Here is a 54134-nt window from a genome sequence, read left to right as displayed (position 1 = left end):
CTTGATCCGGCCGTGCTGGAACAGCGCCGTCGCCAGGTTGGCGAGCAGCAGCCGCTCGTGCGCCGGAGACCCACCGAGCCGGGGGCCCTTGGTAGGGGTGGGCATCGCTTGCTCCTGTAGTAACTAAAAGAGATCCTCTAGCTCTGAATCAGAGCGTCAGAGCTGCTCGGTCTCCGCGTAGTCCTGACCGTCGTCGTGCGGGTCCAGACCGGCACCGGCACCCCAACCCGTGTCACCGGGGTGGTAGTCGGCAGCAGCCGCGGACGGGTCGAATCCAGGAGGCGAGTCCTTCAGGGCGAGGCCGAGGCCGACGAGCTTCATCTTGACCTCGTCGATCGACTTCGCACCGAAGTTGCGGATGTCCAGCAGGTCCGCCTCGCTGCGCGACACGAGCTCACCGACGGTGTGGATGCCTTCCCGCTTCAAGCAGTTGTAGGAACGGACCGTGAGGTCCAGATCCTCAATAGGCATCGCGAACGCGGCGATGGTGTCGGCCTCGGCCGGCGACGGGCCGATCTCGATGCCCTCGGCGTCGATGTTCAGCTCGCGAGCGAGGCCGAACAGCTCAACCAGGGTCTTACCGGCGGAGGCAACTGCATCCCTCGGGGTGATCGAGGGCTTGCTCTCCACATCGAGAATCAGCTTGTCGAAGTCCGTCCGCTGCTCGACACGAGTCGCCTCGACCTTGTACGTCACCTTGAGAACCGGCGAGTAGATCGAGTCGACGGGGATGCGGCCGATCTCGGCACCCGCCTGCTTGTTCTGGACAGCAGGGACGTAGCCGCGACCGCGCTCGACGACGAGCTCGATCTCCAGCTTCCCCTTGCCGTTCAGGGTCGCGATGTGCAGGTCGGGGTTGTGCACGGTGACACCGGCCGGAGGCACGATGTCGCCCGCGGTCACCACACCGGGGCCCTGCTTGCGCAGGTACATGGTCACCGGCTCGTCCTCTTCGGACGAGACGACGAGCTCCTTGAGGTTCAGGATGACGTCGGTGACGTCCTCCTTCACCCCGGGAACCGTGGTGAACTCGTGCAGCACGCCGTCGATGCGGATGCTCGTGACAGCAGCACCGGGGATCGACGAGAGCAGCGTGCGGCGGATCGAGTTGCCGAGCGTGTAACCGAAGCCCGGCTCCAGCGGTTCGATGACGAACCGGGAACGGGTCTCGGAGACCGCTTCCTCGGCGAGCGAGGGGCGCTGGGAAATCAGCACTGGATTCAACCTTTCGACAACGACGCCCGCTATTTGACGCCGTCAACAACAGCCAGTCGCGGAGACCGGCATACGCACTCGGCACACCCTTCGCGCCGATGCGGGACCCGACCCGAGCCACCGTCCACAAGAGACAGTGGCTCGGAGAGGATCACTTCGAGTAGAGCTCGACGATGAGCTGCTCGGTGACAGGCGTGTCGATCTGCGCGCGCTCGGGCAGCTGGTGCACGAGGATGCGCAGGTTCGAGGCGACGACCTGCAGCCAAGCGGGAATCGGGCGGTCACCGAAGGACGCGCGAGCAGCCTCGAAGGGCAGCGTCGGCATGGACTTCGGCTTCACGTCGATGATGTCGAACTTCGACACCTGGTAGCTCGGGATGTTCACCTTGTGGCCGTTGACCAGAAAGTGCCCGTGGCTGACCAGCTGGCGAGCCTGGCGACGCGTGCGGGCGAGGCCCGCGCGGTACACCACGTTGTCGAGGCGGGCCTCGAGGATCTGGAGCAGGTTCTCACCGGTCTTGCCCGGACGACGAACCGCTTCCTTGTAGTAGCGGACGAACTGCTTCTCGAGAACGCCGTAGGTGTAGCGAGCCTTCTGCTTCTCCTGGAGCTGCAGCAGGTACTCGGACTCCTTGACCCGGCCACGGCCGTGCTGGCCGGGCGGGTACGGACGGCGCTCGAACGCCTGGTCCCCACCAACGAGGTCGACCTTCAGGCGGCGCGAGATACGCGTCGCAGGTCCCGTGTAACGAGCCATTAGTTCTTACTCCTCCCCGTGCCTCAGACCCGGCGCCGCTTGGGCGGGCGGCAGCCGTTGTGGGGCTGCGGGGTCACGTCCTGGATGGTGCCGACCTCGAGACCGGCGGCCTGCAGCGAACGGATCGCGGTCTCACGGCCGGAGCCGGGACCCTTGACGAACACGTCCACCTTGCGCATGCCGTGCTCGGCGGCCTTGCGGGCGGCGTTCTCGGCGGCCATCTGCGCCGCGAACGGCGTGGACTTGCGCGAGCCCTTGAAACCCACGTGGCCGGCGGACGCCCAGCTGATCACGTTGCCCATCGGGTCGGTGATCGACACGATGGTGTTGTTGAACGTGCTCTTGATGTGCGCCTGGCCGTGCGAGACGTTCTTCTTTTCCTTGCGCCGGATCTTCTTGACCCCGGCGCCCGTGCGGGACTTCGGTGGCAAAACGAGCTCCTAAGTTGAGGGCAGTAGACGCGAGGTCTTACTTCTTGCCGGCCTTCTTCTTGCCGGCCACGGTCTTCTTCGGACCCTTGCGGGTACGGGCGTTCGTCTTCGTGCGCTGTCCGCGAACGGGCAGGCCACGACGGTGCCGAAGACCCTCGTAGCAGCCGATCTCCATCTTGCGACGGATGTCGGCCGCGACCTCACGGCGAAGGTCACCCTCGACCTTGTAGTTCGTCTCGATGTGGTCCCGCAGCTTGGCGAGGTCGTCGTCCGTCAGATCCTTCACCCGGAGGTCCGGGGAGATCTCCGTGGCGGCGAGCAGCTCCTTGGAGCGCGTACGACCGATGCCGAAGATGTAGGTGAGCGCGATCTCCATCCGCTTTTCGCGGGGGAGGTCTACGCCAGCGAGTCGTGCCATGTGGCGGTTAACTCCTGTCGATTACTTCCAGGTCTGCTCCTCGCCCATTTCCGGTGACTGACTCGCTATGTCGTTCCGGCTGCTCTCACAGCCGGTGTCCCGGCCCCGGCCTGGAATCCGGGGGTGTCCGCACGCTTGAAGCCCTGCGTGCGGTAGGTGCGAGGAGTGTCTCGTTACTGCGTCATCGAAGATCTCGACGAGCGCGTGGTGGAGCTGCTCAGCCCTGGCGCTGCTTGTGGCGCAGGTTCTCGCAGATCACCATGACCCGGCCGTGACGGCGGATCACCTTGCACTTGTCGCAGATCTTCTTGACGCTCGGCTGAACCTTCACGCCTGAGATCTCCTGCTACTGGAGGTCACTTGTAGCGGTAGACGATGCGCCCGCGGGACAGGTCGTAGGGCGAGAGCTCCACGACAACCCGGTCCTCAGGGAGGATGCGGATGTAGTGCTGTCGCATCTTGCCGCTGATGTGCGCGAGTACCTTGTGACCGTTCTCCAACTCGACCCTGAACATCGCGTTGGGGAGCGGCTCGACTACGCGGCCCTCGACCTCAATGGCCCCGTCCTTCTTGCCCATGTCCTCCGCGTTTCGTGACGGTGATAATAACCTTTGGACGCGCGCCTACCCGGTTCGATCTCACCTGCGAGGGCATGACTGAACCGGCGCGACGGATGCGCCACCTGACAAGTGTACGCAGTTCACTCCGGCAACCCAAATCGGCCCCGTTCGAGCCCGTCACCGGGCCGTGCACAGCTCACCAGCAGGGCGCGCAGCCTGGTGATCTCGTTGATCTGCGACTCGTGCAGCCCGAGCACGGACTTGAGCGTGCGCACCCGCTGAGCCACGACGCCGCTGCCGTAGCCGGTGTCGTCAGAACACCGCTGAGCTGCGTTGTTGAGCGCCAGGTCGCCCGATCCGACGCCGTAGCTCTCGAGACTCGGATCGCCCGGACCGCGCTGGATGAACCCGGCCCGGTCGAGGCAGTGCAGCAACATGGCAGTGAGCGCCCTCGTCTGCGCGTCCTCGGGCCCGGACTTCAACCGCACGTCCCACTCGTGGACCACGGTGTCGTGCAGCGCCGTGATGCGACTCACGGCATCGACGTACTCCTGCCCGGCGGCGATCCGGGCCTGACCCCCGCAGCCGCCGTCGACCGGCCACTGCGGGCTGATGAAGTCCGGCCGCAGGATCCGCACGTCGGCGAACGGCGGCTCGCAGTTCTCGACTTCGGCGATGGTGTCGGCCAGGAAGATCCGGTTGGCGATCTGCCCAGGCGGAACGTCCTGGTAGGTGAGGTCGGTGGCCGGCTTCGAAGCAGCACAGCCCGAAACGGAGATCAACAGCGCGGACAGGACGAAGCGGATTACCCGCACAATGCCCCCAGACATTGGATTCGCTCGTCACCACGACCATATCCGTGTCGACAAACGAAATAACCCCGCTCACCTCACGGCGAACGGGGTCACGTCAGAGCTGGGGTCAGTCCTCCTCGGGTGCGGTGAGCACCCAGGGACCGTCCTCGGTGATCGCGACGCTGTGCTCCCAGTGCGCGGCGCGCGTCCCGTCGAGCGTGATGACGGTCCAGCCGTCCTCCAGCTCCTGGGAGTCGTCCGTCCCGAGCGTCAGCATCGGCTCGATCGCGATGGCCATGCCGACCTTGAGCTTCGGCCCCTTGCCGGGCTTGCCGTAGTTCGGCAGGAACGGGTCCATGTGCATCTTGGTGCCGATGCCGTGGCCGCCGTAGTCCGCGACGATGCCGTACTCGATGCCGTCGGCCTCGCCCGACTCGATCGCCGAGGACTCGATGGCGAACGAGATGTCGGTGAGCCGCCCGCCCGGCACGGCGGCCTCGATGCCCGCGAGCATCGACAGCCTGGTGGCCTCGGACAGCTTGTGGTCGGCCGGCGAGAGCTCACCACAGCCGACGGTCACGGCAGAGTCGCCGTGCCAGCCGTCGAGGATCGCACCGCAGTCGATCGAGATCAGGTCGCCCTCGGCGAGCACCTGCTTCTTGTTCGGGATGCCGTGGACGATCTGCTCGTTCACCGACGCGCAGATGCTCGCCGGGAAACCGTGGTAGCCCTTGAACGACGGGATGGCGCCGGCGTCGCGAATGGTCTGCTCGGCGATCTCGTCGAGCTCCCAGGTGGACACACCGGCCTTGACCGCGTCGACGACGTTGCGCAACGCCCGTGCCACGACCAAGCCGGAGGCACGCATGGCCTCCAGCTCGCCGCGGGTCTTGATCTCGATCTTGCTCATACAGTCACTATCTGCCCGGCTTGGGCGAGTCCACGAAACGTTCGGGTGCGGCAGGAGGCCGACGAGCAGCGAAGCCCGCCTCGGCGCCCGTTACTTCTCGGCGCGCAGCGAGTTCAGCGCTGCGAGAGCCCGCTCGCTGATCTCGTCGATCTCACCGACGGCGTCGATGGAGATGACCTTGTCCGCGTAGTAGTCCAGCAGCGGCGCGGTCTCGTTGCGGTACACCTGCTGGCGGTGCCGGATGACCTCTTCCTTGTCATCCGTGCGCCCGCGCGCGAGCAGCCGCTCGACCACGACGTCCTCGTCGACCCGGAACTCCAGCACCGCGTCGAGCTCGTGCTCGTCGACCGCCAGGAACTCGCCCAGCTTGTCCGCCTGCGCCACGTTGCGCGGGAACCCGTCGAGCAGGAAACCGTCGGTCGCATCCGACTCGGCGAGGCGCTTGCGCACCATCTCGTTCGTGATGGAGTCCGGCACCAGCGCGCCCTCGTCGAGGATGCTCTGCACCTCGAGGCCGAGCTCGGTCTGGTTGGAGATGTGTGACCGGAAGAGGTCGCCCGTCGAGATGTGCGGCACGCCGAGCTTGCGGCTCAGAACCTCAGCCTGGGTGCCCTTGCCCGCACCGGGCGGGCCAACGAGAACGAGTCGCATCTAGCGGAGGAACCCTTCGTAATTGCGCTGCATGAGCTGGCTCTCGATCTGCTTCACGGTGTCGAGACCGACGCCGACCATGATCAGAACCGCGGTGCCGCCGAACGGGAAGTTCTGGTTCTGGTTGTCACCAGTGAGGTCCAGGAACAGGTTCGGCAGGATCGCCACGATGCCGAGGTAGAGCGAACCGGGGAGCGTGATGCGACCCAGCACGAACTTGAGGTACTCGGCGGTGGGGCGACCGGGACGGATGCCGGGGATGAAGCCACCGAACTTCTTCATCTCGTCCGCACGCTCGTCCGGGTTGAACGTGATGCCGACGTAGAAGTACGTGAAGAAGACGATCAGCAGGAAGTAGGCCGCGATGTGCACCCAGCTCGACTGCTTGGTGAGGTAGGTCTGGACGAACGTCGCGAACCAGTTCGGCTGGGATCCAGTGCCCTGGGTCAGACGGACGACCAGGTCCGGCAGGTAGAGCAGCGACGAGGCGAAGATGACCGGGATGACGCCGGCCTGGTTCACCTTCAGAGGAAGGTACGTCGACGTGCCGCCGTACATGCGGCGGCCGATCATGCGCTTGGCGTACTGCACCGGGATGCGGCGCTGGGCCTGCTCGACGTAGATGACGCTCGCGATGATGACGAGAGCGGCCACGATCACCAGGATGAAGGTGATCCGGCTGGCGTCCTTCTCCCAGATGTTCTTGCCCTCGGCCGGGATGCGGGCGGCGATACCGGTGAAGATCAGCAGCGACATGCCGTTGCCGATGCCCTTCTCGGTGATCAGCTCACCCAGCCACATGATGACCGAGGTACCGGCCGTCATCGTCACGACCAGCACGATGAGGGTGAAGATGTTGTCCTTGGCGGGAATGACGTCCTGGTCGCACTCACCGAACAGCTGCCCGCGCACCGCGAGGGCGACAAGTCCGGTCGACTGCAGGATCGCCAGGCCGATGGTCAGGTAACGCGTGTACTGCGTCAGCTTGCCCTGACCGGCCTGCCCCTCCTTCTTCAACTGCTCGAACCGCGGGATGACCACGGTGAGCAGCTGAATGATGATGCTCGCGGTGATGTAGGGCATGATGCCCAGCGCGAAGATCGAGAGGTTGAGCAACGCCCCGCCGCTGAACAGGTTGATCAGCGAGTAGATGTTCTGACCCTCAAGCTGTTCAGCACACGCGCGCACGTTCTTGAAGGACACGCCCGGCGCGGGCATGGTCGCACCAAGCCGGTACACAATGATGATCCCGAGCGTGAACAGGATCTTCTTGCGTAGATCCGGCGTCGCGAGAGCCGAGCGGAATGCGCCGAGCACGCGAACCTCCTGAGCGTTGCCGACCCCCAGGGACCGGCACATGCGGTAGTTGGCAGGCCGCAGCAGGCAGCCACGACCAAGCAACCCGGAGGACATCCGGGTTCAGCCCGCAACACTAACAGCCCCCCGCGACCTGGCCGTACCCAGTGGCCAATCACAGCTTCTAACCGGTTGATCACTGCCCGCGCCACTAGGCCATCCGGGGTACTCGACCCGGCAAATCCGTGCTACGAGCAGCAATTTCGCCGCCCGCGAACGTTTGCACCCACCCAAGTGTTCCCCAGCGCCGGCCACGAAAGTTCTGCTAGCCGCAGAACGCCCGCCCAAAGCAACAGGACTCTGACCACGGGACTGGGGAACGGCACGGACTCCCGGCAGGAACCCGCCAACGAAACAGGGGACGACCCTCACAAGGTACGAGCGCTCCGGTAGGCGCCCCCACCCCAAGAAACGCCAAAAGGCCCCGAGGCAAAGCCTCAGGGCCTTTCAGACGTACTGACTACCTCAGGAAGCAACCGTGGTGGTGCCACCCGCAGCAGCGATCTTCTCCACAGCGGACTTGGAGAACTTGTCAGCGGTGACGTCCAGCTTGACGCTGACGTCGCCGTCGCCCAGCACCTTGACGAGGTGGCCCTTGCGGACCAGCCCGGCCAGCACCAGCGCGGGAACGTCCACCGAGCCACCCTCCGGGAAGGAGGCGGCGATCGAGGAGACGTTCACGACCTGGTACTCGGTGCGGAACGGGTTCTTGAAGCCCTTGAGCTTCGGCAGCCGCATGTGCAGCGGCATCTGGCCACCTTCGAAGCGCGGCGAGACGTTCTTGCGAGCGCCCGTGCCCTTCGTACCGCGGCCGGCGGTCTTGCCCTTGGAGCCTTCACCACGACCAACGCGGGTCTTGGCGGTCTTGGCGCCGGGGGCGGGACGCAGGTCGTGAATCTTGATGGTCACGACTGGACCTCCTCAACACTCACCAGGTGGCGCACGGCGTGGATCAGGCCGAGCACCTGGGGGGTGTCCTCACGCACGACCGACTGACGGATCTTGCGCAGCCCGAGGGTGCGCATCGACTCGCGGTGGTTGTGCTTGGTACCGATGGTGCTGCGGACCTGGGTGATCTTCAGCTGAGCCATGATCAGACCCCCTGGCCCGCGCGAGCGCGGATCATGCCGGCGGGAGCCACGTCCTCGAGGGGCAGGCCACGACGGGCCGCGACCTCTTCGGGACGCTGCAGACCCTTGAGGGCCGCCACGGTCGCGTGCACGATGTTGATCGCGTTGTCGGAGCCCAGGGACTTCGACAGCACGTCGTGCACGCCGGCGCACTCGAGGACGGCGCGAACAGCGCCACCCGCGATGACACCGGTACCGGCCGAGGCCGGACGCAGCAGAACCACACCAGCGGCCTTCTCACCCTGAACCGGGTGGGGGATGGTGCCGGCGATGCGAGGCACGCGGAAGAAGTTCTTCTTCGCTTCCTCGACACCCTTGGCGATGGCCGCGGGAACTTCCTTGGCCTTGCCGTAGCCGACGCCGACCATGCCGTCGCCGTCACCCACCACGACGAGCGCGGTGAAGCTGAACCGACGACCACCCTTGACCACCTTGGAGACGCGGTTGATCGCAACCACGCGCTCGAGGTGGGGGGTCTTCTCCTGGGCCGCGCCGCCGCGGCCGCCGTCACGACGGTCGCGGCGCTCTCCGCGCTCGCCCCCGCCGCCTTCGCGACGCGTACGTCCTGGCATCAGGCGTCCCTCTCAATTCCGGTGATGATCATTGTCAGAACTCCAGCCCCGCCTCGCGAGCGGCATCCGCCAGAGCAGCGATCCGGCCGTGGTACGCGTTGCCACCGCGGTCGAACACGACCGCCGAGACACCGGCGTCCTTGGCGCGGGCCGCGGCCAGCTGGCCGACCTTGGCCGCACGGGCCTTCTTGTCGCCGTCCATGGTGCGGACGTCGGCCTCCATGGAGGACGCGGACGCGACCGTGTGGCCCTTCAGATCGTCGATGATCTGCACGGTGATGTGCTTCGACGACCGGTGCACGACCAGGCGCGGACGCTCGGCGGTGCCGCTGACCTTCTTGCGAAGGCGGAAGTGGCGACGGGCCTTGGCAACACGACGCCTGGTGGAGATGTCCTTGCCCACCGGCTTGCGCTTCGTAACAGTCGACTCGCTCATGTCACTTACCCGTCTTTCCGACCTTGCGACGGATCTTCTCGCCCGAGTAGCGGACGCCCTTGCCCTTGTACGGGTCGGGCTTGCGCAGCTTGCGGATGTTGGCGGCGACCTCACCGACCAGCTGCTTGTCGATACCCGAGACGGAGAACCGGGTCGGGGTCTCGACCGCGAAGGTGATGCCCGCGGGGGCCTCCACCTTGACGGGGTGCGAGTAACCGAGCGCGAACTCGAGCTCAGAGCCCTTGAGCGCGACGCGGTAACCGACGCCGTGGATTTCCATCTTCTTTTCGTAGCCCTGGGTCACCCCGACGACCATGTTGTGCACGAGCGTGCGCGACAGGCCGTGGAGCGCGCGGTTGCGGCGCTCGTCGTTCGGGCGCTTGACCTCGAGAGTGCCGTCTTCGGCCTTCTCGACGATGATCGGCTCAGCGAGCGTGAGCGTCAGCAGGCCCTTGGGGCCCTTGATGCTCACGTCCTGGCCGGCGATGTTCACGTCGACCCCGGAGGGGACAATGATCGGCTGCTTTCCGATGCGCGACATGTCTACTCCCCCTTACCAAACGTAGGCGAGGACTTCTCCGCCCACGCCTGCCTTGTTGGCCTGACGGTCGGTCATGAGACCGCCAGAGGTCGAAATGATCGCCACGCCGAGGCCACCGAGAACTCGGGGCAGGCCGGTGGACTTCGCGTACACGCGCAGACCGGGCTTCGACACGCGGCGGAGGCCGGCGATGCTGCGCTCCCGGTTCGGGCCGTACTTCAGCTCGACGACGAGGTTCTTCGCGACCTCGCCCTCCTCGTCGCGGTACGAGGCGATGTAGCCCTCGCGCTTGAGGATCTCGGCGATGTTGGCCTTCAGCTTCGAGTGCGGCATCACGACCTTGTCGTGGTAAGCCGAGTTCGCGTTGCGCAGACGAGTGAGCATGTCTGCGATCGGGTCGGTCATCGTCATGGTGACCTGGTCAACCTTTCTCGCTGCGGTTCGCCGCTCAGGGTCCAGACCAGCCCTCCCCCGAAGGAGAGGGACTGGACGGTCGTGTGCGGGCCTACAGCGAAGTAATGGAGCTTTGAATTACCAGCTGGACTTGCTCACGCCAGGCAGCTCACCGCGGTGAGCCATCTCGCGCAGGCAGATCCGGCAGAGGCCGAACTTGCGGAACACCGCGTGGGGGCGGCCGCAACGCTGGCACCGGGTGTAACCCCGGACCTTGAACTTCGGCTTCTTCGCGGCCTTGTTGATCAACGCCTTCTTGGCCATCGACTCAGTTCTCCTTGAACGGGAAGCCCAGGTGCTTCAGCAGCGCCCGGCCCTCCTCGTCGTTCGTGGCGGTGGTGACGACGGTGATGTCCATGCCGCGAGGCCGGTCGATTGCGTCCGGGTCGATCTCGTGGAACATCGACTGCTCGTTCAGACCGAACGTGTAGTTGCCGTTGCCGTCGAACTGCTTGCCCGAGAGGCCGCGGAAGTCGCGGATACGGGGCAGCGCGATCGTCAGCAGACGGTCGAGGAACTCCCACATGCGGTCGCCGCGCAGCGTGACGCGCGCACCGATCGGCATGCCCTCGCGCAGCTTGAACTGCGCGATGGACTTGCGGGCCCGGCGAACCTCGGGACGCTGGCCGGTGATGATCGAGAGGTCCCTGACGGCACCCTCGATCAGCTTGCCGTCACGGGCGGCGTCGCCGACACCCATGTTGACGACGACCTTGACGACGCCCGGGATCTGCATGACGTTGGCGAAGGAGAACTGCTTCTGCAGCTCACCCTTGACCTCGTCGCGGTAGCGCGTCTTGAGCCGCGGGATGATCTTCTCTGCGGTGGTCATGATCAGATGTCCTTCCCGTTACGACGGGAAATGCGGACCCGCTTGCCCTCGTCGTTCGTCCGGTAACCAACACGGGTCGGCTTGCCGTCCGAGTCGACCACCATCACGTTGGAGACGTTGATCGGGGCTTCCTGGGTCACGATGCCACCAGACTGCGCGCCCCGCTGGGTCTGCGTGATCTTGGTGTGCTTCTTGATCCGGTTGACGCCCTCGACCAGGACCTTGCCGACCTCAGGGTAGGCCATGATGACCTTGCCCTTGGCGCCCTTGTCCTTGCCGGCGATAACGACGACCGTGTCGCCCTTCTTCACCTTCATGGTCAGAGCACCTCCGGTGCCAGCGAGATGATCTTCATGAACTTCTTGTCGCGCAGCTCGCGCCCGACCGGGCCGAAGATGCGGGTACCGCGGGGCTCGTTGTCGTTCTTGATGAGCACGGCGGCGTTCTCGTCGAAGCGGATGTACGAGCCATCCGGACGACGGCGCTCCTTGACGGTGCGGACGATGACGGCCTTGACGACGTCACCCTTCTTCACGCCGGCACCGGGGATCGCGTCCTTGACGGTCGCGACGATGATGTCGCCGATGCCCGCGTAGCGGCGGCCGGATCCACCGAGAACACGGATGCAAAGGATTTCCTTCGCACCGGTGTTGTCGGCGACACGAAGCCGCGACTCCTGCTGAATCACTTACTTGCTCCTTGACCATTCCTGGCCCGCCGGATTTCCGACCCGACGGGCTCGGTCTGTCTAGAAAGGGCTTACTTGGCCTTTTCGAGGACCTCGACGAGCCGCCAGCGCTTGGTGGCCGACAGCGGTCGGGTCTCCATCAGCAGGACGCGGTCGCCCACGCCCGCCGTGTTCTCCTCGTCGTGCGCCTTCACCTTGGTGGTGGAGCGCATGACCTTGGAGTAACGCGGGTGCTTCTTGCGGTCTTCCAGCGCAACCACGATCGTCTTGTCCATCTTGTCGGACACGACGAGGCCCTCGCGGACCTTGCGGTCGTTGCGCTTCTCGGTCTGGACTTCGTTGCTTTCGGTCATGCCGCACCCTCACCAGTGGATTCCGGCGAAACGGAGAGACCAAGCTCCCGCTCCCGCATCACGGTGTAGATCCGGGCAATCTCGTGCCGGACCGTGCGCAGCCGCCGGTTGTTGTCGAGCTGGCCCGTGGCCATCTGGAAGCGAAGGTTGAAGAGCTCTTCCTTCGATTCCTTCAGACGCAGCACGAGCTCTTCCTCGGTGAGCTCACGCAGCTCGGAAGCGGTGGTACCCGCTGCCATCAGAACTCACCACCCTCACGCGTAACGATGCGGCACTTCATCGGGAGCTTGTGGATCGCGCGGCGGAGCGCCTCGCGAGCGACCTGCTCGTTCGGGAAGGCCATCTCGAAGAGGACGCGACCCGGCTTGACGTTGGCCACCCACCACTCCGGCGAACCCTTACCGGAACCCATGCGGGTCTCGGCCGGCTTCTTCGTGAGCGGACGGTCCGGGAAGATGTTGATCCAGACCTTGCCGCCACGGCGGATGTGGCGCGTGATGGCGATACGAGCGGACTCGATCTGCCTGTTGGTGACGTAGGCGGGCTCGAGAGCCTGGATGCCGTACTCACCGAAGGTGACCTTCGTGCCGCCCTTGGCAGCACCCGACCGCTTCGGGTGGTGCTGCTTGCGGTGCTTGACCCTACGAGGGATGAGCATGGCTCAGCTCTCCGTCTTCTCTGCTGCGGCCGGGGCCTCAGCAGACGCGGCGTTGGCGTCAGCTGCGGCACGACCGGCCTCGGTGCTCGTCGCGGTGGTGCCACTGGCACCGGAACGACGGGCCCGGTTCGGACGCTCGCCACGGTCGCGGCGCGGGGCGCGGTCGGCCTGTGAAGGCGCAGCCGCGTCGAGCGCGCGCTTGGCGGAGATGCCACCGACGATGTCGCCCTTGTAGATCCACACCTTCACGCCGATACGGCCGAACGTGGTGCGGGCCTCGAAGAAGCCGTAGTCGATGTTGGCGCGGAGCGTGTGCAGCGGCACGCGGCCGTCGCGGTAGTGCTCCGAGCGGGACATCTCGGCGCCGCCGAGGCGACCGCCGCACTGCACGCGGATGCCCTTGACCTGCGGCGAACGCATGGCCGACTGAATGGCCTTGCGCATCGCGCGCCGGAAGGCGACGCGGTTGGACAGCTGCTCGGCGACACCCTGTGCCACGAGCTGCGCGTCCGACTCGGGGCTCTTGACCTCGAGGATGTTCAGCTGGACCTGCTTCTTGGTGAGCTTCTCCAGCTCACCGCGGATGCGGTCCGCCTCGGCACCGCGACGGCCGATGACGATGCCCGGCCGGGCGGTGTGGATGTCGACGCGAACCCGGTCACGGGTGCGCTCGATCTCCACCTTGGAGATGCCGGCACGCTCCATGCCACGCGAGAGCAGCCGACGGATCTTGACGTCCTCGGCCACGTACTCGGCGTACTGCTTGTCGGCGTACCAGCGGGACTTCCAGTCGGTGGTGATCCCCAGCCGGAAGCCGTGCGGGTTGATCTTCTGGCCCACTACCGGGTTCCCTTCGCGCTGGTCTTCTTCGGACGAGACTCCACCTCGATGGTGATGTGGCTCGTCCGCTTGCGGATCCGGTACGCGCGGCCCTGGGCACGCGGGCGGAAGCGCTTGAGGGTCGGACCCTCGTCCACGTAGGCCACGGCAACCCAGAGGGTGTCGGGGTCAAGGGACATGTTGTTCTCGGCGTTGGCCATGGCGCTGGCGAGCACCTTCGCGACCGGCTCAGAGGCGGCCTGGGGCGCGAACTGGAGCACGGCCAGGGCCTCGCTGGCGTTACGACCCTTGATGAGCTCGATGACGCGACGCACCTTCATGGGGGTGTCGCGAACGTAACGAGCCCGAGCCACGGCGCGCGGAAACTCCGGCGCCTCAGCGTCCTTACGGGCGTTCATCGCTGCTTTTCCCTTGCTCTTCTCAGTTCGACGCCTAGCGGCGACGAGACTTCCGGTCGTCCTTGATGTGGCCCTTGAAGGTGCGGGTCGGGGCGAACTCGCCCAACTTGTGCCCGACCATGGCCTCGGTCACGAACACCGGGACGTGCTTACGGCCGTCGTGCACCGCGATGGTGTGGCCCAGCATGTCCGGGATGATCGTGGACCGGCGGGACCACGTCTTGATGACGGTCTTCTTGCCCGACTCGTTGAGAACGTCCACCTTCTTGAGCAGGTGGTCGTCCACGAAGGGGCCTTTCTTAAGGCTGCGAGGCATCCTTCACTCCCTCCCTGCTCAGCGCTTCTTACCGGTGCGACGACGCCGGACGATGAGCTTGTCGCTTGGCTTGCGGCGGCGAGTACGACCCTCGGGCTTACCAGCCGGGTTGACCGGGTGGCGACCACCGGAGGTCTTGCCCTCACCACCACCGTGCGGGTGGTCAACCGGGTTCATGGCGACACCGCGGACGGTGGGCTTCTTGCCCTTCCACCGCATGCGGCCGGCCTTGCCCCAGTTGATGTTCTGGTGCTCCTTGTTGCCGACCTCGCCGAGCGTGGCGCGGCAGCGCACGTCCACGTTGCGGATCTCGCCCGAAGGCATCCGCAGCTGGGCGTACGGGCCGTCCTTCGCCACGAGCTGCACCGAGGCGCCCGCAGAGCGAGCGATCTTCGCGCCGCCACCGGGGCGGAGCTCGATCGCGTGAATCACGGAACCGACCGGGATGTTGCGCAGCGGCAGGTTGTTACCCGGCTTGATGTCGGCCTTGGGGCCGTTCTCAACCGTGTCACCCTGCTTGAGCTTCTCCGGGGCGATGATGTAGCGCTTCTCGCCGTCCGCGTAGTGCAGCAGCGCGATGCGCGCGGTGCGGTTCGGGTCGTACTCGATGTGAGCGACCTTGGCCGGCACGCCGTCCTTGTCGTGGCGACGGAAGTCGATCAGGCGGTATGCCCGCTTGTGACCGCCACCCTTGTGCCGCGTGGTGATCTTGCCCGAAGCGTTGCGGCCACCCAGCTTGTGCAGCGGGCGGATCAGCGACTTCTCCGGCGTCGACCGAGTGATCTCGGCGAAGTCGGAGACGCTCGCACCGCGACGACCGGGAGTCGTCGGCTTGTACTTGCGAATGCCCATCTCTACGCAGTCCTCGTCATCAGGCGGCAGGGCCGCCGAAGATCTCGATCGCCTTGCTGTCAGCCGACAACGTGACGATCGCGCGCTTCGTGTCCTTGCGCTTGCCGAAACCGCTCTTGGTCCGCTTGCGCTTGCCCTGGCGGTTGATGGTGTTGACGCTGACGACCTTGACGCCGAAGACCTTCTCCACGGCAATCTTGATCTGGGTCTTGTTCGAACCCGGCGCCACCAAGAAGGTGTACTTGTTCTCCTCGAGAAGCCCGTAGGACTTCTCGGAGATCACCGGCGCGAGCAAGATGTCCCTGTGGTCGGGGATCACTTGGAAGCCTCCTCGTCCACCGCGACCGCCGTGGCCTCAGCCGAGCCGCGACCCTGCTGGGCCTTGCTGGCGAGGAACACGTCGAGCGAGTCCTTGGTGAACACCACGTCGTCGTTGACGAGCACGTCGTAGGTGTTGAGCTGGTCGGGCGCGATCACGTGCACGTGCGGGAGGTTCCGCACGCTGACCCACGCGACCTCGTCGGTGCGGTTGAGCACCACGAGAACGCGACGAGCCTGGGTGACCGACTCCAGGACCTTGCGCGCCGTCTTGGTCGACGGGGTGTCCCCGTCCACCAGGCCGGACACGACGTGCACCTGGTTGGCGCGGGCCCGGTCGGAGAGGGCGCCACGCAGAGCGGCGGCCTTCATCTTCTTGGGCGTCCGCTGGGTGTAGTCACGCGGCTGCGGGCCGTGGACGACGCCACCGCCGGCGAACTGCGGCGCACGCGTCGAACCCTGGCGGGCGCGACCGGTGCCCTTCTGGCGGTACGGCTTCTTGCCACCACCGGACACCTCGCCGCGGGTCTTCGTGGCGTGCGTGCCCTGGCGCGCGGCGGCCTGCTGGCCGACGACGACCTGGTGCAGCAGCGCGACGTTGGCCTGCGCGTCGAAGACAGCCGAGGGGAGCTCGACCGTGCCGGCGGACTTGCCGTCCGGGGTGCGGATCTCAACAGTCGACATCAGGCACCACCCTTCGCGGCAGTCCGGACGAACACCAGACCACCCTTGGGGCCGGGAACAGCGCCCTTGATGAGCAGCAGGCCGTTCTCGGCATCGATCTTGTGCACCTTCAGGTTCTGGGTCGTGACGCGCACGTGGCCCATGCGGCCGGCCATGCGCAGACCCTTGAAGACGCGACCCGGGGTGGCGCAGCCACCGATGGAACCCGGCGAGCGGTGCTTGCGCTGGGTGCCGTGGCTGGAGCCGAGGCCCCGGAAGTTGTGGCGCTTCATGACACCCGCGGTGCCCTTGCCCTTGCTGGTGCCGGTGATGTCGACAACAGCGCCGGCCTCGAACACCTCAGCGGTGATCTCCTGGCCGACCGTGTACTCGCCGGCGTCCGCCGTGCGCAGCTCCACCAGGTGGCGACGGGGCGTGACCCCGGCCTTGGCGAAGTGGCCCGCGACGGGCTTGTTGACCTTGCGCGGGTCAATCGCGCCGGCCGCCAGCTGGACGGCGGTGTAGCCGTCCTTCTCTTCGGTGCGAACCTGGGTCACGACATTGGGCTCAGCCCTGACGACGGTCACCGGGACAACCCGGTTGTTCTCGTCGAAGACCTGAGTCATGCCGAGCTTGGTGCCCAGGATGCCCTTCATCTGCCTGTCAGACATTGGTCCGTTACTCTCCGCGCCCAACGCTTACTGGATGTTGACGTCGACGCTGGCCGGCAGGTCGATGCGCATGAGCGCGTCAACCGTCTTCGGCGTCGGGTCGAGGATGTCGATCAGCCGCTTGTGCGTGCGCATCTCGAAGTGCTCGCGCGAGTCCTTGTACTTGTGCGGCGAGCGGATGACGCAGTACACGTTCTTCTCAGTGGGCAGCGGCACAGGCCCGACGACCCGAGCGCCGGTGCGCGTCACGGTCTCCACGATCTTGCGCGCAGACGCGTCGATCGCTTCGTGGTCGTAGGCCTTGAGCCGGATGCGGATCTTTTGTCCCGCCATGATGGCTTGCCGTTCCTCTGCTTCTCGTAACCGCTGCGGTGCGGTGCCTCGGATGAGGCCTGTTACAGCCTCTTGGCGCGCTCCGCCCCTGTTGAAGTGTCATGGTGCCCGGTCCACGCGGTCGGGCGTGTCGCGCCCGGTGCGCATACCGGTCCCACTCAAGGTCTCCCCGGTGGGATTGGGCCTACCACAGCCCATGCACCCTGATGCCCATCTCCGCAAGGAGGCGTTCACTAACAGGGCGCGGACGCTCGGTCGAAGGGATCGGGCACGCACGGATGCGACCCGGCCTTCGTCGAGCAACCCGTAAAGGATGCCACACGGGCGTGAGGCGATCCAAATCGGGGTGGGTGAGTTGGAGGCAGATCACGTCCGGATCTTGCCGGTGAACCGCCCTGTCCGTCGCGTGTGGAGCGACGGCCGCGACGGTTCCATTGTCCGGCAACGGAATCGGAGCGACGAACCTGCCCGCGCCCACCCGGCGCGGTGGTGACGTGAGCTGACGCACACATCGGGTCCTGCAACGACGAAGGCCGGGCCAACTCCAGGAGTTGGCCCGGCCTTACGACGTACTACTGGCTACAGCTGGGTCACTTGATGATCTTGGTGACCGAGCCGGCGCCGACGGTGCGGCCACCCTCGCGGATCGCGAAGCGCAGGCCCTCGTCCATGGCGATCGGCTGGATCAGCTTGACCGTCATACCGGTGGTGTCACCGGGCATGACCATCTCGGTGCCCTCGGGCAGCGTCACAACGCCGGTCACGTCCGTCGTGCGGAAGTAGAACTGCGGACGGTAGTTGTTGAAGAACGGCGTGTGGCGGCCACCCTCGTCCTTCGACAGGATGTAGACCTGAGCCTCGAACTCGGTGTGCGGGGTCGTGGTGCCCGGCTTCACGATGACCATGCCGCGCTCCACCTCCTCGCGCTTGATGCCGCGGAGCAGCAGAGCGGCGTTGTCACCGGCGCGACCCTCGTCGAGGAACTTCTTGAACATCTCGATCGAGGTGACCGTCGTCTTCTTCGACGTCTCCTTGATTCCGACGATCTCGATCTCGGAGTTCACGTTGATGATGCCGCGCTCGATACGACCGGTCACCACGGTGCCGCGGCCGGTGATCGTGAAGACGTCCTCGACGGGCATGAGGAACGGCTTCTCGGTGTCGCGCTCCGGCTCCGGGATCGCCGAGTCAACGGCGGCCATGAGCTCGAGAACGGACTTGCCCCAGGTCTCGTCGCCCTCCAGCGCCTTCAGCGCCGAAACGCGCACGACCGGCAGGTCGTCGCCCGGGAACTCGTACTCGGAGAGCAGCTCGCGGACCTCGAGCTCGACGAGCTCCAGGATCTCCTCGTCGTCCACCATGTCGGCCTTGTTCAGGGCGACGACGATGTAGGGGACGCCGACCTGGCGGGCCAGGAGGACGTGCTCCTTCGTCTGCGGCATCGGACCGTCGGTCGCCGCGACCACCAGGATGGCGCCGTCCATCTGCGCCGCACCGGTGATCATGTTCTTGATGTAGTCGGCGTGACCGGGGCAGTCAACGTGCGCGTAGTGACGGTTCTCGGTCTGGTACTCGATGTGAGCGATCGAGATCGTGATACCGCGCTGCTTCTCTTCCGGCGCCTTGTCGATCTGGTCGAACGCGAACGAAGCGTTCACATCGGGGTACGCGTCGTGCAGAACCTTGGAGATCGCCGCGGTCAGCGTGGTCTTGCCATGGTCGATGTGACCGATGGTGCCGATGTTGACGTGCGGCTTCGTCCGCTCGAACTTCGCCTTGGCCACTGGATTGTCCTCCTGGACTTCTTTTTTGCTGGTCCGGCGGGCATCTGTGGCCACCCGCCGGACTACACGTCAGGGTCGGAAAATGCGGACCCCAGGGATTCGCCCCCGGAGAGCCCGCGGTGGAACTGCGGTGCTCCGGTGTGGGGTTATTCCCCAGTCGCCTTCGCGATGATCTCCTTCGAGACGTTCGCGGGAACCTCTGCGTAGGAGTCGAACACCATCGAGTAGTTGGCACGACCCTGGGTCTTGGACCGCAGGTCACCCACGTACCCGAACATTTCCGACAGCGGAACCAGTGCCTTGACGACACGGATGCCGCTGCGCTCCTCCATGGCCTGGATCTGGCCACGGCGGGAGTTCAGGTCGCCGATCACGTCGCCCATGTACTCCTCGGGCGTCGTGACCTCGACGGCCATGAGCGGTTCGAGGATCGCGGGAGACGCCTGACGGGCGGCTTCCTTGAGGGCCATCGAACCAGCGATCTTGAACGCCATTTCCGAGGAGTCGACCTCGTGGTAGGCGCCGTCGAGCAGCGTCACCTTCACGCCGACCAGCGGGTAGCCCGCCAGCACGCCGTACTGCAGCGCGTCCTGTGCACCCGCGTCGACCGACGGGATGTACTCACGCGGGATGCGGCCACCGGTGACGGCGTTGACGAACTCGTAGAGCGCGCCGTCTTCCTTCTTCTCCAGCGGCTCGACGGTGACGAGCACCTTCGCGAACTGGCCGGAGCCACCGGTCTGCTTCTTGTGGGTGTAGGAGTACTTCTCCACCGCCTTGCGGATGGTCTCCCGGTACGCCACCTGAGGCTTGCCGATGTTGGCCTCGACCTTGAACTCGCGGCGCATGCGGTCCACCAGGATGTCCAGGTGGAGCTCGCCCATGCCGGCGATGATGGTCTGGCCCGTCTCCTGGTCGAGGTTGACCCGGAACGTCGGGTCCTCCTCGGCCAGCTTCTGGATCGCGGTGCCGAGCTTCTCCTGGTCCGCCTTCGTCTTGGGCTCGATGGCCACCTGGATGACGGGCTCGGGGAAGGTCATCGACTCGAGCACGATGGGGTGCTGCGGGTCGCACAGGGTCTCACCGGTCGTGGTGTCCTTCAGACCGATCACGGCGTAGATGTGACCCGCGATGGCCTCGGTGACCGGGTTCTCCTTGTTGGCGTGCATCTGGAAGATCTTCCCGATGCGCTCCTTGCGGTCCTTGGTCGCGTTGACGACCTGGGTGCCCGCGGCGACCTTGCCCGAGTAGACCCGGATGTAGGTCAGCTTGCCGAAGAACGGGTGCACGGCGATCTTGAACGCCAGCGCCGAGAACGGCTCGTCCGTGGACGGGCTGCGCTTGACGATGGTCTCGCCGTCCTGCAGCGTGCCCTCGACCGGCGGGAGGTCGAGCGGCGACGGCAGGTAGTCGATGACCGCGTCGAGCATGGGCTGGACGCCCTTGTTCTTGAACGCGGAGCCACACAGGATCGGGTACGCGGAACCCGCGGCGACGATCTTGCGGAGGCCGGCCTTGATCTCCTCGACCGACAGGTCGCCCTGCTCGAAGTACTTCTCGGTCAGGTCGTCGTCGGTCTCGGCAACGGCCTCGAGAAGCTGCTCGCGGAACTCCTGCGCGCGCTCGACGAGATCCGCGGGGATCTCCTCGATCGCGTAGTCCTCACCCTTCTGGACCTCGCCGCGCCACGTGAGAGCACGCATCTCGATGAGGTCGACGACGCCGATGAAGTCGCTCTCGGCACCGATCGGGATCTGGAGCGGCAGCGGCTTGGCGCCGAGGCGGTCCTGGATCGTCTTGATGGTGAAGTAGAAGTCCGCGCCGAGCTTGTCCATCTTGTTGACGAAGCAGATGCGCGGGACGTCGTACTTGGTCGCCTGCCGCCAGACCTGCTCGGACTGCGGCTCGACGCCTTCCTTGCCGTCGAAGACGGCAACAGCGCCGTCGAGGACGCGCAGGTTGCGCTCGACCTCGACGGTGAAGTCGACGTGGCCGGGCGTGTCGATCAGGTTGATCTGGTGGTTCTTCCAGTAGCAGGTCGTCGCGGCCGACGTGATCGTGATGCCGCGCTCCTGCTCCTGCTCCATCCAGTCCATCACGGCAGCGCCGTCGTGCACCTCGCCGATCTTGTAGCTGATCCCCGTGTAGAAGAGGATCCGCTCCGTCGTCGTGGTCTTGCCCGCGTCGATGTGCGCCATGATCCCGATGTTGCGGACCATGGAGAGATCAGTGAGCACGTCCTGTGCCACGGGTCTTTCCCCTGTCTTGAGCTTGTGAGCTCACTAGGGCTGGGAGAGCCCGGCTCCTGGTGAAGCCGGGCGTCACATCACCAGCGGTAGTGGGCGAAGGCCTTGTTGGACTCGGCCATCTTGTGCGTGTCCTCACGGCGCTTGACGCTCGCACCGAGACCGTTGCTCGCATCGAGCAGCTCGTTCATCAGACGCTCGACCATGGTCTTCTCACGGCGCTGCCGGGAGAAGGTGATCAGCCAGCGCAGCGCCAGCGTGGTGGAGCGGCCGGGCTTGACCTCGACGGGGACCTGGTAGGTCGCACCACCGACGCGGCGGCTCTTGACCTCGAGAGCCGGCTTCACGTTGTCGAGCGCGCGCTTCAGCGTGACGACCGGGTCGGTACCAGTCTTCTCGCGAGCACCTTCGAGGGCTTCGTAGACGATCTTCTCGGCCACGGAGCGCTTACCGTCGACCAGCACCTTGTTGATGAGCTGGGTCACGAGCGGCGAGCTGTACACCGGGTCAGAGATAAGCGGCCGCTTCGGGGCCGGTCCCTTGCGGGGCATTAGCTCTTCTCCTTCTTCGCGCCGTAGCGGCTACGAGCCTGCTTGCGGTTCTTGACACCCTGCGTGTCGAGAGAGCCACGGATGATCTTGTAACGAACACCCGGCAGGTCCTTCACACGACCGCCACGCACGAGCACCATCGAGTGCTCCTGGAGGTTGTGACCCTCACCGGGGATGTAGGCCGTGACCTCGATACCGCTGGTCAGCTTCACGCGAGCGACCTTGCGCAGTGCGGAGTTCGGCTTCTTCGGGGTGGTGGTGTAAACGCGGGTGCACACACCGCGCCGCTGCGGCGAACCCTTGAGGGCCGCCGTCTTCTGCTTGGCCACCTTGTCCTGGCGGCCCTTGCGGACCAGCTGCTGGATCGTTGGCATTCGCCGGCTGCTTCTTCCGTCTTTTGCGGGATCCCCTCGCGGTTCACCCTCGTGTTTCTTGATCCCTCTCTGCACCCGAGGTCGGGCGTGTCGCCCGCTCCCAAGGTCCGCAAGCAACAGTTCAACTGCCACTGCGAGTGGAGGACACCGCTGCCTCACGGGCACGCGGAGCGGCCCGACATGGGTCGGGCACGAGTAGCAAAGATACCCGCCCACGTCTACCTGGGTCAAAACGGGGGTGCCGTACGCGCACCTGCAGTAGACATGCTCACCACCATGTTCACCCGAGCAGGAGGCACAAGCGTTGTGGCGGCAGTGGATCGCGCCGTGCGTGCTCACGGCGCTGTGCGTGGCGGGACTCACAGCTTTTTCGGTCTGCCGCGGACGGAAGCGCGCTCCCCGGTCGGTGACTGCTACGCGGTGTTCACCTCCAAGAAATCGGTCGGTCTCGCTCGCGCCGACTGCTCGAAGGACGACTCGACCTACAAGGTGGCGCTGACCGTGGACTCGCCCGGCTGGTCGCTGGACCCGGGAACCTGCCAGGAGGGGCGCTACCGCCCACTGCGTGACGGCGTCGGCGACACTCTGTGCCTGATGCTCGACGACCTCGTGAAGAGCAGGTGCGACACCTACTCGGAGTCGAAGGTGACCAAGGTCGTCACCGGGACTCGCACGAGCTGTGCTCCGGGTGAGGTCGCGACCTTCTACGCAGAGCCCGCCACCACTGTCTGCCTGGGGAAACCATGAAGATCACCGTTCTGGTCGCCGCGCTCGCACTGGCGCTGTCCGGGTGCTCCGGGTGGCACGAGCAAGCAGGCGTCGGTGAGTGCGCCCGGCAGATCGACGTCAACGACACGAGCGTCAACATGGAAGAGGTCGACTGCTCGTCTGATCAGGCCGTGTACCGGGTGTCGTCGCGCGAGAAGCGGACGATGTGCCCGACCGGGGACTACCTCGACGAGTCGTCCGGCCGGTCGCGCAAAACCGGCAAGACGCGCTACTGCTACGTGCTGAACGTCCGCGAGGGCGACTGTCTCAAGGCGACGAACCAGTACTTCCAGCGCGTGGCGTGCGGGGCCGGGACGCGCAAGGTCACCAAGGTCGTCGACGGCAAGTCGGACCGCCTTCTGTGCGCCGGCGAGGACTCGAAAACGTACTCGCAGCCCGTGAAGACGATCTGCATCACCAAGTGAGCTGCTTGATCGGCTTCTGCTGCGCCTGCAAGGGATCGTTGCAACGCACCTGATTCACTTGTGCGTGTGGACGATCTGATCGCGGCAATGGCCTCGCTGACCGGCTCTTCCGCCGATCCCGAGGTGCTCGGCGGCGACCGCGGTGACGTCGTGGTGGTGCGTGTCGGCGACGTGGTGGCGAAAGCGCACCCCGCGGACGTCGACGTGGAGGCGTTGCGGCAGCGGGTGGAGATCGCGGCGGCGCATCCCGAGCTGATGCTGCCTCCGTTGAAGCCTCTGCAGTTCGTGGAAGACCGGCCCGTGACGGTGTGGCCGTACGGAACGCCGGTGAGCCAGGCGGACCCCGACGCGGCGCCGTGGGAGGAGAGCGCGGCTCTGCTGGCACGCCTGCACGCGTTGCCCGTGCAGGGTCCGGTGGCCGGTGCCCCGGAACGGATCGTGCGCGCCATCAAGGCCCTGCCGCCCGACCTCCCGCACGCCGACGTCGTCTTGGAGGCCTTCCAGGTCCTGCCTCCGCTGGACCTGCCGGGGCGCGCCCTGATCCACGGCGACTGGCACCTCGGACAGCTCGTGCACCGGGGCGCCTGGCGGCTCATCGACGTGGACGATCTGGGGGTCGGCGATCCGGTCTGGGACCTGGCCCGACCTGCGGCCTTGTTCGCTGCGGGCATCCTCCCAGATGATCTTTGGGCCCGGTTCCTGAACGCCTACCGTGAAACGGGAGGTGTGGCACTGCCGACATCGGAATGGGAAGCGCTCAACATCCCGGCTCAGGCGTACGTTGTGCAAATGGCAGCGCGGGCACTAGTGACCGGTCTGCAAGCAGTGGAACCGCTGGTCGAGGCCTGCCGTCGGATCGTCGCGACGCACGGCAACGGCGACCGCGGCTAATATCGTATTTGTCCGGTCCCACCCAGGAGGCTCACCACGATGCAGTGTCCCAAGTGTCATGCGAACATGCGCACGTTCGACCGCATGGGCGTCCACATCGAGCAGTGCGACGGCTGCCGCGGGGTCTTCCTCGACTACGGCGAGCTCGAGTCCATCACGCGCCTCGAGGCCCAGCTGCACACGCCGCCGCCCGCGGCCCCGGCTCCTCCGCCCGTCGCCTACCCGCAGCCGGTCCAGCCCGCCTGGGGTGCCGCCCCGCAGCAGGTCCACCACCACCACGGCGGCCACCACGGCTACGGCTACGGCCACCGCAAGCACCACGGCCTCTCCGGCCTCTTCTTCTCCTCCTGACCCGCCGACGGCCCCGGATCCCTGCTCCGGGGCCGTTGACGACTACCGAAAAACAGGTGGATAATCGGTAGTCAACGGGAGGAGTAGCCATGTCTGTCGCGACCGAGGCCGCCCACATCCGAGACCTCTTCGCAACGATCGAAGAGCTTGAGTCCGTGGCGTCATCCCTGGCAGAAGACGACGAACGCCGCCACAAGCTGGACGGCGTAGTAGCCAAAACCCTGCGCCAAGCCCCACCCGTCCGCCCGGTGGTGGCCGGCGAACTCCTCGACCTCACCGAGAAGACCGTGAAGGCCTGGGCCCGCGAAGGCGTACTGGCCATCCACAGCCAAGAACCGCGCATGCTCCTCGACACCGTGCGCCTGCACGAGGTCCTCCACCTCGTCTCCGACCTCCGCCGCGCAGGCAAGACCCGCGCCCTCATCGACGAGGTCCACCGCCGCCTGAGCGACCAGTCCCTCCTGGACCGTCCCGACCTCGCCAACTCCCTGGCCGAGATGCGCAGCGGCAAGGGACGCGTGGTCCGCTCAGCTTGATCCAGGTAGTAGAAACCCAAACAGCGAACGCCCAGGCCAACGGCCTGCGCGGCCGAGCCCGCCTGGCCTACGAACGCTTCCTGGACGAACTGGCCCACTCGGGCTGCGCCGCGCTCGGGTACCGCGTGACGGGCCCAGAGCCTCTCCCCCGCCTGTGCGTGAAGCACCTCCGCGGTCCCGACCGAGTAGTGGTCGCCTTCCCGTCCCCGGACGTCGTCTGGGTCCTCCTGGTGGGCCCGCACGACGACGACCCGGGCCTGGACCTCTACGAAGCCCTCTACGAGATGGCCGGAGTCCGCCCCCGCCTGTCCGAGAAGCGCACCAAGCCCCGCTGCTGCACCGACGAGTCCGGCATCCCACCCCTGGTCGACGAGAACCTGGTGGACGACCTGGTCATCCGAGCAAGGGCCCTGGCCCGAGCGCGCCGGCGCTAAGCACTCGCAGCGAACACGAACTCGTCCCCAGCCGGTTCGTAGCGCAGATACGCCCTCTTGAGCGGATCGACCCCTTCAAGCGCCAACGCGACCGGCAACCCGAACGCCCGCCCCAGTTCCCGCAGAAACGCCGCCAGCAGGTCGACCCTCTCCTGCCCCTGCAACTCCCGCGTGTCGACGTCGAAGACAACCTCGTCGCCGGCATCGAAGAAGTTGACCATGAACCCCTCGGCGGGCCAGACGTGGAACGTCCCCCCACCGGCCTCAGGCTCCTGGAACCCCCACCCCTGAGCCCGCACGAGCCCGGCGACGGCCCGCCAAGCTCCAGGCACCACCCCGACAACACACCCGTCGTGCAACGGCGCGTCGTTCCCAAACTCGGGATCCATCCACTCCCGCGCGTCACTCCACCGCAGCTCCCCCATGCCCTTCATGGAAGCAGGCGCCCGCAACCAGATTCCACCGACAATTTTTCTTGTCAGTACAGAGATAGTTGTCTAGGCTTCGTTCAGACACGACGAACGGAGACCACGATGTCCTTCCAGGCCTACCTCGACGGCGCGGAGAAGAAGACCGGCAAGACCCCGGCCGAACTGCTGGCAGCAGCCACCGCACGCGGCTACGACGCCACCACGAAGGCAGGCGTGGTCCTGGACTGGTTGAAGACCGACTACGACCTGGGCCGAGGCCACGGCATGGCGCTCTACCACGTGCTGAAGAACGGCCCGCAGATCAGCGAGAAGCACGTGGGCACCAACGGCAGCCACCGAGACGAGTCGACAACGCTCCGCCTGGACGGCATAGCCAACCGCTGACGCGCGATGCTGCCGGCAGAGCCCCCACGCAGCCGGGGACACGACAAACAGAAACAGCCCCTGGAAGCCAGAAGCTCCCAGGGGCTGCCCTGTGTCAACTAAGCGACCTAGCGGTAGTCCCGCCCGAAGTCGTAGTCGTCCAACGGCACCGCGGCACCAGTTCCAGTCCCGAAGACGTCGGGCGTGTAGTACCCGTCGTCGTAGGAAGGAATCGCGTACGCAGCCGCACGCGCCTCCTCAGTCGGCTGAACCTGGATGTTCCGGTACCTGTTGATACCCGTACCAGCCGGGATCAACTTACCGATGATCACGTTCTCCTTCAGACCGATGAGCTTGTCCGAACGCCCGTTGATGGCGGCGTCGGTCAGCACACGAGTCGTCTCCTGGAACGACGCGGCGGACAGCCACGAGTCGGTCGCGAGCGACGCCTTCGTGATACCCATCAGCACCGGACGACCAGCGGCCGGCTCGCCACCCTCGGCCACGACGGCGCGGTTGCCGGACTCGAAGTCCGCCCGCTCGACCAGCGAGCCGGGCAGGAACTCCGTGGCACCCGAGTCGATGATCGTCACCCGGCGCAGCATCTGCCGGACGATGACCTCGATGTGCTTGTCGTGGATGGCCACACCCTGGGCGCGGTACACCTTCTGCACTTCCTGCACCAGGTGCAGCTGGGCCTCGCGCGGGCCCATGACGCGCAGGACCTCGTGCGGGTCCGGAGTACCTTCCAGCAGCTGCTGACCGACGTGCACGTGGTCGCCGTCCTGCAGCGGGCCGGTGGCCGTGTTGGCGAGACGCTGACGCTTGGACAGCTTCTCGAACACGATCTCCTCGGAGCCGTCGTCCGGGATCAGCGTGATCTTCCAGAAGCGGTCGCCGTCCTCGATGCGGACGCGGCCGTCCACATCGGCGATCGGCGCCTTGCCCTTCGGGACGCGAGCCTCGAAGAGCTCCTGGACACGCGGCAGACCGGTCGTGATGTCGTCACCGGCCACACCACCCTGGTGGAACGTGCGCATCGTCAGCTGCGTGCCGGGCTCACCGATCGACTGGGCGGCGACGATGCCGACGGCCTCGCCGACGTCGACCAGCTGACCGGTCGCCATCGAGCGGCCGTAGCAGGACGCACACACACCGACGGCCGACTCGCAGGTCAGCACCGAACGCACCTTCACGCGGAGAATGCCGGCGTCGACCAGCGACTGCAGTGCCGGGTCGCCGAGGTCGTCACCGCGGTTCAGCACCAGGTTGCCCTGGGCGTCCGTGATGTCGTCCGCGACCGTGCGGGCGTAGACCGACGTCTGCGCGAACTCGTGCAGGCCGACCTTGTCGCCGAGCTGCTCGCCGACGGTCATCTGCACACCACGGGTGGTGCCGCAGTCGACCTCGCGGATGATGACGTCCTGCGAGACGTCCACCAGACGACGGGTCAGGTAACCCGAGTCGGCGGTGCGCAGCGCGGTGTCGGCCAGACCCTTACGGGCACCGTGCGTCGCGATGAAGTACTCCAGCACCGACAAGCCCTCGCGGAACGAGTTCTTGATCGGGCGCGGGATGTACTCACCCTTCGGGTTGGTGACGAGACCACGCATACCCGCGAGCGAACGGACCTGCGTCATGTTGCCGGCCGCACCGGACTGCACGATGACGCGGATCGAGTTGTCCTCGGGGAAGTTGTCTTCCATGATCTCGTGGACCTGCTCGGTGGCCTTGGTCCACACCTTGACCAGCTCGGAGTTGCGCTCCTCGTGGGAGAGCTGACCGCGCTGGTAGCGCTTCTCCACCGCGTCCGCGAGGCGCTCGTGCTCCTCGAGGATGTCCTGCTTCGCGGCGGGGACGAGGACGTCCGAGATCGCGACGGTCACACCGGAACGGGTGGCCCAGTGGAAACCGGCGTCCTTCAGCTTGTCCAGCGTCCGGGCGACGGTGACCATCGGGTACCGCTCGGCGAGGTCGTTGATGATCACGGCCTGCCGCTTCTTGGGCATGACCTCGTTGATGAAGGCGTAGTCCTGCGGCAGGATCTCGTTGAACAGCACGCGACCCAGCGTGGTCTCCGCGAGCCACGGCTGACCGGGCTCCCAGCCCTCCGGCTCCGCACCCTTGGGCGGGTTCTTGTCGGAGACGCGGATCTTCACCATCGCCTGCAGGCCCAGGACCTTGCGGTCGAACGCCATGAGCGCCTCGGCCGGCGACGAGTAGAAGTGGCCCTCGCCGATGTCGCCCTTCTTGTGGCGGGTCAGGTGGTACAGACCCGTCACCATGTCCAGACGCGGCATGGCCAGCGGCTTGCCGGAGGCCGGCGAGAGGATGTTGTTCGACGACAGCATCAGGACGCGGGCCTCGGCCTGCGCCTCGGCGGACAGCGGCAGGTGGACTGCCATCTGGTCACCGTCGAAGTCGGCGTTGAACGCCTCACAGACCAGCGGGTGCAGCTGGATGGCCTTGCCCTCGACCAGCTGGGGCTCGAAGGCCTGGATGCCGAGGCGGTGCAGCGTAGGTGCGCGGTTGAGCAGCACCGGGTGCTCGGTGATGACCTCTTCCAGCACGTCCCACACGGCCGGGCGCGCACGCTCGACCATCCGCTTGGCGGACTTGATGTTCTGCGCGTGGTTGAGGTCCACGAGCCGCTTCATCACGAACGGCTTGAAGAGCTCCAGGGCCATCTGCTTGGGCAGACCGCACTGGTGCAGCTTGAGCTGCGGGCCGACCACGATGACCGAACGGCCGGAGTAGTCGACGCGCTTGCCGAGCAGGTTCTGGCGGAACCGGCCCTGCTTGCCCTTCAGCAGGTCGGACAGCGACTTCAGCGGGCGGTTACCGGGACCGGTGACCGGGCGGCCGCGGCGGCCGTTGTCGAACAGCGCGTCAACGGCCTCCTGCAGCATCCGCTTCTCGTTGTTGACGATGATCTCGGGCGCGCCGAGGTCGATCAGTCGCTTCAACCGGTTGTTGCGGTTGATGACGCGGCGGTACAGGTCGTTCAGGTCGGACGTGGCGAAGCGGCCACCGTCGAGCTGCACCATCGGGCGCAGGTCCGGCGGGATGACCGGGACGCAGTCCAGCACCATGCCCTGCGGGTTGTTGCGGGTCGCCTGGAAGGCGGCAACGACCTTGAGGCGCTTGAGCGCACGCAGCTTCTTCTGGCCCTTACCGCTGCGGATCGTCTCGCGCAGGATGTCGGCCTCGGCGTCGACGTCGTAGTCACCCAGCAGCTTCTGGATGGCCTCCGCGCCCATGGCACCGGTGAAGTAGTCGCCGTAGCGGTCGTACAGCTCGCGGTAGAGCAGCTCGTCCGCGATCAGCTGAGCGCGCTCGAGCTTGGTGAACGTGGACCAGATCTCGTCGAGGCGGTCCAGCTCGCGCTGGGCGCGGTCGCGGAGCTGGCGCATCTCACGTTCGCCACCCTCCTTGACCTTGCGGCGCACGTCGGACTTGGCACCCTCGGCCTCGAGCTCGGCCAGGTCGGCCTCGAGCTTCTGGGCGCGGGCCTCCACGTCGGCGTCGCGGCGGTTCTCGACGCGCTTGCGCTCGACCTGCATCTCGCTCTCGAGCGTCGGCAGGTCGTTGTGGCGCAGCTCGGCGTTCACGCCCACGATGACGTAGGCGGCGAAGTAGATGATCTTCTCGAGGTCCTTGGGGGCCAGGTCGAGCAGGTAGCCCAACCGGCTGGGAACGCCCTTGAAGTACCAGATGTGCGTGACCGGAGCGGCGAGCTCGATGTGGCCCATGCGCTCACGACGCACCTTCGCACGGGTCACCTCGACGCCGCAGCGCTCACAGATGATGCCCTTGAAGCGAACGCGCTTGTACTTGCCGCAGTAGCACTCCCAGTCCCTGGTGGGACCGAAGATCTTCTCGCAGAACAAGCCGTCCTTCTCGGGCTTGAGCGTGCGGTAGTTGATGGTCTCGGGCTTCTTGACCTCGCCAAAAGACCACTGGCGGATGTCGTCCGCGGTCGCGAGACCGATGCGGAGCTCATCGAAGAAGTTGACGTCGAGCACGTCTACTCTCTTCCCCTTTTTAGATCGGTGGCAAAGGAGCTGGTCGGAGGGCCGGAGGAGGGCTACGCGGGAGGCATTGCCCTCCCCCGACCGGCGAGGTGACTAGTTGACGACGTCGTCCACGGAGGGCGACTCGGACCTCGACAGGTTGATGCCGAGGTTCGCGGCCGCGCGCTCCAGGTCCTCGTCGTCGCCGTCGCGCATCTCGATCGCGGCACCGTCCGAAGACAGGACCTCGACGTTGAGGCAGAGCGACTGCAGCTCCTTGAGCAGCACCTTGAAGGACTCCGGGATACCGGGTTCCGGGATGTTCTCGCCCTTGACGATGGCCTCGTAGACCTTCACGCGGCCGAGCACGTCGTCGGACTTGATGGTGAGAAGTTCCTGCAGGGTGTATGCGGCGCCGTACGCCTGCATCGCCCAGCACTCCATCTCACCGAAACGCTGACCACCGAACTGCGCCTTACCACCCAGCGGCTGCTGCGTGATCATCGAGTACGGGCCGGTCGAACGCGCGTGGATCTTGTCGTCGACCAGGTGGAGCAGCTTCAGGATGTACATGTAGCCGACCGACACCGGGAACGGGTACGGCTCACCGGAGCGACCGTCGAAGAGCTGCGCCTTGCCGTTCTCCTTGACCATCCGCTCACCGTCGCGGTTCGGGATGGTGGAGCCCAGCAGGCCCGTGATCTCTTCTTCCTTCGCACCGTCGAACACCGGCGTGGCGGTCTTCGTGCCCGGCTCGACGTCGTACAGCTCCTCGGACAGGTTCTTCGCCCAGTCCGGGTCGCCGTTGATGCTCCAGCCCTGCTTGGCGATCCACCCGAGGTGGGTCTCCAGCACCTGGCCGATGTTCATACGACGCGGCACACCGTGGGTGTTCAGGATGATGTCGACCGGCGTGCCGTCCTCGAGGAACGGCATGTCCTCCGCGGGGAGGATCTTGCCGATGACGCCCTTGTTGCCGTGGCGGCCGGCGAGCTTGTCGCCGTCCTGGATCTTGCGCTTCTGGGCCACGTAGACGCGGACGAGCTCGTTCACGCCCGGAGGCAGCTCGTCGTCGTCCTCACGCGAGAAGACGCGGATGCCGATGACCTTGCCGTACTCACCGTGCGGCACCTTGAGCGACGTGTCGCGCACCTCGCGCGCCTTCTCACCGAAGATCGCGCGGAGCAGGCGCTCCTCGGGCGTCAGCTCGGTCTCGCCCTTGGGCGTGACCTTGCCGACGAGGATGTCGCCGGGCTGGACCTCGGCACCGATGCGGATGATGCCGCGCTCGTCCAGGTCGGCCAGGACCTCTTCGGAGACGTTCGGGATGTCCCGGGTGATCTCCTCGGCGCCGAGCTTCGTGTCGCGGGCGTCGATCTCGTGCTCCTCGATGTGGATCGAGGTGAGAACGTCGTCCTGCACGAGGCGCTGCGACAGGATGATCGCGTCCTCGTAGTTGTGGCCTTCCCACGGCATGATCGCCACGAGCAGGTTCTTGCCGAGCGCCATCTCGGCGTTCTCGGTGCAAGGACCGTCCGCCAGGACCTGACCCGCCTCGATCCGGTCGCCCTCGTTCACGATGGGCTTCTGGTTGATGCAGGTGCCCTGGTTCGAGCGACGGAACTTGTGCAGCGCGTAGGTGTTGCGCGCACCGTCGTCGGCCATGACGGTGATGTAGTCGGCGGAGACCTCCTCGACCACACCCGTCTTCTTCGCGACGACGACGTCACCGGCGTCGACGGCGGCGCGCAGCTCCATGCCGGTGCCGACGAGCGGCGACTCGGAGCGGAGCAGCGGCACGGCCTGACGCTGCATGTTCGCACCCATCAGGGCGCGGTTCGCGTCGTCGTGCTCGAGGAACGGGATCATGGCGGTCGCGGCCGACACCATCTGGCGCGGCGAGACGTCCATGTAGTCGACGTCGGTCGGGTCGATGAACTCGACCTCGCCGCCCTTCTTGCGGACCAGAACGCGGTCGTCGGTGAAGTTGCCCTCGTCGTCGGTCGGCGAGTTCGCCTGCGCCTTGACGTAGCGGTCTTCCTCGTCCGCGGTCAGGTAGTCGATCTGGTCGGTGACCCGGCCGTCGACGACCTTGCGGTACGGCGTCTCGATGAAGCCGAACGGGTTGACCCGCGCGTAGCTCGAGAGCGATCCGATCAGGCCGATGTTCGGGCCTTCCGGCGTCTCGATCGGGCACATGCGGCCGTAGTGCGACGGGTGGACGTCGCGGACCTCCATGCCCGCGCGCTCACGGGACAGACCACCCGGACCCAGCGCCGACAGACGACGCTTGTGGGTCAGGCCCGCGAGGGGGTTGGTCTGGTCCATGAACTGCGACAGCTGCGAGGTGCCGAAGAACTCCTTGATCGCCGCCACGACGGGACGGATGTTGATCAGGGTCTGCGGCGTGATGGCCTCGACGTCCTGCGTGGTCATGCGCTCGCGAACGACGCGCTCCATGCGGGACAGACCGACGCGGATCTGGTTCTGGATCAGCTCACCGACGGTGCGCAGGCGACGGTTGCCGAAGTGGTCGATGTCGTCGACCTCGACGGGAACCTGGGTGCCGTCGGCACCGTCCATCTGCGTCTCACCGGCGTGCAGGCGAACGAGGTACTCGATCGTCGTGACGATGTCGTCCTCGGTCAGCACACCGGTGTTGATGTCACTGGTGACGCCGAGCTTCTTGTTGATCTTGTACCGGCCGACCTTCGCCAGGTCGTAGCGCTTGTCCTTGAAGAACAGGTTCTCCAGCAGGGCCTGCGCCGACTCCTTCGTCGGCGGCTCGCCCGGACGCAGCTTGCGGTAGATGTCGAGCAACGCCTCGTCGGTACCCGCGGTGTGATCCTTCTCGAGCGTGGTCAGCAACGTCTCGCTGAACGCGAACCGCTCGCGGATCTGCTCGGTGCTCCAGCCCAGAGCCTTCAGCAGCACCGTCACCGGCTGGCGACGCTTGCGGTCGATGCGGACACCAACGGTGTCGCGCTTGTCGACGTCGAACTCCAGCCAGGCACCCCGGGACGGGATGATCTTGACGCTGAAGACGTCCTTGTCCGTCGTCTTGTCGACCGCGGTGTCGTAGTAGACACCGGGCGACCGCACGAGCTGAGAGACCACCACGCGCTCGGTGCCGTTGATGATGAACGTGCCCTTGTTCGTCATCATCGGGAAGTCACCCATGAACACCGTCTGGCTCTTGATCTCGCCAGTGGTGTGGTTGGTGAACTCCGCCGTGACGAACAACGGTGCCGCGTACGTCATGTCCTTGTCCTTGCACTCTTCGGTCGAGGCCTTGACCTCGTCGAAGCGCGGGTCGGAGAAGGACAGTGACATGGAGCCGGAGAAGTCCTCGATCGGCGAGATCTCGTTGAGGACCTCTTCGAGGCCACCCGTCGGGGTCTCGTCGCCGGCGTCGACGCGGCGCTGGAACCACGCCTCATCGCCGGTCAACCACTCAAAGGACTGGATCTGCAGGTCAAGCAGGTTGGGCGTCGAAAGGGGCTCGTTAATCTTCGCGAACGAGACCCTCTTCGGCGCTCCAGGGATCCCCGACGTGGAGTTGGTCGCAGCAGTGGCCTTGGTCGCGCGAGAGATCGCCAAGATGCGTCCTTCCAGGGACAAATAGCTGGCTAGAGCGAACTAGCACGGCTGTCAAGGGTGCGGCGCTGCTCGACTAATCCACGCTCTCGGCGAAGGGCAAGCGGAAAATGGGCAGCGCAAAGGGGCAGTCTAGCCACGCGCACGGCGACTGTCGAGAGGCACCTGGAAGGACCCTCCTCTTGCTCACCGACAGAGTGACCCTGCATGAGCGTGCAGTCAAGATGTGGACAGTCGATCCACCCTGTGGATGGAGCGCAGTTCACCGACTGTCACCCATTTGACCTGCACAAACACGCGTGCGGCCGATTTGGTGGGAAGTTGGCGGCTTCAAGCGGACTTACAGAGCGCCACGAGATTTGTGTGACCGAGATCACGCGTGTCGACCCTGGCGAAGGGTGTCTCAGCAGTGCTTCCGGGGCATCCTGCACGGCTTCGCAGCGGAGTTGATCTTAGGGCACGGTGATCAACACCCCGACACCGGCTCGGCCCCAAACGACCGCTGTTTCCCGGGAACGCGGGGGCCCCGCGTTCCCCAGAAGGAAACGCAGGGCCCCCGCGTTCCGTCAGTCAGCAGCCCTGGAGCTGGCGGTTCTGGTCGGCCGTGGCGCCGAACATCTCCATGTTGTCGATCTTCCAGCGGCCGCCGTCGTCGATCGCGCTCACGCGGAGCATGGCGGTGCCGCCGCCCGACTGGTTGTCGGTGGTGCGGGTGGTGACCTGGTCGGCGAAGACCAGGACGGTGGCGCGGCTGTCCTTCAGGGACGAGACGGCGGAGGAGACGACCCGGACGGTCACGACCAGCTTCTGCTGGGGGGCGACTTCCTTCACCGGGCCGAACACGGCGTTGTACTGGCACAGAGCCTTGCCGGTGAGCAGCTCGCGAGCCGCCTTCTCGGTGGACTCGACGTCGGCGAAGTTGTACGAGAAGGACTTCTCGACGGCCTCGCGGATCTGGCCGTTCACCGCCGAGGTGGTGGCGGAGTCGACCAGGGCGGCGTCGTAGGACACCGCGCGCGACTTGTAGAGGAAGAAGCCGCCGAGGCCGCCCAGCAGCACGCCGACCACGACCAGGGCCACCGGCAAGATCCACGACGGCCGGGTGGGCGTCGCCGGCTCGGTGACCGGCTCGGCAGCAGCCTTCTTCGAAGTGCCGGGCTTGGCGGGCTTCTTCGCAGACGCGGAGGCAGGCGGAGGCGTCCACTCGACCGCCTCCGGTGCCTTCAGCTCGTCGGCCTCCTGCTCCTGCGCCAGCTCCTCGATCTCCGGAGCCCCGGCGGCCTCGACGACCTCGGGAGCCGGTGCCTCCTCGGAGGCGCGGCGGTGCAGGCCGGCGACCTTCGGGCGGCCTCCGGCCGGTGGCGTGGGGATGGGGCGGCGGCGGGGTCCAGGCACGTGCGCGTCCAATCAGACGCCCGCCCGCAACGGGCCCAGCTGCGAAAGCTTCCAGCCGTCCTCGGTGCGGGTGAGCTTGGTCAGGTACCGGTTGATCTTGGTGACCTGCTTGCCGTCGGCAGGGGTCACCGTGCTCTCGACCACCGCGATCATGGACGCGGTGCCGGCGCGGTCGTCCAGCTCGGTGATCGCCGAGTCCAGGACCTTCGAGGTGGTCACGGACTTGGCGTCGACCAGCTGCTTCTTGCGGGAGTCCTTGTCCTTGTCGATCTCCGCGCGCAGCTCGCCGGTCGACGAGTTGAGCCAGCGCTGCAGGTCCTCGTCGACCTTCTTGTAGTCCAGCGTCAGGAAGTTCGAGATGCCCACCTGGCCTGAGCGCAGAGCGTCGTCGCGCGTGGCGGCGAACGTGGACTCCGACGAGTGCGCCGAGCTGTACCAGACGAAGCCGCTGAACACGGCGAACACGAGCATCACCACGGCGAAGACCGCGGCGAGCGCTGTGAAGATCCGCACTACTTCTTCTCCTCCGGCAAACCGAGCAGCTGGCCCAGCGACGTCAGCAGCGGCAGCTCGGGAGCCGCCTGCTGCCCGGTCGGCTCCAGGCCGGGCTGCGTGGTCGCGTTGCCGACGGGCGTCGTCGGCGTTCCACCGTACGGCGCATTCTGCGAGCCTCGCACCGACGTCGCCGAACCGCGCGCCAGAGCGCAGTACGCCTGCGTGTTCAACGGCGCGGCGGACGTGTCGTTGCCCTGGCGGATCTTGGTGCCCTCGTAGCCCACGGTGCACGGCATCGGGTCGAACACGTTCAGCGCGAGGCCGAAGTGCGCGGACCCGTCGCCCGGCGCCACGGTGAAGCCGCCACCGACGGCGATCGGGTACGTCACCGCGATCTGCTCCAGACCGTCACGCCTGGTCACGAGGATGTTCGAGGTGGTCAGCAGGTTCGCGAACACCACACCGAGGTTCGGCCCGCTCTCCTTCAGCAGCGCCGACACCTGCTGCGAGGCCGGCGGCACCGCCACGATCAACCGGCGGATGTCGCCGTCGGACGCCTTCAGCTGCTCCGCGATCAACCGCAGGTCACCGCTGAACGACCGGATCGCCCCACCCTGCGCTGCCTGCGTGGACAGCACGATCTTGCCGTCCTTGAGCAGCTGCGTCGTCTGGGGCAGGTGCTCCTTGGCCGCCGCCGTGAACGCCGCGGTGTTGTCGATCAGCACCTGCAGGTCGCCACCGGTGCCGCTGAACGCCGTGTGCAGCTCGTCGACCACGGTCTTCAGCGAGTCCGTGGGCACCGACGACGCGAACGCGTCCAGGTTGGACAGCAGCCCGTCGACCGGAGGCGGGGTCTTGGTGGCCGACCGCGGGATGACCGACCCGGCCTCCAGATAAGGCCCGGAGTCGCTCTTCGGCCGCAGGTCCACGTACTGCTCACCCACGGCCGACCGGTTCGCCACGACGGCCTCGGTCGACGCGGGCACGCGCGGCGCGTCCGAGTCGAGCTCCAGGTCGACCTCGACTCCCTCCGAGGTCAGCCGCAGCTGCCCGACCCGGCCGATCGTGACGCCGCGGTACGTGACCTCGGCGTTGGAGAAGATCCCGCCCGAGTCCGCGAGCTGCATCGTCACGACTGTCGACGAGGACTTGAACAGACCCACGTACGTCGCGCTGACGTAGGAGATGCCCAGCAACGCGACCAGCACGAACGCGCCGATCTTGAGCTTGGTGCCGCGTGTGATCACTTGCGACCTCCCAGCAGCCCACCGAGCAGATCGCCCAGCCCGGACCCGGTCCCGGTGCCGGGGCTGAGACCGGGCAGCGGGATGTTCGGCAACGGCAGCGGCGTGCCCGACGGGATCAGCGAGTCCAGCGGGGACTGCCGCGACCGGCCGAGGTTGTCGAGAACGTTGCCGAGGTTCAGGTCGAGATCGGCGTAGAGGTTCGTGTAGTCGCCCTTGATGCCGTCGACCGCCGCGTCCGGGAACGGGTAGGTCAGCAGCAGCTCGAACGCCTTGGGCAGGTTCTGCCCGGACTCCGCGAGCTTCTGCAACGTCGGCTGCAGTGCCTTCAGGTCCGCCACGATGTCGTCACGGCTCTTGTTCACCGTGTCCACCGCGACGTCCGAGAGCTTGTCCAGCGACTGCAGCAACGTCACGAGCTGGGTGCGCTGTTCGGCGATCACCCGCAGGCCGGGTTCCAGGTCCGTCAGCGCCACCGCGATCTTCTCCCGCTGCTGCGCCAACGTGCCGGCGAGGCGGTTGATCGAGTCGAGCGCGCGGACGATCTCCGCCTTGTGCTTGTCCAGCTCCCCGACGAACGTGTTCAGGTTGCCCAGCAACGAGCGGATCTGCTGCTCGTTGCCCTGCATCGCGTTGTTGAGCTCCTTGGTGATGTTCTGCAGCTGCGCCACACCACCACCGTTGAGCAGCAACGACAACGCGCCGAAGACCTCTTCGACCTCGGGGTTGCGGTTGGTCCGGTCCAGCGGAATCACCGCGTTGTCGGCCAACTTGCCGTTCGCGTCCTTGGGCTTCCCGAGCTCCACGAACTTCTCGCCGAGCAACGCGGACTGCCGCAACTTCGCGAACGCGTTGGCCGGCAGCTGCACGTCGCCGTTGACCAGCAACGTGACCTCGGCGGTCCAGCCATCAGCAGCCAGGTCGATCTGCTCGACCCGCCCGACCGGCACGTCGTTGACCTTCACGCCCGCCTGCGGGACCAGGTCCAGCACGTCCTTGAACTGCGCCTTGACCCGGTACGGGTGGTCACCGACGTCGGCGCCACCGGGCAGAGGCATGTTGTAGACGCCGTCGAACCCGCCCGAACCACAGCCGGAGACCAGCAACAACGCCGCCACCGCAACAACGAGCTTCTTCATCGCGGCGTCCCCCCAACCGGCAGGGGCAGCGGCAGCTTGCCCGCGTTGAGATCGCTGATGATCTGCGCCGGCGACTGCAGCGGCACCGCACCCGACAGGATCGGCTCCAGCTGCTTGCACGTCTGCGCGAGGATCGGCGGCACGTTGTTCGGCGTCGCCTGCTGCACCAGCTTGCAGACCAGCACGATCGGCGGCTGGTTCAGCTCGTTGATGTCCGCGCGGGTGTCGAGCGTGCCGGACGCCGCGTTGTAGGAGTTCTGCAGGTTGCCCAGGGCCAGCGGCGCCACGTCCAGCGTCTCCGCCAGTGCCGCCCGCTGGTTCACCAGCACCTGCGTGATCGAGGCGAGCTTGTCCACATTGGACTTGAGCACCTCGCGGTTGTCCTTGATGAAGCCCTGCACCTGCTGCAGGGCCGTCGCCAGCTCGTTCAACGCGGCACCGAGGTCACCGCGCTCGTCGGCCAGCAGCTTCGTGACGTCGGCGAGCTGCTTGTTGAAGTCCCGCACCTGGCTGTCGTTCGCGGCCAGCATCGCGGTGAACTTCTGCAGGTTGTCGACGGTCGCGAACAAGTCCTCTTTGGACCCCGACAGCGTCCGCGTGGCCTGGCCGAGGTTCTTCAACGTGTCGTTGAGCGCCTGGCCGTTGCCTTCGAGGTTCTTGGCCGCGGAGTTCAGCAGGTCCGCCAACGCGCCGTCGGCGTTCGCACCGTTCGGCCCCAACGCGGTCGTGAGCTTGTCCAGCGACTGGTAGAGCTCGTCCAGCTCGACCGGCGTCGCGGTGCGCTCGCGCGGGATCACGGCGTTGTCGCCCATCGTCGGCCCACCGGTGTAGGCGGGCGCGAGCTGCACGTACCGGTCGCTGACCACACTCGGCGAAACCACGACGGCCTGCGCGTTCTCCGGGATCCGCACGTCACGCGCGACCGTGAAGACGACCTTCACGGTCTTGCCCTCCGGCGTGACCTCGTCGATCGTGCCGACCTTGACGCCGAGCACCCGCACGTCACCACCGGGGTAGACGCCGACCGCGGCCGCGAAGTGCGCGGTCACCTTGCGCTCGTTCATGCCGGAGAAGATCCACCAGAGCGCTGCGGTCGCGACCAGCGCGAGCACGCACGCCATCGCGATTCCGCGTCCCAGCTTGGAGTTCACCGCGGTCGTCATCGCTGCACCCCCGGAGGCAGGCAGCCTTCCTCGTTGAACCCGACGACGCCGAGGTTCACCGAGGGCGGCAGCAGACCGCAGATGTAGGTGTCGAACCAGCGCCCGTTGCCCAGGGTGTTCGCGAACACCCGGTAGAACGGCGCCAGCAACGTGAGGCTGCGGTCGAGGTTGTCCTGGTTGCGCTGCAGGATCGTGGTGACCTTGCCGAGCTGTTCCAGGGCGGGCTTGAGCTGGTTCTGGTTGTCCTGCACCAGTCCGCTGAGCTCACGGGCCAGGTCGCGCGTGCCGGTCAGCAGCGCGCTGATCGCCTCGCGCCGCTTGCGGATCTCGCCGAGCAGCAGGTTGCCGTCGGAGAGGAGCTTCTCGAACTCCTCGTTGCGGTCCGCGAGCGTCTTGGTCAGCTTCCTGGTGTTGTCCAGGAGCTTGGCCAGCTGCTCGTCCCGCGACGAGATCGTCTTCGAGAGCGCGGACAAGCCGTCCAGCGCGCCCCGCACGTGTTCCGGCGAGTTCTTGAAGGTGTCGGACAGGACCGTGAAGCTGTCCGCGAGCTGCTTGGTGTCGATCTGACCGACGGTCGTCGCGAGCCCGTTGAACGCCTCGTTCACGTCGTACGGCGCGAGCGTGCGTTCTTTCGGGATCGGGTCGCCGGGCGAGAGCGGCTGCTGGCCCTGCGGGTCGAGAGCCAGGAACTTCTGGCCCAGCAACGTCTTGATGCGGATCATCGCCGTGGTCCGGTCGCCCACCCAGGCGTCCTTGACCTTGAACGTGACTCGCACGCGGTCGCCGTTGAGCTTGACCTTGGTGACCTTGCCGACCTTCACACCGGCGACGCGGACCTCGTTGCCCGGCACCAGCCCCGCCGCCTCGCTGAAGTCCGCGGCGTAGCTCGTGCCACCGCCGACGATCGGCAGGTCGTCCGAGTAGAACGCGGCCAGCAACAGCAGGACGATCAGCGTCAGGCTGATCGCGCCGGTCCTGATCGGGTTGCTCGTCTTCATCGGCGGCACCTCTGCTGTGTCACCGGCAACGCCGTGATCGGGATCGGGTTCGAGATGACCGGCGGGACGGCGACCTTGCCGCTCGCCTCGCACAGGTAGAAGTTGAACCACGAGCCGTAGGTCGCGGTCCGCGTGATCGTCTCGAGCTTGTTCGGCAGCTTCTGCAGGAAGCCGTCGACGATCTGCTCGTTGTCCGCCAGGTTCTTCGAGACCAGGCCGAGCTGCGCGATGTCGTTCTTCAACGGCTCGCGGCCCTGCTCCAGCAGCCCGGCCGTGGCGTTGGTCAGGTCGCCGAGCGCGGTGATCGCGTCACCGATCGGCTGGCGGTCCTGCGCGAGGCCGGACACCAGCTGCTGCAACGTGATCACGAGGTTGTTGAAGTCCTGGTCGCGCGAGTTCACGGTGTCGAGCGCGGTGTTGAGGTTGTCGACGACCTCGCCGATCACCTTGTCCTTGCTCGCCAGCGTGCTGGTCAGCGACGCCGTGTGCTGCAACAGGCTGTCGATCGTGCCGCCTTCTCCCTGCAGCACCTGGATGATCTCGAACGACAGCTTGTTCACGTCCTCCGGCGACAGCGCCTGGAAGAGCGGCTTGAAGCCGTTGAACAACACCGTCAGGTCGAGCGCGGGCTTGGTGCGGTCCAACGGGATCGTGCCGCCCTCGGGCAGCACAGCCTTGGTGTCACCGGTGCCGGACTCGAGCGCGATGTACCGCTGTCCCACCAGGTTGCGGTACTTGATCGTCGCGGTGACCGATCCCGGCAGCTTGCGGTCGCCGTCGATCGAGAAGTCGACCTCGGCGGTCTTGCGGTCGACGACCTTGATCTCGTCGACCTGCCCGACGCGCACACCGGCGATGCGGATGTCGTCACCCTCGTTCAACGCCGTGACGTCGGTGAACCGCGCCTTGTAGTCCGTGGCGCCGGCCAGGTTCACGTTGGCGATGGTCACCGCGAGCAGCGTCGTGGCGAGGATCGTGACCACCGCGAAGGTGATCAGCTTGAGCAGCGGGGCGAGCACACCCTTCACCTGACCGTCACCTCCGTGCCGCGCACGAGCGGTCCGAGCAGCAGGCTCGACCAGCTGGGCATGTCACGCGGATCCATGCCGAGCTGCGGCCCGTAGAGCGCCGCGATCAACCGGGCTTCCTCCGGGGAGTTGGCGAGCCGCAGCACGTCCTGCGCCGACGACGTCGAGGTCACGTTGCCCGCGTTGGCAGGCGGCAGGATCCCGTCGTTGGCGACGCGGGCAGGCGGCGGCGCGGTCGAACCGTCGTTCACCGGTCCCTCCGGCGGGTACTGCGGGAACGGGTCCGGCCGCGGCACGAGGTCGTAGCAACGGGGCCCGCGCTTGTCCTTGTACTCGGGCTCGTCCAGGTTCGGCTTGTACTTGCCGCGGTTCTGCGTGATCTCCAGCGTGATGTGCAGGCCCGGCTCGTTGGTGCCCTCGCCGAACGCCTTGCTGATGACCGGCTCGAACTCCGCGAGCCCCTTGAGCAGGCACGGGTACTCGGGCGCGTACTTGGCGAGCAGCTCCAGCGTCGGCCGGCTGGTGTCGGCGAGCGCGATGAGGTTGTTCTTGTTGACCGTGACGAAGCTCGTGAGGTCCTGCGACGTCGTCGTGAGCGACCCGTAGAGCGCCAGCAGGTTGTCCCGCTGCTCCACGACCGTCTTGGTCGTCGTCGTCATGTCGTTGAGCGCCTGCAACAGATCCGGCGCGGCGTCCGCGTAGACGCCTGCGACGTCCGCGAGCTTGGAGATGTTCTCCTTCAACGCGGGCAGCTGCGGGTTGAGCTCGCCGAGGTACTGGTCGAGCGACACCAGCGTCTGGCCGAGAGGCTTGCCCCGCCCGTCCAACGCCTGCGACAGCGCGGTCAGCGTGGTGGCGAGCTTCTCCGGCTGAATGGCCTGCAGCACCGGCATCAGGTTGTCCAGCACGCGTTCCAGCTCGATCGCGCTGCTGGTCTTGTCCTGCTCGATGACCGCACCCTGCTTGATGGCCGCGCTCTTCTGCTGCGGCAGCACCAGGTTCACGTACCGCTCACCGAACAACGTCTTGGGCAGCAGGCGCGCGCTGACGTTGCCCGGGATCTCGTTCACCTTGTCCGGCAACAGCGCGAGCTCCAGCTCGGCCCCGTTCCCGCTGCTGCGAATGGCCTTCACCGAGCCCACGATCAGCCCGCGCACCTTGACGTCGCTGGCCGTCTGCAGCTGGTTGCCGATGTGGTCGGTCTTGAGCGTGACCTTGACGTAGTCGCCGAAGGCGTCCTTGTACAGCGCCACGGTGAGCGACAGGAACATGGCGATCGCGAGAAGAAAGGCGATGCCCAGCACGCGTTTCTTCATCCCGCGATCCTCACCGTCGTCGTGGCACCCCAGATCGCGAGGCTCAGGAAGAAGTCGAGCAGCGCCGTCGTCACGATCGCCGTCCGCACCGCCCGGCCCACAGCCACACCCACGCCGGCCGGACCGCCGGACGCGCGGTAGCCGTAGTAGCAGTGCGTCATGATGATCACGACCGCGAAGACCAGCACCTTGCCGAACGACCACAGCACGTCGATCGGCGGTAGGAACAGGTTGAAGTAGTGGTCGTACGTACCGGCGGACTGCCCGTAGAACTCCACCGTGATCGTCCGCGCCGCGAGGTAGCTCGTCAGCAGCCCGATCACGTACAGCGGGATGATCGCCACGAACCCGGCGATGATCCGCGTGGTCACCAGGAACGGCAGGCTGGGGATGCCCATGACCTCGAGGGCGTCGATCTCCTCGGAGATCCGCATGGCACCGAGCTGAGCCGTGAAGCCAGACCCGACGGTTGCTGACAGCGCGAGCCCGGCAACGAGCGGCGCGATCTCACGGGTGTTGAAGTAGGCGGACACGAACCCGGCGAACGCGGACGTGCCGATCTGGTTGAGGGCCGTGAAGCCCTGCAAGCCGACCACCGTGCCGGTGAACACGGACAGCCCGACCATCACACCGATCGTGCCGCCGATGACCGCCAGAGCCCCGGACCCGAAGCTGACCTCGGCCAGCAGCCGCAGAGTCTCCTTCATGTACCGCTTGAGCGCACGAGGCGTCCACGCCAGCGCCTTGAGGTAGAACGCCAGCTGGTCGCCGAATCCGTCCAGAGCGGACAGCGCCTTGTTCGCCATCGTCAGCTCCCCTTCGCGGGCACGACCTGCAGGTAGATCGTGGTGAGGACGAAGTTGACGAAGAACAACAACAGGAACGTGATGACCACGGCCTGGTTCACCGCGTCACCCACGCCCTTGGGACCACCGGCCGGGTTGAGCCCCCGGTACGCGGCCACGATGCCCGCGATGAACCCGAAGATCAGCGCCTTGAGCTCACTGATCCACAGGTCCGGCAGCTGCGCCAGCGCGGAGAAGCTCGCCAGGTAAGCGCCGGGCGTGCCGTCCTGCATGATCACGTTGAAGAAGTAGCCACCGAGCACACCGACGACGCTCACCATGCCGTTGAGCAGCACCGACACCAGCATCGCAGCCAGTACGCGGGGTACGACCAGGCGCTGGATCGGACTCACGCCGAGGACTTCCATGGCGTCGATCTCTTCCCGGATCTTGCGCGAGCCGATGTCCGCACAGATCGCACTACCGCCCGCACCCGCGATCAGCAACGCCGTCACGATCGGGCTGGCCTGCTGAATGATCGCCAGCACGCTGGCCGCACCGGTGAACGACTGCGCACCGATCTGCCGGGTGAGGCTGCCGAGCTGCAACGCGATGACCGCACCGAACGGAATGCTGACCAGCGCCGTCGGCAACACCGTCACGCTGACGATGAACCAGCTCTGCTGAATGAACTCCCGCAACTGGAACGGCCTGCGGAACGACGTCCGCACCACGTCGATGCCGAGCTGACAGAGCTTCCCGGTCTCCCGTAGCGCCCCAGCGCCGGGAAAAGTCGTGGGCGCGGTCACAGCACACCACCCTGACGCGGCCAGGGGCTGGGCGTGGGCGCCTGCGCGCCGGCGTGCACGTTGTACCGAGCCAGGTCATCCGGCGTGAGGCTCGCGATGATCCCCTGCTGCGCCTCGTACGGCAGCTGGTGAATGATCGACATGACGCGGTCTTTCCGCCTGCGCACCGCATCCCGGAACGGCAGCCCTGGCGTCGGCTCCAGTTGCGGCACCACCCCGCGCATGTCCTCGTCCGGCGACCCGTCCGAGTGCCCGGCATCCGCATGAGCCTGCTCGGCAGCCATCGTGGCCTGGTCCTTCTCCTCGGACATGCCGATCGGCCCGAGCCGCCGCCCGTTGAGGAACTGCTCCACAACCGGCTCGTCACTGGTGAGGAGAACTTCCCTCGGCCCGAACATGACGAGCTCGCGGCGGAACAACATGCCGAGGTTGTCCGGCACGGTCCGGGCAATGTTGATGTTGTGCGTGACGATCAGAATCGTCGCGTCGATCTGAGCGTTCAAATCGATGAGGAGCTGGCTCAGATACGCCGTGCGCACCGGGTCCAGCCCGGAGTCGGGTTCGTCGCAAAGGATGATCTCGGGGTCCAGCACCAGCGCCCTGGCGAGCCCGGCCCGCTTGCGCATACCGCCGGAAATCTCACCAGGCAGCTTCTTCTCCGCCCCGACGAGACCGACCATCTCCATCTTCTCAAGGACAATCCTGCGAACCTCGGCCTCCGTCTTGCGAGTGTGCTCCCGCAACGGAAACGCGATGTTGTCGTACAGATTCATCGACCCGAACAGCGCACCGTCCTGAAACAGCACGCCGAACATCTTCCGAATCTCGTACAACCGGTGCTCAGAACACCGGACAAGATCCGTCCCGTTGATGACGATCTTGCCCTGCTCCGGCTTGAGCAGCCCGACCAACGACTTCAGGAACACGCTCTTGCCGGTACCGGACGGCCCGAGCATCACGCTGACCTCACCCGGCGGCAACGTGAGCGAGACGTCCTGCCAGATGGTCTGCTTGCCGAAGGACTTGGTCAGGCCCTCAACGACCACCTCGACGCCCATCCGCACCTCCGCACACGCCCGAAGACGCCGTGGCGATCGGCGTCACACTGGGGCAACGAGTTCGTTCGCGGCAGGTTACTCACCAGTTGGCCTAATGGCGGTTGCGTTCAGATAACACCACACAGCGTGACCTCGCAAAACGGTCACAGCCACCTGGACCACTGCCTGACAACCGGGAAATCCACCGCACATGTGAGCCCAGGCACACCACCGCCGATGCCGCCGGCGAGGCGCCCCGAAGCCGACGGCGGGGAAGCACGCGGCGCAAGGCGCCCATCGCACGGTGACCACCTGCGGACCCAGCGCAAGGCGCCCCCCGCCCGGTCGCGATTCGTGCGGAACAGGACTCGCTCACCGCAAGCCGACCACCCGCCTGGTCGCGGATCGCCCAGCACGGGACTCGCTCACCGCAAGCCGACCACCCACGGCCCCCACACGCACGCTGCCGCAGGCGTCCCCCCGACCTGGGAACCCCTGCATCACAACGTACTCACCGGGTCCGACAAGATCGGAACGCACAAAAAACGGGCGTGCACCCCCGTTGAAAGGTGCACGCCCGTTCAGGCACTGCAAGGCAGAGCGCAAACCCCCGAAGGGGCTCAGATCACTTGAGGGTGATCTTGGCGCCGGCAGCCTCGAGCTTCTCCTTGGCGGCGTCGGCGACGTCCTTCGCCACGCCCTCGAGGATCGCCTTCGGAGCGGACTCGACCAGCTCCTTGGCCTCCTTCAGGCCCAGGCCCGAGACGACCTCGCGGACGACCTTGATGACCTGGATCTTCTTGTCGCCAGCCGACTCGAGGATGACGTTGAAGTCCGTCTGCTCCTCGACCTCGGCAGCGCCACCGGCGGCGGGGCCGGCGACAGCGGCAACGGCGACGGGCGCCGCGGCGGTGACCTCGAAGGTCTCCTCGAACTGCTTCACGAACTCGGACAGCTCCAGGAGGGTCATCTCCTTGAAAGCGTCGAGCAGCTCTTCGGTGCTGAGCTTCGCCATGATCGGCGTTCCTTTCTGTGTCCCGCGCGAAAGCGTCGGGTGTGTCTTCGGGTGATCAGCTTTCGGCGGGAGCGTCGGCCTCGGCGGCGGGTGCCGCAGCGGCCTTCTTCTCCTGCAGGGCAGCAGCCAGGCGAGCGACCTGGGAAGCCGGGGCGTTGAACAGACCCGCGGCCTTGGCCAGGTTGCCCTTCATCGCGCCCGCGAGCTTCGCGAGCAGCACCTCACGGCTTTCGAGGTCTGCGATAGCAGTGACCTCTTCGACCGAGAGCGGGCGGCCATCCATGTAGCCGCCCTTGATGACCAGGGCCTTGTTGTCCTTCGCGAAGTCGCGGATCGCCTTGGCGGCGTCGACGGGCTCGCCCTCGACGAACGCGATGGCGGTCGGACCGGCCAGAAGGGCCTCGAGGCCCTCGATGCCGGCGTCCGCAGCGGCCAGTTTGACCAGCGTGTTCTTCGCGACGGTGTACTTGGTGCCCGCGCCGAGAGCGCGACGCAGCGTGGTGAGCTGCGCCATGGAGAGGCCACGGTACTCGGTGACAACCGCTGCCGAGCTGCTGCGGAACTGGTCCGCGAGCTCAGCGACCGCCGTAACCTTCGTGGGCTTCGCCATGATCGCCTCCTCTCTGGGCTGGGTTAGACCGCCAGCCGAGAAGGCTCCGAAACAACAAAAACGCCCACGCGCACAAGCAGCACGGGGCGTCACAACGAACTTGAGCCTCGTCCTCCCTGCGCGGGCCGCCCGTGTTGCAACGGGGCCTTCGTTCTCCTCGCGGAGAAAACCAGCGGTCTTCGGTAGAACCACGATGAGACTACGCGAGTCGTGTCCGCCGATCCAAATCGGCATGATGTGACCTGTGACCGACGAGCCCGGCAAGGACCTCGCGCCCCGCCAGCCGCAGCCCCCTGCCCCTCAGGTGGACCCGGAGCAGCTGCGGCAGTTCCAGGAGTTCCAGCGCTTCCAGGAGTACCAGCGCTACCAGGAGGCCACGGGCCAGGCTTCCCAGCCTCAAAAACCCCAGGGCAAGCGCTGGTGGCTGGTCGTCCTGGCCAGCAAGCTCTTCTGGCGCGCCTTCTTCTTCCTGGTCCTGCTCTTCGCCGCGATCTGGGCCTACAACCACTACTTCGGCCGCGACGACGCGGGCGACATCGCCCAGGACAGCGGCGGCGTGACGGGCCCGGCCCAGGGCCTCTCCGCCCCAGCGGGCCTGCAGGGCACAGTCGGCATGTTCTACAAGCACGTCTCCTTCGCCGACACGACCCGCGCCTGCACCCTCTTCCTGCGCGACGACACCCGCCAGAAGTTCGCCAACGCCCACAACGCAAGCGATTGCGCGGCCGCGGTCAAGTCCCTGAAGACCCAGGTCACCAGCGTCGACAAGTACCAGCAGGTCATGTTCCCGCCGGACATGCTCAAGACCCCGACCACCAACAAGGTCACCATCAACTCGTGCGAGCTGACCGTCGAGGGCGGCCCGCGGCTGGGCACGTTCGTCGTGGAGAAGGTCGGCTCCGGCTGGGTCATCACCGACTGGTCACCGAGCACCTGTGGTTGATTGGGGTGCATGGCAAACGCACTGGGGGTGCCCAGCCCTGACAAGGTCGCGTACATGGACGACGTCGCCGCGGCCGCCGTCGACTACAAGCGCCACCTGCTCACCCTGCTCGAGCTGAGTCCCGGCCTGTCCGTGCTCGACCTGGGCTGCGGCCCCGGCGCGGACCTGCCGTCGATGGCGGACGCGGTCACCACGTCCGGCCGGATCGTCGGCGTCGACATCGACCAGCAGATGGTCGACGCCGCCAGCGCGCGCTTCCACGACCACCCGCACGTCGAGATCCACCTGGCCGACGGTCACACGCTCCCGTTCGAGGACAACACCTTCGACCGGGCGAGGACGGACCGCGCACTGCAGCACGTCGCGGACCCGTCGACCGTCCTGTCCGAACTCCTGCGCGTGCTCAAGCCGGGCGGCCTGCTGCGCATCGGCGAACCCGACTGGGACTCGCTCGTCGTGGACGGCGACCTCGAGATGAACCGGGCGTTCAACCGATTCACGTGCTCGACGATGGTCCGCAACGCCACCATCGGCCGCCGGCTGGCCCGCCTGGCCCGCGCGGCCGGCTTCGAGGTCGAGGCCGTCCACACGGCCGCGCCGACGTTCCACGACTTCGCCCAGGCGGACAACATCTTCGCCTTCACCCGCAACACGGAACGAGCGATCCGGGCCGGCGCGATCGACCGGGCGGACGGCGAGCGCTGGTTGACCGAACTGCGGACGGGCGACTTCTTCGCCGCGCCGCTGATGTTCCTGCTGGCGGCTCGCAAACCCTGGTGACACAACGCGAAAGGCCCCCGGAAACTCCGGGGGCCTTTCACGAACGAGCTAGAACCGCGAGGCTCAGGCCTCGTCCACCAGCATGTTGCGGGTGCGGTTCGGGTCAACCGGGATGCCAGGGCCCATCGTCGTGGAGACGGTGACCTTCTTGACGTACCGGCCCTTGGCGGCGGACGGCTTGGCGCGGAGCACCTCGTCCAGAGCAGCCGCGTAGTTCTCGACCAGCTTCTCGGGGTCGAACGACACCTTGCCGATGACGAAGTGCAGGTTGGCCTGCTTGTCAACGCGGAAGTTGATCTTACCGCCCTTGATGTCGTTCACCGCCTTCGCGACCTCGGGGGTCACGGTGCCGGTCTTGGGGTTCGGCATCAGGCCACGCGGGCCCAGGATGCGGGCGATGCGGCCGACCTTCGCCATCTGGTCGGGGGTCGCGATCGCGGCGTCGAAGTCGAGCCAGCCACCCTGGATGCGCTCGATCAGGTCCTCGGAGCCAACGGCGTCCGCACCGGCGGCCTCGGCCTCAGCGGCCTTGTCACCGGTTGCGAAGACGATCACGCGGGCGGTCTTGCCCGTACCGTGCGGCAGGTTCACGGTGCCGCGGACCATCTGGTCGGCCTTGCGAGGGTCGACGCCGAGGCGGATCGCAACCTCGACGGTGGAGTCCAGCTTCACCTTGGACGTTTCCTTGGCGAGCTTGGCGGCCTCCAGCGGCGAGTACAGCCGCTCCCGGTCCACCAGCTCGGCGGCGGCCTTGTAGGCCTTGCTGCGCTTCATAACTTCTGTCCTTACCGTGGATCAGTTCGTGGTGAATGAGCCGCGCTCGGCTCTCCCACGCTTGCTAAAGAGGGTGTGATCAGCCTTCGACCGTGATGCCCATGGAACGGGCGGTGCCGGCGATGATCTTCGCGGCCTGGTCGATGTCGTTCGCGTTCAGGTCGACCATCTTGGTCTGGGCGATCTGGCGGACCTGCTCCATGGTCACCTTGGCGACCTTGAGACGGTGCGGCTCGCCGGAGCCCTTCTCAACACCAGCGGCGGCGAGGATGAGTCGCGCGGCCGGCGGGGTCTTCAGCTTGAAGTCGAACGAACGGTCTTCGTACACGGAGATCTCAACCGGCACGACCTGACCGCGCTGCGACTCGGTCGCGGCGTTGTAGGCCTTGCAGAACTCCATGATGTTGACGCCGTGCTGACCCAGCGCGGGACCAACGGGCGGCGCCGGGTTGGCGGCACCAGCCTTGATCTGCAGCTTGATGATCGCTGACAGCTTCTTCTTCTTGGGTGGCATTGTCCGTACTTCCTGTTATTGCGGTGTCCGCGCGCGGCCCTGCCAGCCGCAGCGTGGCCGAACGATCCCCTCGTGAGAGGAGACCGGTCAGATCTTGGAGACCTGGCTGAACGACAGCTCGACCGGCGTCTCCCGGCCGAAGATCGACACCAGGACCTTCAGCTTCTGGCCGTCCGCGTTGACCTCGCTGATCGTCGCGGGCAGCGTGGCGAACGGTCCGTCCATGACGGTGACCGACTCGCCCACCTCGAAGTCGACCTCGATGGTCGGCTTCGGCGCGGTGGTGGAGGCGGCCTTCTTGCCCTCGGCCGGCTTCTGCTCGCCCTGGGGGAGCAGGAACTTCAGCACCTCGTCGATCGTGAGGGGCGAGGGCTTGGAGGTGGCTCCGACGAACCCGGTCACGCCCGGCGTGTTGCGGACGGCGCTCCAGGACGCGTCGGTGAGCTCCATGCGGACCAGGATGTAGCCGGGCAGCACCTTGCGCTGCACCAGCTTGCGCTGGCCGTTCTTGATCTCGGTGACCTCTTCGGTCGGCACCTCGACCTGGAAGATGTAGTCCTCCATGTCGAGCGTGTGGATACGAGTCTCAAGGTTGGCCTTCACCTTGTTCTCGTAACCGGCGTACGAGTGCACGACGTACCAGTCGCCGGGCGCGTGGCGCAGGGCCTGACGCAGCTCTTCGGCGGGGTCGGCGATCTCTTCGTCGATCGGGGTCTCGTCGATCGCGAGGACGTCAACGTCCTCAGCGGTCTCTTCGGCCTCGTCCGCGACGTCGGTGTCCTCGTCGTCGGAGTCCACAGCGTCCGACTCGACCGTCTCGTCGAGCGCGGTGTCCTCGGACACCTCGTCGTCGAGCAGGTCGGTCTTCTCCTGGGCGTCTACGCCGTTATCGGAGGTCACTGTGGATCTCGCTTCCTGATTGCAGCGGCAGCTGTCCGGCTCAGCCGAACAACTCGAAAACAGCCGCGCCGAAGCCGAGGTCGAGAGCCCACACCAGCGCAACCATGAACACCACGAACACGAGGACAACGCCCGTGTACGTGACGAGCTGCTTGCGCGTCGGCCAGATCACCTTGCGGAGTTCGCCGATGACCTCGCGGATGTAGCGGAAGAACCGCCCGATCAGCGAGGGACGCTTCTCCTGTCCTTCACGGGTCTTGGTCGGGCGACCCTTCTTCGCGTCCTCGTCCGACTCCTCGGACTTGGCGACGCTCTTCTTCGACTCAGCGCTGCTGCCGTCCTTGCGGGCGGCCGGGCGAGAGGAGGCACGACGTTCACGTCGCGCCGCAGCAGTGGACGGCCGGACAGCGCCTTCGCGCTCCTCCGGCTGGTCCTGCTCGCGGCCCTCGCTCATGCCGTCCTCCACTCGACCGATGACGCTTCGACAGCAGGGGCGACAGGACTTGAACCTGCAACCTGCGGTTTTGGAGACCGCTGCTCTGCCAGTTGAGCTACACCCCTTTGAGATCCCGAACGAGACCCCCTGGCGCACAAGATTGAAAGTGTACGGGAGCCTCCCCGGACCACTCCAACCAGACCGCCCAAGCATTTGCCGAGCGGCCTGTCGCACAGCCTACCCATACGAGTGCCGAGAACACGAATCAGGGTCGGGCAACTGCGCCCGACCCCGTGTGTCAAAGAACACGTACGCGAGCAAAAGCGCCGGTCAGGACCGACTTGCCCTCGAAAGCCGCGTTGATGTTGACCTTCACAGTTCCGTCTTCGAAATCCTTGGTGACCTTCGCGGACACCTCGACCAGCGCACCCTCGTCGTCGTTGGGCACCACGACCGGCCGGCCGAACCGGCAGCCGTACTCGACGATCGCGCCGGGGTCGCCGATCCACTCCGCGACGATCCGCGACGCCACGGCCATCGTCAGCATGCCGTGCGCGATGACGTCCGGGAGGCCGACGTCCTTCGCGGTCTTCTCGTTCCAGTGGATGGGGTTGAAGTCCAGCGAGGCGCCCGCGTAGCGGACCAGGTCGTCGCGCTTGAGGCGGACGGACAGCGCCGGCAGCTCGGTGCCGACCGCGGTGACGATCTTCGAAGTCACGCGTCTTCTCCCCTCACGACGAGCATCGACTTGGCGGTCGTGACGGGCTCGCCGTCGACCGTGCTGATCTCCGTCCGCACGGTGACCATGTCGTTGCCCATGCGGGACGTGATGGCGTCGATGTGCGCCACGCACACGAGCTGGTCGCCCGCGGTGATGGGGCGGTGGTGGATGAAGTTCTGGTCGCCGTGCACGACGCGGCTGTAGTCGAGCTTCAGCTCCGGGTCGAACATCACCGTCTCGTTGGTCTTCATCGACACCACGATCGCGAACGTCGGTGGCGCGATGACATCCCTGTGCCCCAACGCCTTCGCGGCTTCGGCGTCGCGGTAGGCCGGGCTGGTCGCACCGATGGCGTCGGCGAACTCGCGGATCTTCTCGCGGCTCACGTCGTACGGCGTCGACGGCGGATAACTACGTCCGGTGAAAGCGGGGTCGAGAGGCACCTGAGCAGCCTATACGGCCCCGGAAACCACGCGGAAACGACGAAGCCCGCCCCAGTTGCGGGACGGGCCTCGTCGAAGATTCGCTACGCGCTCAGCGGGTTTCCTTGTGCGCGCGGTGCGTCTTGCAGTTCGGGCAGAACTTCTTGATCTCCAGGCGGTCCGGGTCGTTGCGCCGGTTCTTCCTGGTGATGTAGTTCCGGTGCTTGCACTCCTCGCACGCGAGGGTGATCTTCGGGCGTACGTCGGTTGCAGCCACGGTCCTTGCCTTCCTGAGAGCACACGGGCCCCGAACACCCAGTGCGGGCTTACCGCCTGGCGGGGATCTTGCGAGTAGCGGTGGCCGGACTTGAACCGGCGACACAGCGATTATGAGCCGCTTGCTCTACCAACTGAGCTACACCGCTTTACACAACTACAGCCGCAGCGCTCAGGCACTGCGGCAAGTAGTGGAGCCCCTTTACGGAATCGAACCGTAGACCTTCTCCTTACCATGGAGACGCTCTGCCGACTGAGCTAAAGGGGCTTGCTCTTTCGTTCTTGCTGAGCTGTGGAGAACTCTACAACACGCGGCAACCAAGAACGAAATCCGGGGGTGCCTCTAGTGCACCAGGGTGAGCACCGTCTCATCGCGAGCACCCCTGACCTGCACCGTTCGGGCGCGCAGCCACGCCTCGAAGCGGTCCTCGGACAGCGGACGCGAGATCAGGTAGCCCTGCGCCACGTCGCAGCCCATGCCGACGAGTTGATCGCGAGCGGCGTCGTCCTCAACGCCTTCCGCGACAACCACAAGACCGAGCGAATGGCCGAGCTCCACGATCGACCGGACCACGGCCATGTCGCCGAGATCCGTGCCCATCCCGAGCACGAACGACTTGTCGATCTTCACCTCGTCCACCGGCAGCTGCCGCAGGTACGCGAGCGACGAGTAGCCGGTGCCGAAGTCGTCGACCGCCAGCACGACACCGATCGCGTGCAGGCGCCGCAGCACCGGCAGAGCGCGCTCGGGATCGGCCATGACGCCCGACTCGGTGAGCTCGAAGGTCAGCAGCCCGGACGGCACGTCGTGGCGCTGCAGAGCGGCGGACACGCGGTTCGGGAAGTCCTCGTCGCCCAGCGTCCGCACGGACAGGTTGACCGCGATGGACATCCGCAGCCCGCGGTCGAGCCAGCGGCGCACGCGTTCGAGCGCGCGGTCCATCACGAAGTCCGTCAGCACGTCGACCAGACCGGTGGCCTCGACGGCGGGCACGAACTCGTCCGGGTCGACGCGGCCGAACTCCGGATGTGTCCAGCGCACCAACGCTTCCGCGCCCACGACCTGACGTGACGGCAGGGCGACCTTCGGCTGGTAGTGCACCGAGATCTGCCCGGTCTCGACGGCCTGGCGGAACTGCGTCACGAGCTGGAAGCGACGCAGGAACAGGTGGCCCATCGAGGGCGCGTAGGCCTTGACCGGCGTGCCCTCCGACGTCGCGCGCACGGCGACGTCCGCCCGCTGCAGCAACGCGTCGGGGTCCGGGTCCTCGGTCTCGGAGTCCGCTTTGGACGCGTAACCGACGACCGCGGAGGCCTCGACCGTGAGCCGATCCACGGGGTAGGGCACGGAAAGCCCGGCCCGCAGCCGTTCCGCGATCTCGTGCGCGTCACCGGCACGCGAGTCGTCCAGGAACGCCGCGAAC

At 66.3% G+C, this 54134-nt stretch carries 69 protein-coding genes and 3 tRNA genes (2 of these 72 only partly in view); 9 read left to right on the top strand and 63 right to left on the bottom strand.

Annotated elements, in window-relative coordinates:
- The 36 genes from rplQ to rpsL all read right to left on the bottom strand — a co-directional run.
- Positions 1 to 105: the start of a 50S ribosomal protein L17 gene (gene rplQ, locus ABZX92_RS04600; protein ID WP_355553920.1), read on the bottom strand. It extends 450 nt beyond the left edge of the window; 105 of the gene's 555 nt are visible here — the first part of the coding sequence; it begins with the start codon at positions 103 to 105; the stop codon falls past the left edge of the window.
- Between the two features lie 51 nt (positions 106 to 156).
- Entirely contained in the window at positions 157 to 1215 is a 1059-nt protein-coding gene (locus tag ABZX92_RS04595; RefSeq protein WP_285643098.1) for a DNA-directed RNA polymerase subunit alpha, read from the bottom strand.
- A 151-nt stretch (positions 1216 to 1366) separates the two neighbouring features.
- Positions 1367 to 1972, bottom strand: a complete 606-nt coding sequence (rpsD, locus tag ABZX92_RS04590; RefSeq protein WP_045309822.1) for a 30S ribosomal protein S4 — start codon at positions 1970 to 1972, stop codon at positions 1367 to 1369.
- A gap of 23 nt (positions 1973 to 1995) precedes the next feature.
- The gene (gene rpsK / locus ABZX92_RS04585; RefSeq protein ID WP_086669042.1) at positions 1996 to 2403 is read right to left on the bottom strand and encodes a 30S ribosomal protein S11; all 408 of its coding nucleotides are present in this window, start codon (positions 2401 to 2403) and stop codon (positions 1996 to 1998) included.
- A gap of 37 nt (positions 2404 to 2440) precedes the next feature.
- Positions 2441 to 2821: a 30S ribosomal protein S13 gene (gene rpsM, locus ABZX92_RS04580; protein WP_045309821.1), complete on the bottom strand. Its 381-nt coding sequence runs from the start codon at positions 2819 to 2821 to the stop codon at positions 2441 to 2443.
- A 217-nt stretch (positions 2822 to 3038) separates the two neighbouring features.
- A complete protein-coding gene (gene rpmJ / locus ABZX92_RS04575; protein ID WP_010148647.1) occupies positions 3039 to 3152 on the bottom strand; it encodes a 50S ribosomal protein L36 in 114 nt (37 codons plus the stop codon).
- 25 nt (positions 3153 to 3177) lie between these two features.
- Positions 3178 to 3399 (bottom strand): translation initiation factor IF-1, encoded by a 222-nt coding sequence (gene infA / locus ABZX92_RS04570; protein WP_005166804.1) that lies wholly within the window; start codon positions 3397 to 3399, stop codon positions 3178 to 3180.
- Between the two features lie 122 nt (positions 3400 to 3521).
- A complete protein-coding gene (locus ABZX92_RS04565) occupies positions 3522 to 4211 on the bottom strand; it encodes a hypothetical protein (protein WP_355553916.1) in 690 nt (229 codons plus the stop codon).
- A gap of 91 nt (positions 4212 to 4302) precedes the next feature.
- Entirely contained in the window at positions 4303 to 5085 is a 783-nt protein-coding gene (gene map / locus ABZX92_RS04560) for a type I methionyl aminopeptidase (RefSeq protein ID WP_355553913.1), read from the bottom strand.
- Between the two features lie 90 nt (positions 5086 to 5175).
- A complete protein-coding gene (locus ABZX92_RS04555) occupies positions 5176 to 5736 on the bottom strand; it encodes an adenylate kinase (protein ID WP_355553910.1) in 561 nt (186 codons plus the stop codon).
- Positions 5737 to 7053 carry a preprotein translocase subunit SecY gene (gene secY, locus ABZX92_RS04550; protein ID WP_355553949.1) on the bottom strand — a complete coding sequence of 439 codons (1317 nt, stop codon included), beginning with the start codon at positions 7051 to 7053 and terminating at the stop codon, positions 5737 to 5739.
- A 504-nt stretch (positions 7054 to 7557) separates the two neighbouring features.
- On the bottom strand, positions 7558 to 8001 hold the full coding sequence (gene rplO, locus ABZX92_RS04545; RefSeq protein WP_355553907.1) for a 50S ribosomal protein L15: 444 nt from the start codon (positions 7999 to 8001) through the stop codon (positions 7558 to 7560).
- Positions 7998 to 8183, bottom strand: coding sequence for a 50S ribosomal protein L30 (gene rpmD / locus ABZX92_RS04540; protein WP_053733139.1), 186 nt, complete (start codon positions 8181 to 8183; stop codon positions 7998 to 8000). The genes rplO and rpmD overlap by 4 nt, the downstream gene beginning before the upstream one ends.
- Positions 8184 to 8185: 2 nt before the next feature.
- Complete coding sequence (gene rpsE, locus ABZX92_RS04535) at positions 8186 to 8794, bottom strand: 30S ribosomal protein S5 (RefSeq protein ID WP_030473451.1); 609 nt, start codon at positions 8792 to 8794, stop codon at positions 8186 to 8188.
- A 34-nt stretch (positions 8795 to 8828) separates the two neighbouring features.
- Positions 8829 to 9230, bottom strand: a complete 402-nt coding sequence (gene rplR, locus ABZX92_RS04530; protein ID WP_355553903.1) for a 50S ribosomal protein L18 — start codon at positions 9228 to 9230, stop codon at positions 8829 to 8831.
- Between the two features lies 1 nt (position 9231).
- On the bottom strand, positions 9232 to 9771 hold the full coding sequence (gene rplF / locus ABZX92_RS04525) for a 50S ribosomal protein L6 (RefSeq protein ID WP_045309814.1): 540 nt from the start codon (positions 9769 to 9771) through the stop codon (positions 9232 to 9234).
- Between the two features lie 12 nt (positions 9772 to 9783).
- On the bottom strand, positions 9784 to 10182 hold the full coding sequence (gene rpsH, locus ABZX92_RS04520) for a 30S ribosomal protein S8 (RefSeq protein WP_030473454.1): 399 nt from the start codon (positions 10180 to 10182) through the stop codon (positions 9784 to 9786).
- A gap of 120 nt (positions 10183 to 10302) precedes the next feature.
- Complete coding sequence (locus ABZX92_RS04515; RefSeq protein ID WP_030473455.1) at positions 10303 to 10488, bottom strand: type Z 30S ribosomal protein S14; 186 nt, start codon at positions 10486 to 10488, stop codon at positions 10303 to 10305.
- 4 nt (positions 10489 to 10492) lie between these two features.
- A complete protein-coding gene (rplE, locus tag ABZX92_RS04510) occupies positions 10493 to 11056 on the bottom strand; it encodes a 50S ribosomal protein L5 (RefSeq protein ID WP_089915278.1) in 564 nt (187 codons plus the stop codon).
- Positions 11057 to 11058: 2 nt separating this feature from the next.
- Positions 11059 to 11373 (bottom strand): 50S ribosomal protein L24, encoded by a 315-nt coding sequence (rplX, locus tag ABZX92_RS04505; protein WP_355553899.1) that lies wholly within the window; start codon positions 11371 to 11373, stop codon positions 11059 to 11061.
- 2 nt (positions 11374 to 11375) lie between these two features.
- On the bottom strand, positions 11376 to 11744 hold the full coding sequence (gene rplN, locus ABZX92_RS04500) for a 50S ribosomal protein L14 (RefSeq protein ID WP_030478306.1): 369 nt from the start codon (positions 11742 to 11744) through the stop codon (positions 11376 to 11378).
- Positions 11745 to 11815: 71 nt separating this feature from the next.
- Entirely contained in the window at positions 11816 to 12097 is a 282-nt protein-coding gene (gene rpsQ, locus ABZX92_RS04495) for a 30S ribosomal protein S17 (RefSeq protein WP_109628768.1), read from the bottom strand.
- Positions 12094 to 12336: a 50S ribosomal protein L29 gene (gene rpmC / locus ABZX92_RS04490; RefSeq protein ID WP_319972325.1), complete on the bottom strand. Its 243-nt coding sequence runs from the start codon at positions 12334 to 12336 to the stop codon at positions 12094 to 12096. The genes rpsQ and rpmC overlap by 4 nt, the downstream gene beginning before the upstream one ends.
- On the bottom strand, positions 12336 to 12755 hold the full coding sequence (rplP, locus tag ABZX92_RS04485) for a 50S ribosomal protein L16 (RefSeq protein WP_030473461.1): 420 nt from the start codon (positions 12753 to 12755) through the stop codon (positions 12336 to 12338). Before rplP ends, rpmC begins: the two co-directional genes overlap by 1 nt.
- A 3-nt stretch (positions 12756 to 12758) precedes the next feature.
- A complete protein-coding gene (gene rpsC / locus ABZX92_RS04480; protein ID WP_112262345.1) occupies positions 12759 to 13595 on the bottom strand; it encodes a 30S ribosomal protein S3 in 837 nt (278 codons plus the stop codon).
- Positions 13595 to 13993: a 50S ribosomal protein L22 gene (gene rplV / locus ABZX92_RS04475; RefSeq protein ID WP_045309808.1), complete on the bottom strand. Its 399-nt coding sequence runs from the start codon at positions 13991 to 13993 to the stop codon at positions 13595 to 13597. Before rplV ends, rpsC begins: the two co-directional genes overlap by 1 nt.
- Before the next feature lie 34 nt (positions 13994 to 14027).
- Positions 14028 to 14309, bottom strand: coding sequence for a 30S ribosomal protein S19 (gene rpsS / locus ABZX92_RS04470; RefSeq protein ID WP_015105260.1), 282 nt, complete (start codon positions 14307 to 14309; stop codon positions 14028 to 14030).
- An 18-nt stretch (positions 14310 to 14327) separates the two neighbouring features.
- Positions 14328 to 15161 carry a 50S ribosomal protein L2 gene (gene rplB, locus ABZX92_RS04465; RefSeq protein WP_030473464.1) on the bottom strand — a complete coding sequence of 278 codons (834 nt, stop codon included), beginning with the start codon at positions 15159 to 15161 and terminating at the stop codon, positions 14328 to 14330.
- A gap of 19 nt (positions 15162 to 15180) precedes the next feature.
- Entirely contained in the window at positions 15181 to 15480 is a 300-nt protein-coding gene (rplW, locus tag ABZX92_RS04460) for a 50S ribosomal protein L23 (protein WP_045309807.1), read from the bottom strand.
- Positions 15477 to 16163: a 50S ribosomal protein L4 gene (gene rplD, locus ABZX92_RS04455; protein ID WP_355553892.1), complete on the bottom strand. Its 687-nt coding sequence runs from the start codon at positions 16161 to 16163 to the stop codon at positions 15477 to 15479. Before rplD ends, rplW begins: the two co-directional genes overlap by 4 nt.
- Positions 16163 to 16813, bottom strand: a complete 651-nt coding sequence (gene rplC, locus ABZX92_RS04450) for a 50S ribosomal protein L3 (RefSeq protein ID WP_089949042.1) — start codon at positions 16811 to 16813, stop codon at positions 16163 to 16165. The genes rplD and rplC overlap by 1 nt, the downstream gene beginning before the upstream one ends.
- A 27-nt stretch (positions 16814 to 16840) precedes the next feature.
- A complete protein-coding gene (rpsJ, locus tag ABZX92_RS04445; protein ID WP_003938093.1) occupies positions 16841 to 17146 on the bottom strand; it encodes a 30S ribosomal protein S10 in 306 nt (101 codons plus the stop codon).
- A 590-nt stretch (positions 17147 to 17736) separates the two neighbouring features.
- Complete coding sequence (tuf, locus tag ABZX92_RS04440; RefSeq protein ID WP_045309805.1) at positions 17737 to 18930, bottom strand: elongation factor Tu; 1194 nt, start codon at positions 18928 to 18930, stop codon at positions 17737 to 17739.
- A gap of 146 nt (positions 18931 to 19076) precedes the next feature.
- Positions 19077 to 21179 (bottom strand): elongation factor G, encoded by a 2103-nt coding sequence (gene fusA, locus ABZX92_RS04435; protein WP_355553887.1) that lies wholly within the window; start codon positions 21177 to 21179, stop codon positions 19077 to 19079.
- Positions 21180 to 21256: 77 nt separating this feature from the next.
- The gene (gene rpsG / locus ABZX92_RS04430) at positions 21257 to 21727 is read right to left on the bottom strand and encodes a 30S ribosomal protein S7 (protein WP_065915967.1); all 471 of its coding nucleotides are present in this window, start codon (positions 21725 to 21727) and stop codon (positions 21257 to 21259) included.
- Entirely contained in the window at positions 21727 to 22101 is a 375-nt protein-coding gene (rpsL, locus tag ABZX92_RS04425; protein ID WP_030473471.1) for a 30S ribosomal protein S12, read from the bottom strand. The genes rpsG and rpsL overlap by 1 nt, the downstream gene beginning before the upstream one ends.
- A gap of 420 nt (positions 22102 to 22521) precedes the next feature.
- On the opposite strand from rpsL, the gene ABZX92_RS04420 reads away from it, so the two are divergent.
- The 6 genes from ABZX92_RS04420 to ABZX92_RS04395 all read left to right on the top strand — a co-directional run bounded on the left by ABZX92_RS04420 (position 22522) and on the right by ABZX92_RS04395 (position 25506).
- Positions 22522 to 22848: a hypothetical protein gene (locus ABZX92_RS04420; protein WP_355553883.1), complete on the top strand. Its 327-nt coding sequence runs from the start codon at positions 22522 to 22524 to the stop codon at positions 22846 to 22848.
- Positions 22845 to 23294, top strand: coding sequence for a hypothetical protein (locus ABZX92_RS04415; protein WP_355553880.1), 450 nt, complete (start codon positions 22845 to 22847; stop codon positions 23292 to 23294). Before ABZX92_RS04420 ends, ABZX92_RS04415 begins: the two co-directional genes overlap by 4 nt.
- A 66-nt stretch (positions 23295 to 23360) precedes the next feature.
- The gene (locus ABZX92_RS04410) at positions 23361 to 24185 is read left to right on the top strand and encodes a phosphotransferase (RefSeq protein WP_355553877.1); all 825 of its coding nucleotides are present in this window, start codon (positions 23361 to 23363) and stop codon (positions 24183 to 24185) included.
- 39 nt (positions 24186 to 24224) lie between these two features.
- Entirely contained in the window at positions 24225 to 24536 is a 312-nt protein-coding gene (locus ABZX92_RS04405; protein ID WP_355553874.1) for a zf-TFIIB domain-containing protein, read from the top strand.
- An 89-nt stretch (positions 24537 to 24625) separates the two neighbouring features.
- Complete coding sequence (locus ABZX92_RS04400) at positions 24626 to 25072, top strand: hypothetical protein (RefSeq protein WP_355553871.1); 447 nt, start codon at positions 24626 to 24628, stop codon at positions 25070 to 25072.
- Positions 25069 to 25506, top strand: a complete 438-nt coding sequence (locus ABZX92_RS04395) for a hypothetical protein (protein WP_355553868.1) — start codon at positions 25069 to 25071, stop codon at positions 25504 to 25506. The genes ABZX92_RS04400 and ABZX92_RS04395 overlap by 4 nt, the downstream gene beginning before the upstream one ends.
- Here ABZX92_RS04395 and ABZX92_RS04390 read toward each other — a convergent pair.
- Positions 25503 to 25931, bottom strand: a complete 429-nt coding sequence (locus tag ABZX92_RS04390) for a hypothetical protein (RefSeq protein WP_355553865.1) — start codon at positions 25929 to 25931, stop codon at positions 25503 to 25505. The genes ABZX92_RS04395 and ABZX92_RS04390 overlap by 4 nt on opposite strands.
- Positions 25932 to 26039: 108 nt before the next feature.
- Between ABZX92_RS04390 and ABZX92_RS04385 the strand changes: the two genes are divergently transcribed.
- Positions 26040 to 26321 carry a DUF4287 domain-containing protein gene (locus ABZX92_RS04385; RefSeq protein ID WP_355553862.1) on the top strand — a complete coding sequence of 94 codons (282 nt, stop codon included), beginning with the start codon at positions 26040 to 26042 and terminating at the stop codon, positions 26319 to 26321.
- A 107-nt stretch (positions 26322 to 26428) separates the two neighbouring features.
- On the opposite strand, the gene ABZX92_RS04380 is transcribed toward ABZX92_RS04385, so the two are convergent.
- From ABZX92_RS04380 to rplJ, 15 genes are all read right to left on the bottom strand, one after another.
- Positions 26429 to 30325, bottom strand: coding sequence for a DNA-directed RNA polymerase subunit beta' (locus ABZX92_RS04380; protein ID WP_355553859.1), 3897 nt, complete (start codon positions 30323 to 30325; stop codon positions 26429 to 26431).
- Positions 30326 to 30427: 102 nt separating this feature from the next.
- Positions 30428 to 33913: a DNA-directed RNA polymerase subunit beta gene (locus ABZX92_RS04375; RefSeq protein WP_355553856.1), complete on the bottom strand. Its 3486-nt coding sequence runs from the start codon at positions 33911 to 33913 to the stop codon at positions 30428 to 30430.
- Between the two features lie 567 nt (positions 33914 to 34480).
- Positions 34481 to 35305 carry a hypothetical protein gene (locus ABZX92_RS04370; RefSeq protein ID WP_355553853.1) on the bottom strand — a complete coding sequence of 275 codons (825 nt, stop codon included), beginning with the start codon at positions 35303 to 35305 and terminating at the stop codon, positions 34481 to 34483.
- 12 nt (positions 35306 to 35317) lie between these two features.
- Entirely contained in the window at positions 35318 to 35818 is a 501-nt protein-coding gene (locus ABZX92_RS04365; protein ID WP_355553850.1) for a hypothetical protein, read from the bottom strand.
- A complete protein-coding gene (locus tag ABZX92_RS04360; protein WP_355553847.1) occupies positions 35818 to 37047 on the bottom strand; it encodes an MlaD family protein in 1230 nt (409 codons plus the stop codon). Before ABZX92_RS04360 ends, ABZX92_RS04365 begins: the two co-directional genes overlap by 1 nt.
- Entirely contained in the window at positions 37044 to 38183 is a 1140-nt protein-coding gene (locus ABZX92_RS04355; RefSeq protein ID WP_355553844.1) for an MCE family protein, read from the bottom strand. The genes ABZX92_RS04360 and ABZX92_RS04355 overlap by 4 nt, the downstream gene beginning before the upstream one ends.
- Positions 38180 to 39346 carry an MCE family protein gene (locus ABZX92_RS04350; protein WP_355553841.1) on the bottom strand — a complete coding sequence of 389 codons (1167 nt, stop codon included), beginning with the start codon at positions 39344 to 39346 and terminating at the stop codon, positions 38180 to 38182. The genes ABZX92_RS04355 and ABZX92_RS04350 overlap by 4 nt, the downstream gene beginning before the upstream one ends.
- A complete protein-coding gene (locus ABZX92_RS04345; RefSeq protein WP_355553838.1) occupies positions 39343 to 40344 on the bottom strand; it encodes an MCE family protein in 1002 nt (333 codons plus the stop codon). Before ABZX92_RS04345 ends, ABZX92_RS04350 begins: the two co-directional genes overlap by 4 nt.
- The gene (locus ABZX92_RS04340; RefSeq protein ID WP_355553835.1) at positions 40341 to 41372 is read right to left on the bottom strand and encodes an MCE family protein; all 1032 of its coding nucleotides are present in this window, start codon (positions 41370 to 41372) and stop codon (positions 40341 to 40343) included. The genes ABZX92_RS04345 and ABZX92_RS04340 overlap by 4 nt, the downstream gene beginning before the upstream one ends.
- A complete protein-coding gene (locus ABZX92_RS04335; protein WP_355553832.1) occupies positions 41369 to 42688 on the bottom strand; it encodes an MCE family protein in 1320 nt (439 codons plus the stop codon). The genes ABZX92_RS04340 and ABZX92_RS04335 overlap by 4 nt, the downstream gene beginning before the upstream one ends.
- On the bottom strand, positions 42685 to 43494 hold the full coding sequence (locus tag ABZX92_RS04330; RefSeq protein WP_045309764.1) for an ABC transporter permease: 810 nt from the start codon (positions 43492 to 43494) through the stop codon (positions 42685 to 42687). Before ABZX92_RS04330 ends, ABZX92_RS04335 begins: the two co-directional genes overlap by 4 nt.
- A gap of 2 nt (positions 43495 to 43496) precedes the next feature.
- Positions 43497 to 44282: an ABC transporter permease gene (locus tag ABZX92_RS04325; protein WP_355553828.1), complete on the bottom strand. Its 786-nt coding sequence runs from the start codon at positions 44280 to 44282 to the stop codon at positions 43497 to 43499.
- Complete coding sequence (locus ABZX92_RS04320) at positions 44279 to 45340, bottom strand: ABC transporter ATP-binding protein (RefSeq protein WP_355553826.1); 1062 nt, start codon at positions 45338 to 45340, stop codon at positions 44279 to 44281. The genes ABZX92_RS04325 and ABZX92_RS04320 overlap by 4 nt, the downstream gene beginning before the upstream one ends.
- Before the next feature lie 604 nt (positions 45341 to 45944).
- Positions 45945 to 46334, bottom strand: coding sequence for a 50S ribosomal protein L7/L12 (gene rplL / locus ABZX92_RS04315; RefSeq protein WP_355553823.1), 390 nt, complete (start codon positions 46332 to 46334; stop codon positions 45945 to 45947).
- Between the two features lie 55 nt (positions 46335 to 46389).
- Positions 46390 to 46944, bottom strand: coding sequence for a 50S ribosomal protein L10 (gene rplJ, locus ABZX92_RS04310; RefSeq protein ID WP_355553820.1), 555 nt, complete (start codon positions 46942 to 46944; stop codon positions 46390 to 46392).
- A 244-nt stretch (positions 46945 to 47188) separates the two neighbouring features.
- On the opposite strand from rplJ, the gene ABZX92_RS04305 reads away from it, so the two are divergent.
- Positions 47189 to 47887 carry a hypothetical protein gene (locus ABZX92_RS04305; protein ID WP_355553817.1) on the top strand — a complete coding sequence of 233 codons (699 nt, stop codon included), beginning with the start codon at positions 47189 to 47191 and terminating at the stop codon, positions 47885 to 47887.
- 9 nt (positions 47888 to 47896) lie between these two features.
- Positions 47897 to 48667, top strand: a complete 771-nt coding sequence (locus tag ABZX92_RS04300) for a methyltransferase domain-containing protein (protein WP_355553814.1) — start codon at positions 47897 to 47899, stop codon at positions 48665 to 48667.
- Between the two features lie 63 nt (positions 48668 to 48730).
- Here ABZX92_RS04300 and rplA read toward each other — a convergent pair whose 3' ends face one another.
- From rplA to ABZX92_RS04245, 11 genes are all read right to left on the bottom strand, one after another.
- Positions 48731 to 49441 (bottom strand): 50S ribosomal protein L1, encoded by a 711-nt coding sequence (rplA, locus tag ABZX92_RS04295; protein ID WP_030473499.1) that lies wholly within the window; start codon positions 49439 to 49441, stop codon positions 48731 to 48733.
- 79 nt (positions 49442 to 49520) lie between these two features.
- Positions 49521 to 49955, bottom strand: coding sequence for a 50S ribosomal protein L11 (gene rplK, locus ABZX92_RS04290; protein ID WP_045309757.1), 435 nt, complete (start codon positions 49953 to 49955; stop codon positions 49521 to 49523).
- A gap of 87 nt (positions 49956 to 50042) precedes the next feature.
- Complete coding sequence (gene nusG / locus ABZX92_RS04285; protein ID WP_355553810.1) at positions 50043 to 50855, bottom strand: transcription termination/antitermination protein NusG; 813 nt, start codon at positions 50853 to 50855, stop codon at positions 50043 to 50045.
- A 40-nt stretch (positions 50856 to 50895) separates the two neighbouring features.
- Positions 50896 to 51309: a preprotein translocase subunit SecE gene (secE, locus tag ABZX92_RS04280; protein WP_045309795.1), complete on the bottom strand. Its 414-nt coding sequence runs from the start codon at positions 51307 to 51309 to the stop codon at positions 50896 to 50898.
- 34 nt (positions 51310 to 51343) lie between these two features.
- A tRNA-Trp gene (locus ABZX92_RS04275) sits at positions 51344 to 51416 on the bottom strand.
- 173 nt (positions 51417 to 51589) lie between these two features.
- Entirely contained in the window at positions 51590 to 52009 is a 420-nt protein-coding gene (locus tag ABZX92_RS04270) for a MaoC/PaaZ C-terminal domain-containing protein (RefSeq protein WP_355553807.1), read from the bottom strand.
- Entirely contained in the window at positions 52006 to 52455 is a 450-nt protein-coding gene (locus tag ABZX92_RS04265; RefSeq protein ID WP_355553804.1) for a MaoC family dehydratase N-terminal domain-containing protein, read from the bottom strand. The genes ABZX92_RS04270 and ABZX92_RS04265 overlap by 4 nt, the downstream gene beginning before the upstream one ends.
- 91 nt (positions 52456 to 52546) lie before the next feature.
- Complete coding sequence (gene rpmG, locus ABZX92_RS04260; RefSeq protein WP_015105301.1) at positions 52547 to 52711, bottom strand: 50S ribosomal protein L33; 165 nt, start codon at positions 52709 to 52711, stop codon at positions 52547 to 52549.
- Between the two features lie 75 nt (positions 52712 to 52786).
- Positions 52787 to 52859 (bottom strand) — tRNA-Met (locus ABZX92_RS04255).
- A 43-nt stretch (positions 52860 to 52902) separates the two neighbouring features.
- A tRNA-Thr gene (locus ABZX92_RS04250) sits at positions 52903 to 52978 on the bottom strand.
- A 75-nt stretch (positions 52979 to 53053) separates the two neighbouring features.
- A protein-coding gene (locus tag ABZX92_RS04245) for an EAL domain-containing protein (protein ID WP_355553801.1) crosses the window boundary here: on the bottom strand, positions 53054 to 54134 show its final stretch. Its footprint extends 1526 nt past the window's final position; 1081 of the gene's 2607 nt are visible here — the last part of the coding sequence; its start codon lies beyond the right edge, outside the window; it ends in the stop codon at positions 53054 to 53056.

Source organism: Lentzea sp. NPDC006480 (assembly GCF_040611995.1).
Lineage (GTDB): Bacteria > Actinomycetota > Actinomycetes > Mycobacteriales > Pseudonocardiaceae > Lentzea.
This window is presented reverse-complemented; position numbering and strand designations above follow the sequence as displayed.

What these genes read in the sequence shown, in the direction of transcription:
- rplB (WP_030473464.1), bottom strand. Translation starts at nt 15,161, where the DNA reads ATGGGCATTCGCAAGTACAAGCCGACGACTCCCGGTCGTCGCGGTGCG.
- ABZX92_RS04345 (WP_355553838.1), bottom strand. Translation starts at nt 40,344, where the DNA reads ATGAAGACGAGCAACCCGATCAGGACCGGCGCGATCAGCCTGACGCTG.
- ABZX92_RS04350 (WP_355553841.1), bottom strand. Translation starts at nt 39,346, where the DNA reads ATGACGACCGCGGTGAACTCCAAGCTGGGACGCGGAATCGCGATGGCG.
- ABZX92_RS04355 (WP_355553844.1), bottom strand. Translation starts at nt 38,183, where the DNA reads ATGAAGAAGCTCGTTGTTGCGGTGGCGGCGTTGTTGCTGGTCTCCGGC.
- rplJ (WP_355553820.1), bottom strand. Translation starts at nt 46,944, where the DNA reads ATGGCGAAGCCCACGAAGGTTACGGCGGTCGCTGAGCTCGCGGACCAG.
- rplV (WP_045309808.1), bottom strand. Translation starts at nt 13,993, where the DNA reads ATGAACGCCCGTAAGGACGCTGAGGCGCCGGAGTTTCCGCGCGCCGTG.
- ABZX92_RS04390 (WP_355553865.1), bottom strand. Translation starts at nt 25,931, where the DNA reads ATGGGGGAGCTGCGGTGGAGTGACGCGCGGGAGTGGATGGATCCCGAG.
- rpsJ (WP_003938093.1), bottom strand. Translation starts at nt 17,146, where the DNA reads ATGGCGGGACAAAAGATCCGCATCCGGCTCAAGGCCTACGACCACGAA.
- rpsQ (WP_109628768.1), bottom strand. Translation starts at nt 12,097, where the DNA reads ATGACCGAAAGCAACGAAGTCCAGACCGAGAAGCGCAACGACCGCAAG.
- ABZX92_RS04415 (WP_355553880.1), top strand. Translation starts at nt 22,845, where the DNA reads ATGAAGATCACCGTTCTGGTCGCCGCGCTCGCACTGGCGCTGTCCGGG.
- ABZX92_RS04330 (WP_045309764.1), bottom strand. Translation starts at nt 43,494, where the DNA reads ATGGCGAACAAGGCGCTGTCCGCTCTGGACGGATTCGGCGACCAGCTG.
- map (WP_355553913.1), bottom strand. Translation starts at nt 5,085, where the DNA reads ATGAGCAAGATCGAGATCAAGACCCGCGGCGAGCTGGAGGCCATGCGT.
- ABZX92_RS04400 (WP_355553871.1), top strand. Translation starts at nt 24,626, where the DNA reads ATGTCTGTCGCGACCGAGGCCGCCCACATCCGAGACCTCTTCGCAACG.
- ABZX92_RS04320 (WP_355553826.1), bottom strand. Translation starts at nt 45,340, where the DNA reads ATGGGCGTCGAGGTGGTCGTTGAGGGCCTGACCAAGTCCTTCGGCAAG.
- rpsS (WP_015105260.1), bottom strand. Translation starts at nt 14,309, where the DNA reads ATGCCTCGCAGCCTTAAGAAAGGCCCCTTCGTGGACGACCACCTGCTC.
- ABZX92_RS04405 (WP_355553874.1), top strand. Translation starts at nt 24,225, where the DNA reads ATGCAGTGTCCCAAGTGTCATGCGAACATGCGCACGTTCGACCGCATG.
- ABZX92_RS04335 (WP_355553832.1), bottom strand. Translation starts at nt 42,688, where the DNA reads ATGAAGAAACGCGTGCTGGGCATCGCCTTTCTTCTCGCGATCGCCATG.
- rpsL (WP_030473471.1), bottom strand. Translation starts at nt 22,101, where the DNA reads ATGCCAACGATCCAGCAGCTGGTCCGCAAGGGCCGCCAGGACAAGGTG.
- ABZX92_RS04555 (WP_355553910.1), bottom strand. Translation starts at nt 5,736, where the DNA reads ATGCGACTCGTTCTCGTTGGCCCGCCCGGTGCGGGCAAGGGCACCCAG.
- infA (WP_005166804.1), bottom strand. Translation starts at nt 3,399, where the DNA reads ATGGGCAAGAAGGACGGGGCCATTGAGGTCGAGGGCCGCGTAGTCGAG.
- rpmD (WP_053733139.1), bottom strand. Translation starts at nt 8,183, where the DNA reads ATGGCTCAGCTGAAGATCACCCAGGTCCGCAGCACCATCGGTACCAAG.
- ABZX92_RS04300 (WP_355553814.1), top strand. Translation starts at nt 47,897, where the DNA reads ATGGCAAACGCACTGGGGGTGCCCAGCCCTGACAAGGTCGCGTACATG.
- rplF (WP_045309814.1), bottom strand. Translation starts at nt 9,771, where the DNA reads ATGTCGCGCATCGGAAAGCAGCCGATCATTGTCCCCTCCGGGGTCGAC.
- rpsG (WP_065915967.1), bottom strand. Translation starts at nt 21,727, where the DNA reads ATGCCCCGCAAGGGACCGGCCCCGAAGCGGCCGCTTATCTCTGACCCG.
- rpsM (WP_045309821.1), bottom strand. Translation starts at nt 2,821, where the DNA reads ATGGCACGACTCGCTGGCGTAGACCTCCCCCGCGAAAAGCGGATGGAG.
- rpmC (WP_319972325.1), bottom strand. Translation starts at nt 12,336, where the DNA reads ATGGCAGCGGGTACCACCGCTTCCGAGCTGCGTGAGCTCACCGAGGAA.
- ABZX92_RS04515 (WP_030473455.1), bottom strand. Translation starts at nt 10,488, where the DNA reads ATGGCCAAGAAGGCGTTGATCAACAAGGCCGCGAAGAAGCCGAAGTTC.
- rplP (WP_030473461.1), bottom strand. Translation starts at nt 12,755, where the DNA reads ATGCTCATCCCTCGTAGGGTCAAGCACCGCAAGCAGCACCACCCGAAG.
- rplX (WP_355553899.1), bottom strand. Translation starts at nt 11,373, where the DNA reads ATGAAGGTGAAGAAGGGCGACACGGTCGTCGTTATCGCCGGCAAGGAC.
- rplE (WP_089915278.1), bottom strand. Translation starts at nt 11,056, where the DNA reads ATGACCACCGCAGAGAAGATCATCCCGCGGCTCAAGACGCGCTACCGC.
- rplD (WP_355553892.1), bottom strand. Translation starts at nt 16,163, where the DNA reads ATGTCGACTGTTGAGATCCGCACCCCGGACGGCAAGTCCGCCGGCACG.
- rpsH (WP_030473454.1), bottom strand. Translation starts at nt 10,182, where the DNA reads ATGACGATGACCGACCCGATCGCAGACATGCTCACTCGTCTGCGCAAC.
- rplK (WP_045309757.1), bottom strand. Translation starts at nt 49,955, where the DNA reads ATGCCACCCAAGAAGAAGAAGCTGTCAGCGATCATCAAGCTGCAGATC.
- rplA (WP_030473499.1), bottom strand. Translation starts at nt 49,441, where the DNA reads ATGAAGCGCAGCAAGGCCTACAAGGCCGCCGCCGAGCTGGTGGACCGG.
- ABZX92_RS04385 (WP_355553862.1), top strand. Translation starts at nt 26,040, where the DNA reads ATGTCCTTCCAGGCCTACCTCGACGGCGCGGAGAAGAAGACCGGCAAG.
- rpsD (WP_045309822.1), bottom strand. Translation starts at nt 1,972, where the DNA reads ATGGCTCGTTACACGGGACCTGCGACGCGTATCTCGCGCCGCCTGAAG.
- rplC (WP_089949042.1), bottom strand. Translation starts at nt 16,813, where the DNA reads ATGTCTGACAGGCAGATGAAGGGCATCCTGGGCACCAAGCTCGGCATG.
- rpsE (WP_030473451.1), bottom strand. Translation starts at nt 8,794, where the DNA reads ATGCCAGGACGTACGCGTCGCGAAGGCGGCGGGGGCGAGCGCGGAGAG.
- secE (WP_045309795.1), bottom strand. Translation starts at nt 51,309, where the DNA reads ATGAGCGAGGGCCGCGAGCAGGACCAGCCGGAGGAGCGCGAAGGCGCT.
- rplL (WP_355553823.1), bottom strand. Translation starts at nt 46,334, where the DNA reads ATGGCGAAGCTCAGCACCGAAGAGCTGCTCGACGCTTTCAAGGAGATG.
- ABZX92_RS04565 (WP_355553916.1), bottom strand. Translation starts at nt 4,211, where the DNA reads ATGTCTGGGGGCATTGTGCGGGTAATCCGCTTCGTCCTGTCCGCGCTG.
- rplR (WP_355553903.1), bottom strand. Translation starts at nt 9,230, where the DNA reads ATGAGCGAGTCGACTGTTACGAAGCGCAAGCCGGTGGGCAAGGACATC.